The 57671-nt window shown below is 67.0% G+C and carries 37 protein-coding genes, 1 tRNA gene and 2 rRNA genes (2 of these 40 only partly in view); 31 read left to right on the top strand and 9 right to left on the bottom strand.

What is annotated here, in order from left to right; all coding sequences use genetic code 11:
• The 8 genes from EDF69_RS08690 to EDF69_RS08725 all read left to right on the top strand — a co-directional run.
• A 23S ribosomal RNA gene (locus EDF69_RS08690) occupies positions 1 to 995 on the top strand (it extends 1799 nt beyond the left edge of the window).
• 97 nt (positions 996 to 1092) lie between these two features.
• Positions 1093 to 1207 (top strand): 5S ribosomal RNA (gene rrf / locus EDF69_RS08695).
• A 48-nt stretch (positions 1208 to 1255) separates the two neighbouring features.
• Positions 1256 to 1332 (top strand) — tRNA-Met (locus EDF69_RS08700).
• A gap of 544 nt (positions 1333 to 1876) precedes the next feature.
• Positions 1877 to 4987 carry a TonB-dependent receptor gene (locus EDF69_RS08705; protein ID WP_165890083.1) on the top strand — a complete coding sequence of 1037 codons (3111 nt, stop codon included), beginning with the start codon at positions 1877 to 1879 and terminating at the stop codon, positions 4985 to 4987.
• A 58-nt stretch (positions 4988 to 5045) separates the two neighbouring features.
• The gene (locus tag EDF69_RS08710) at positions 5046 to 6602 is read left to right on the top strand and encodes a tryptophan halogenase family protein (RefSeq protein ID WP_132884440.1); all 1557 of its coding nucleotides are present in this window, start codon (positions 5046 to 5048) and stop codon (positions 6600 to 6602) included.
• Positions 6599 to 8110, top strand: coding sequence for a tryptophan halogenase family protein (locus tag EDF69_RS08715; RefSeq protein WP_132884441.1), 1512 nt, complete (start codon positions 6599 to 6601; stop codon positions 8108 to 8110). Before EDF69_RS08710 ends, EDF69_RS08715 begins: the two co-directional genes overlap by 4 nt.
• A 20-nt stretch (positions 8111 to 8130) precedes the next feature.
• Positions 8131 to 9705 (top strand): GH39 family glycosyl hydrolase, encoded by a 1575-nt coding sequence (locus EDF69_RS08720; protein ID WP_132884442.1) that lies wholly within the window; start codon positions 8131 to 8133, stop codon positions 9703 to 9705.
• A 19-nt stretch (positions 9706 to 9724) separates the two neighbouring features.
• On the top strand, positions 9725 to 11359 hold the full coding sequence (locus EDF69_RS08725) for a family 43 glycosylhydrolase (RefSeq protein ID WP_132884443.1): 1635 nt from the start codon (positions 9725 to 9727) through the stop codon (positions 11357 to 11359).
• Positions 11360 to 11402: 43 nt separating this feature from the next.
• Here the strand turns inward: EDF69_RS08725 and EDF69_RS08730 are convergent, their stop codons facing one another.
• Genes EDF69_RS08730 through EDF69_RS08740 form a run of 3 tightly spaced genes read right to left on the bottom strand, consistent with a single transcriptional unit; the run spans position 11403 to position 15573 of the window.
• Positions 11403 to 12197, bottom strand: coding sequence for a GDSL-type esterase/lipase family protein (locus EDF69_RS08730; RefSeq protein WP_132884444.1), 795 nt, complete (start codon positions 12195 to 12197; stop codon positions 11403 to 11405).
• Complete coding sequence (locus EDF69_RS08735) at positions 12194 to 13159, bottom strand: alpha/beta hydrolase (protein ID WP_132884445.1); 966 nt, start codon at positions 13157 to 13159, stop codon at positions 12194 to 12196. The genes EDF69_RS08730 and EDF69_RS08735 overlap by 4 nt, the downstream gene beginning before the upstream one ends.
• Positions 13159 to 15573, bottom strand: coding sequence for a glycoside hydrolase family 3 protein (locus EDF69_RS08740; protein ID WP_132884446.1), 2415 nt, complete (start codon positions 15571 to 15573; stop codon positions 13159 to 13161). Before EDF69_RS08740 ends, EDF69_RS08735 begins: the two co-directional genes overlap by 1 nt.
• Before the next feature lie 517 nt (positions 15574 to 16090).
• Here EDF69_RS08740 and EDF69_RS08745 point away from each other — a divergent pair.
• From EDF69_RS08745 to EDF69_RS08755, 3 genes are read left to right on the top strand one after another with little or no spacing between them, the layout of a single operon-like run.
• Positions 16091 to 18178: a WD40/YVTN/BNR-like repeat-containing protein gene (locus tag EDF69_RS08745; RefSeq protein ID WP_339538090.1), complete on the top strand. Its 2088-nt coding sequence runs from the start codon at positions 16091 to 16093 to the stop codon at positions 18176 to 18178.
• The gene (locus tag EDF69_RS08750) at positions 18064 to 19794 is read left to right on the top strand and encodes a DUF5597 domain-containing protein (RefSeq protein WP_132884447.1); all 1731 of its coding nucleotides are present in this window, start codon (positions 18064 to 18066) and stop codon (positions 19792 to 19794) included. The genes EDF69_RS08745 and EDF69_RS08750 overlap by 115 nt, the downstream gene beginning before the upstream one ends.
• A 35-nt stretch (positions 19795 to 19829) precedes the next feature.
• Complete coding sequence (locus EDF69_RS08755; RefSeq protein ID WP_132884448.1) at positions 19830 to 22700, top strand: glycoside hydrolase family 31 protein; 2871 nt, start codon at positions 19830 to 19832, stop codon at positions 22698 to 22700.
• Positions 22701 to 22913: 213 nt separating this feature from the next.
• On the opposite strand, the gene EDF69_RS08760 is transcribed toward EDF69_RS08755, so the two are convergent.
• Together EDF69_RS08760 and EDF69_RS08765 are read right to left on the bottom strand one after the other, a co-directional pair.
• Positions 22914 to 23234: a hypothetical protein gene (locus EDF69_RS08760; protein WP_132884449.1), complete on the bottom strand. Its 321-nt coding sequence runs from the start codon at positions 23232 to 23234 to the stop codon at positions 22914 to 22916.
• 243 nt (positions 23235 to 23477) lie between these two features.
• Positions 23478 to 25142 carry an alpha-L-fucosidase gene (locus EDF69_RS08765; RefSeq protein WP_132884450.1) on the bottom strand — a complete coding sequence of 555 codons (1665 nt, stop codon included), beginning with the start codon at positions 25140 to 25142 and terminating at the stop codon, positions 23478 to 23480.
• Positions 25143 to 25335: 193 nt separating this feature from the next.
• On the opposite strand from EDF69_RS08765, the gene EDF69_RS08770 reads away from it, so the two are divergent.
• The 9 genes from EDF69_RS08770 (at position 25336) to EDF69_RS08810 (ending at position 36791) form a co-directional block, all read left to right on the top strand.
• The gene (locus tag EDF69_RS08770) at positions 25336 to 26955 is read left to right on the top strand and encodes a DUF5597 domain-containing protein (RefSeq protein WP_132884451.1); all 1620 of its coding nucleotides are present in this window, start codon (positions 25336 to 25338) and stop codon (positions 26953 to 26955) included.
• Between the two features lie 508 nt (positions 26956 to 27463).
• Complete coding sequence (locus EDF69_RS08775; protein WP_132884452.1) at positions 27464 to 28762, top strand: PAS domain-containing protein; 1299 nt, start codon at positions 27464 to 27466, stop codon at positions 28760 to 28762.
• Positions 28759 to 29259, top strand: a complete 501-nt coding sequence (locus EDF69_RS08780; RefSeq protein ID WP_132884453.1) for a LuxR C-terminal-related transcriptional regulator — start codon at positions 28759 to 28761, stop codon at positions 29257 to 29259. The genes EDF69_RS08775 and EDF69_RS08780 overlap by 4 nt, the downstream gene beginning before the upstream one ends.
• A 260-nt stretch (positions 29260 to 29519) precedes the next feature.
• The gene (locus tag EDF69_RS19950; RefSeq protein ID WP_425336611.1) at positions 29520 to 31187 is read left to right on the top strand and encodes a BapA/Bap/LapF family prefix-like domain-containing protein; all 1668 of its coding nucleotides are present in this window, start codon (positions 29520 to 29522) and stop codon (positions 31185 to 31187) included.
• Positions 31188 to 31280: 93 nt separating this feature from the next.
• Positions 31281 to 32768 (top strand): IS21 family transposase, encoded by a 1488-nt coding sequence (istA, locus tag EDF69_RS08790; RefSeq protein WP_132884630.1) that lies wholly within the window; start codon positions 31281 to 31283, stop codon positions 32766 to 32768.
• 14 nt (positions 32769 to 32782) lie between these two features.
• Positions 32783 to 33616, top strand: coding sequence for an IS21-like element helper ATPase IstB (gene istB / locus EDF69_RS08795; RefSeq protein ID WP_204991410.1), 834 nt, complete (start codon positions 32783 to 32785; stop codon positions 33614 to 33616).
• A gap of 123 nt (positions 33617 to 33739) precedes the next feature.
• Entirely contained in the window at positions 33740 to 34570 is an 831-nt protein-coding gene (locus EDF69_RS08800; RefSeq protein ID WP_239555393.1) for an ATP-binding cassette domain-containing protein, read from the top strand.
• Positions 34570 to 35763, top strand: a complete 1194-nt coding sequence (locus EDF69_RS08805) for an HlyD family efflux transporter periplasmic adaptor subunit (protein ID WP_132883608.1) — start codon at positions 34570 to 34572, stop codon at positions 35761 to 35763. The genes EDF69_RS08800 and EDF69_RS08805 overlap by 1 nt, the downstream gene beginning before the upstream one ends.
• A 2-nt stretch (positions 35764 to 35765) precedes the next feature.
• The gene (locus EDF69_RS08810; RefSeq protein WP_132883607.1) at positions 35766 to 36791 is read left to right on the top strand and encodes an alpha/beta hydrolase family protein; all 1026 of its coding nucleotides are present in this window, start codon (positions 35766 to 35768) and stop codon (positions 36789 to 36791) included.
• Here the strand turns inward: EDF69_RS08810 and EDF69_RS08815 are convergent.
• Positions 36730 to 40593, bottom strand: a complete 3864-nt coding sequence (locus tag EDF69_RS08815) for a Mur ligase family protein (RefSeq protein WP_165890029.1) — start codon at positions 40591 to 40593, stop codon at positions 36730 to 36732. The genes EDF69_RS08810 and EDF69_RS08815 overlap by 62 nt on opposite strands.
• Positions 40594 to 40840: 247 nt before the next feature.
• Between EDF69_RS08815 and EDF69_RS08820 the strand changes: the two genes are divergently transcribed.
• Genes EDF69_RS08820 through mnhG form a run of 6 tightly spaced genes read left to right on the top strand, consistent with a single transcriptional unit; the run spans position 40841 to position 46796 of the window.
• Positions 40841 to 43768, top strand: a complete 2928-nt coding sequence (locus EDF69_RS08820; RefSeq protein ID WP_132883606.1) for a monovalent cation/H+ antiporter subunit A — start codon at positions 40841 to 40843, stop codon at positions 43766 to 43768.
• Entirely contained in the window at positions 43768 to 44106 is a 339-nt protein-coding gene (locus EDF69_RS08825; protein WP_129341330.1) for a Na+/H+ antiporter subunit C, read from the top strand. Before EDF69_RS08820 ends, EDF69_RS08825 begins: the two co-directional genes overlap by 1 nt.
• Entirely contained in the window at positions 44103 to 45713 is a 1611-nt protein-coding gene (locus EDF69_RS08830; RefSeq protein ID WP_132883605.1) for a monovalent cation/H+ antiporter subunit D, read from the top strand. Before EDF69_RS08825 ends, EDF69_RS08830 begins: the two co-directional genes overlap by 4 nt.
• Positions 45710 to 46198, top strand: a complete 489-nt coding sequence (locus EDF69_RS08835) for a Na+/H+ antiporter subunit E (RefSeq protein ID WP_132883604.1) — start codon at positions 45710 to 45712, stop codon at positions 46196 to 46198. Before EDF69_RS08830 ends, EDF69_RS08835 begins: the two co-directional genes overlap by 4 nt.
• A complete protein-coding gene (locus EDF69_RS08840; protein ID WP_132883603.1) occupies positions 46195 to 46476 on the top strand; it encodes a K+/H+ antiporter subunit F in 282 nt (93 codons plus the stop codon). Before EDF69_RS08835 ends, EDF69_RS08840 begins: the two co-directional genes overlap by 4 nt.
• Positions 46473 to 46796: a monovalent cation/H(+) antiporter subunit G gene (mnhG, locus tag EDF69_RS08845; protein ID WP_204991344.1), complete on the top strand. Its 324-nt coding sequence runs from the start codon at positions 46473 to 46475 to the stop codon at positions 46794 to 46796. The genes EDF69_RS08840 and mnhG overlap by 4 nt, the downstream gene beginning before the upstream one ends.
• Positions 46797 to 46891: 95 nt before the next feature.
• Here the strand turns inward: mnhG and EDF69_RS08850 are convergent, their stop codons facing one another.
• From EDF69_RS08850 to EDF69_RS08860, 3 genes are all read right to left on the bottom strand, one after another.
• Complete coding sequence (locus EDF69_RS08850) at positions 46892 to 48742, bottom strand: M1 family metallopeptidase (RefSeq protein ID WP_132883602.1); 1851 nt, start codon at positions 48740 to 48742, stop codon at positions 46892 to 46894.
• Between the two features lie 98 nt (positions 48743 to 48840).
• Complete coding sequence (locus tag EDF69_RS08855) at positions 48841 to 50073, bottom strand: SGNH/GDSL hydrolase family protein (RefSeq protein ID WP_204991345.1); 1233 nt, start codon at positions 50071 to 50073, stop codon at positions 48841 to 48843.
• A 34-nt stretch (positions 50074 to 50107) separates the two neighbouring features.
• On the bottom strand, positions 50108 to 52207 hold the full coding sequence (locus EDF69_RS08860; RefSeq protein ID WP_132883601.1) for an alpha-glucuronidase family glycosyl hydrolase: 2100 nt from the start codon (positions 52205 to 52207) through the stop codon (positions 50108 to 50110).
• Between the two features lie 114 nt (positions 52208 to 52321).
• Between EDF69_RS08860 and EDF69_RS08865 the strand changes: the two genes are divergently transcribed.
• The 5 genes from EDF69_RS08865 to EDF69_RS08885 form a co-directional block, all read left to right on the top strand.
• Positions 52322 to 52603 (top strand): hypothetical protein, encoded by a 282-nt coding sequence (locus EDF69_RS08865; RefSeq protein WP_132883600.1) that lies wholly within the window; start codon positions 52322 to 52324, stop codon positions 52601 to 52603.
• An 8-nt stretch (positions 52604 to 52611) separates the two neighbouring features.
• Positions 52612 to 53823, top strand: coding sequence for a D-mannonate dehydratase ManD (gene manD, locus EDF69_RS08870; RefSeq protein ID WP_132883599.1), 1212 nt, complete (start codon positions 52612 to 52614; stop codon positions 53821 to 53823).
• 1 nt (position 53824) lies between these two features.
• On the top strand, positions 53825 to 55141 hold the full coding sequence (locus EDF69_RS08875; protein ID WP_132883598.1) for an MFS transporter: 1317 nt from the start codon (positions 53825 to 53827) through the stop codon (positions 55139 to 55141).
• Between the two features lie 38 nt (positions 55142 to 55179).
• Positions 55180 to 56811, top strand: a complete 1632-nt coding sequence (locus EDF69_RS08880) for a GH35 family beta-galactosidase (protein ID WP_204991346.1) — start codon at positions 55180 to 55182, stop codon at positions 56809 to 56811.
• Positions 56812 to 56993: 182 nt separating this feature from the next.
• Positions 56994 to 57671, top strand: the 5' portion of a protein-coding gene (locus tag EDF69_RS08885; protein WP_239555395.1) for a TonB-dependent receptor. It continues 2541 nt past the right edge of the window; only the first 678 of its 3219 coding nucleotides appear in the window; the start codon lies at positions 56994 to 56996; the stop codon falls past the right edge of the window.

Consider the following 57671-nt stretch of genomic DNA (forward strand, 5'->3'; position numbering starts at 1 on the left):
GCCCAGGTAAACGGCGGCCGTAACTATAACGGTCCTAAGGTAGCGAAATTCCTTGTCGGGTAAGTTCCGACCTGCACGAATGGCGTAACGACTTCCCCACTGTCTCCAGGACATGCTCAGCGAAATTGAATTCTCCGTGAAGATGCGGAGTACCCGCGGTTAGACGGAAAGACCCCGTGCACCTTTACTGCAGCTTCAGAGTGGCAGTGGACAAGAACTGTGTAGAATAGGTGGGAGGCTTTGAAGCACCGGCGCCAGCTGGTGTGGAGCCATCAAGTGAAATACCACCCTGTTGTTGTTTACTGTCTAACCTCGAACCATGAAACTGGTTCAGGGACCCTCTGTGGCGGGTAGTTTGACTGGGGCGGTCGCCTCCTAAAGAGTAACGGAGGCGCGCGAAGGTTGGCTCAGGTCGGTTGGAAACCGACTGTTAGAGTGCAATGGCATAAGCCAGCCTGACTGCGAGACTGACAAGTCGAGCAGAGACGAAAGTCGGTCATAGTGATCCGGTGGTCCCTCGTGGAAGGGCCATCGCTCAACGGATAAAAGGTACGCCGGGGATAACAGGCTGATAACCCCCAAGAGCTCATATCGACGGGGTTGTTTGGCACCTCGATGTCGGCTCATCACATCCTGGGGCTGGAGCAGGTCCCAAGGGTTTGGCTGTTCGCCAATTAAAGTGGTACGTGAGCTGGGTTCAGAACGTCGCGAGACAGTTTGGTCCCTATCTGCCGTGGGCGTCGAAATTTGAGAGGAGTTGACCCTAGTACGAGAGGACCGGGTTGAACGTACCTCTGGTGTACCTGTCGTCGTGCCAACGGCGCAGCAGGGTAGCTATGTACGGACGGGATAACCGCTGAAAGCATCTAAGCGGGAAGCCTCCCTCGAGATAAGATTTCTTAGGACGGTCGGAGACCACGACCTTGATAGATCGGATGTGGAAGCGCGGTAACGCGTGTAGCTAACCGATACTAATTGTCCTATTCGCGCTTGAAGAGTCCCACCATCAACGACAACCCTGGTTGTCCAAGATGTGGATGTACCCTCAGCCTTAACATCGATTTGAAAAACTTGTGTGCACCGGCTTCATTGCTTGGTGGCTATAGCGTCTGTGACCCACCCGATCCCATCCCGAACTCGGCCGTGAAACCAGACCGCGCCAATGGTACTATCGCTCAAGCGATGGAAGAGTAGGTCGTCGCCAGGCATTGAAGCCCGTGCACACACAACCCATTCACAATGCAATGCACCCTGGCGCGGGGTGGAGCAGCCCGGTAGCTCGTCAGGCTCATAACCTGAAGGTCACAGGTTCAAATCCTGTCCCCGCAACCACACACCAAAGCCCGCTTGGTCTAACGACCTCGCGGGCTTTCGTGCGTCTGGGGCACTCGAAATGGCCTCACCGCCGATGCGGTCGCGCCGGGCCCCGCACGACTCCTCAGCCGAGCCAGCGCCATGCAGCGCGCTCACCCAACTGGACCCGGCCTCCGTCGGGGCGCGAAGAGGGCTTCTGGAAGACAGGAGCGCCCTGGATCTCCGGGTACCTCGGCCGGTCGGGCGTCCGGCGGTGGTGGCGACTTCGCGAAGGATCCTCGGGGAGCTGCTGCTTCGTCTTAAGCGCCTGGTCAGGCTACGCGACTTCCTGTGCTGCCAGATGTGAATCGGAGTGGCGTTAGTGGCACCGGTAGCCATTGGACGAGCGAGAGAACCTCCGCCTGGGTAACGCATCGGCAGATTTGTCGTGCGGCCGAAATCAATCTGTGACATCTACGTGAATTCTAGTTGGCTTATTAATCAACGCCCGATAATGGGAGCGCTACCGTGGAGAGCCGCCCGGTAAGCGGTGGCAGCCACTGGCATGGGGAGGACTTTTGCAATGATTTCTCGCTGGCATCGTTCACGCTCGGTGCAGGCAGCGGCGCTTCGGATGGGCGCCTCCGCGGTGGCACTGGCCGCGGTGGGGTCGGCACTGCCGGCCTGGGCACAGGTTCAGCAGGATACGCCCGACGCGACTCAGCAGGCTGCTGGGCCGGAGGCGGAAGCCGCTGGCGGTGATGAGATCGTGGTGACCGGCCGTCGCGCCGCGCTGGAGGCCGCGGACGACCGCAAGCGCCGCAGCGAGACCATCGTCGACTCCGTCGTGGCGGACGACGCGGGCAAGCTGCCCGACAATTCGATCACCGAAGTGTTGCAGCGCGTCTCGGGCGTGTCGATCGTCCGCTTCTCGGCGTTGAACGATCCCGATCACTTCTCCGCACAGGGTTCGGGCGTGCAGGTGCGCGGTCTGTCGGGCGTGGCTTCGCGCCTCAACGGCCGCGAGATCTTCAGCGCAAACGGCGGTCGTGCGCTGCTGTGGGGCGACGTCACGCCCGAACTGATGAGCGCCGTGGACGTCTACAAGGCGTCGACCGCGGACCTGATCGAGGGCGGCACCGGTGGCCAGATCGACCTGCGCACGCGTCTGCCGTTCGACTATCGCGACCAGGACCTCCACATCGCGGCGACCGGCGAGCTCAGCCTGGGCGACCTGGCGCAGAATGCCGACTACGCCGGGTCTATCCTTGTCTCGAAGAACTTTCAGACGGGCATCGGCGACATCGGTGTCATGGTCGATGTGGCGCGCAGCCGCTTCACCCAGCTGTCGCAGTTCTTCCGCGTCGAGCCCTATTTCCGCACCCGCCTGGAAGGGGACGATTACTACGTCCCGGGCGGCTATGCGTACGGCGACGAGCGTTTCCAGCGTGATCGCACCGGCATCTACGGCGCTGTCCAGTGGTCGCCGTCGGACGCCTTCACCCTGACGGGCACGTTCTTCCAGTCGCGCTACGAGAACCTGTCGAGCGACTATGGCGCGCAGGTCGCGTCGCAGGTGCTGGCGGTGAACCCGTCCGAATCGCAGTTCGACGAGAACGGCCTGCTGGTTTCCAGCCCGTCGGTGTTCGTGCGCGACCAGAGCACCTTCCTGCCGAGCGGCGGCTCGATCGTCAGCGGCGGCAACAAGGGCGTCTGGGATAGCGAAACCGTCACCCGCGACTATTCGCTGGCCGCGCAGTTCACCCCGGCCGACAGCCCGCTGTCGATCAAGGGTGCGATCCAGCGCGTTGAGTCTACCAATGAGCTCAACCGCCTCGACGTGTTCCGCGACCTCAACTTCCCGACCAGCTTCGGCTTCGACCTTTCGGGCGATCTGCCGGTCGTCAGCGTGCCCGCAGGGTCGCAGGCGATCTTTAACGATCCGTCGAACTATCTCTGGTCGGCGTCGATGCCGCACAACGAGAACAACAAGGGGCGGCTCGACTCCGCGAACCTCGACCTCGAGTACAGCTTCGACGACAGCTTCTTCCGTTCGGTGAAGGCTGGCGCCCGCTGGTCGGAGCGGACCGAGCGCGACTACAACAACGGCTACAACTGGGCGGCACTCGGCCGCGGCTGGAATGGCGATCCGCAGCTCACCTTCGCCAATGCGGCGCCGGGTGACATCGAGCGGCACACCTTCAAGAACTTCTTCCGTGGCGACGCGGTCATTCCCGGCGAACTGCTGTTCCCGTCCTATGATCTGGTCAGCCGCCTGGATCGCGAAGAGCTCACCCATTCGCCGCCGGCCGGCTTCTGCGGTCCGCAGTTCGTGCCGGCTCCCACGCCGGAAAACCCGAATGCGGTGACCACGCCGCCGCTATGGAACAACTGCTCGGCTTCGGGCCAGCTGCCGACCACCGGCTATGGCGGCCAGAGCGGTATTCGCCCGGTCGGGTTCGTCCTGCCGGACGATCTGACCGAATACCGCACCGAGACCTGGGCCGGCTACGCACTGGCGCGGTTCGGACGGGAAGGCGGTGCCTTCTCCGGTAACGTCGGCGCGCGTCTGGTGCACATCGACAACAACAGCAGCGGCTATTTCCAGCAGAACGTCGTCACGTTCATCAACAGCGCCGGCCAGACCGTGACGCTGGCCCAGGAAGCGAATGTCGTGTCCGATGGCGCGAAGTTCACCCGGGTGCTGCCGTCGGTGAACCTCGAATATGCGCTGGCCGACACGGTCAAGCTCCGCGGCGGCTACAACATCACCTTGGACAACCAGAGCTTCACCGCGCTGCGTTCCTCGGGCACGCTGGGCGTGGCGACCTCGACCAACCCCGTGTCGGGCCAGCCCGGCATTTTCACCAACTTCACCTTTGAGAGTGGGGATCCGACGCTCAAGCCGACCACGGCGCACAACTTCGATCTGTCGCTGGAATATTACGGTCCGAACGGCCGCAGCTTCCACATTGCGCCGTTCTACAAGCGGTTGCTCGACACGGCGGTGTTTTCGCTGACGCAGGTGCCGGTCAATGTGGTGTTCCAAGACGGTACCAGCATCGACACGACGGCGTCCGCAAGCATCTACCGCAACTCGGACGAGGCGGCAGAGATCAAGGGCATCGAAGTCGGCGGACGGTATTTCTTCGACATGCTGCCCGGTTGGCTCTCCGGCATCGGTGTCGAGGCGAACTACACGTTCATCGACAGCAAGAACCCGGGTGACGTCTATCGCGACATCAACGGCGCGATCCACAATGATGCGCCGCTGGCCGGCCTGTCGAAGCACAATGTGAACGCGACCTTCCTGTACGAAAAGGATCCGTTCTCGCTGCGTATCGCCTATACCTGGCGGTCGAAGTACCTGCAGTCGACCAATGCGTCCGGCACCAACCCGACCTACGCGTTCTACAGCGCGCCGGGCGTGATCTACAATCCGACCACCGGTGCGACCGGACCGGATGCGGGCACGCAGATCGCGCTGCCGACGTACAGCGACTCCTATGGCCAGCTCGACGCGGGCATCCGCTTCAAGGTGAACGACAACTTCTCGTTTGGGATCCAGGGGCAGAACCTCACCAACGCCACCCAGCGCACGCTGATGGGCGGCTATCCCGGCGGCAAGCTGGTCGGCCGCAGCTGGTTCCAGAGCGATCGCCGCATCGCAACCAGCATCAGCCTGGTGTTCTGACCTAGTGGTGGCGCCGGGATACACCCCGGCGCCACTCCTGCTGCGATAGAGGGGCGCCATGCGCAAACGCTTGCTGATCGTCGGCGGCGGTACGGCCGGCTGGCTTACCGCGGGCTACCTCGCCAAGCGGCTGAGCACCGACCTGCCCGGCGGGGCCGCCATCACGCTGGTGGAGTCGCCGGAAATCGGCATCCTCGGGGTAGGCGAGGGGACCTTTCCCACCATTCGCCGGACGCTGAAGACGATCGGCATCAGCGAGGTCGACCTCGTCCGCAAGTGCGGTGCGAGCTTCAAGCAGGGCGCCAAGTTCGCGCACTGGCGCTTCACGCCCGGGGCGCCCGGCCCGGATCATTACACCCACCCGTTCCAGCTGGCCCAGGCGGACAACGGCCTGGATCTGCTGCCCTATTGGCTGCTGGGCCACGGGGGCGAGGCGAACTGGGACGAGGTGTGCAGCCCGCAGAAGAAGGCGGCGGATGCGCACCGTGCGCCCAAGCTGCCGAGCCACCCCGATTACGTGGCGCCGTTGAACTATGCCTTCCACTTCGACGCCGTCGCGCTGGCCGGGCTGTTGCGGGACAAGGCGGTGGAGAATGGCGTCACCCACCTGATGGATCGCGTGACGCAGGTCCATGTCGGCGAGGACGGCGCGATCGCCGGCGTCGACACCGAAGCCAACGGCCGTCTTGACGCCGATCTCTACATCGACTGCACCGGCTTCCGCGCCGAGCTGATCGGTAAGGCGCTCGGCCAGCCGTACCGGTCGCGCCGCGACGTGCTATTCTGCGACAGTGCACTGGCAATCCAGGTGCCGTACCGGGACGAACGCGAGCCCATCGTCTCCTACACGCTCGCAACCGCGCAGGAGGCGGGCTGGATGTGGGACATCGGCCTCGATCGCCGTCGCGGCATCGGCCATGTCTTTTCCTCCGCCCACACCGATGACACGCGCGCCGAGGAGCTGTTGCGCGCCTATGTCGGCGACGTCGGCGGTGACCAGGAGGTCCGCAAGATCCGCTTCGAGGCGGGCTATCGCGAGACCAACTGGCACAAGAACTGCGTCGCCATCGGCCTGTCGAGCGGCTTCTTCGAGCCGCTGGAGGCGACCGGCATCGTCTTTTCGGAAGTGGCCGCGGGCCTGGTTGCCAACCTGTTCCCCTGGGGCGGCGACCACGAGACGTCGGCGCGCCAGTTCAACGCCAACATGCTCCAGCGCTACGAACGTGCGCGCGATTTCATCAAGCTGCATTACTGCATCTCGGAGCGCCGCGATTCCGAGTTCTGGCGCGACAATGTCGCCGCATCCTCGATCCCGGACAGCCTGCACGACCTGCTCGACCGCTGGCGCTTCCGCCCGCCGACCGAGATCGACATCGACACGAACGTCGACATCTTCACCGAGGCGAGCTGGCAATATGTCCTGTACGGCATGGGCTGGAAGACCGATCTGTCCGCCCGCGCCGGTGCCTACCGCTACGTCGAGGACGCGCGCCGCGCCTTTGCGGAGGTGGAGCGGCAGGCGGCGTTCGCGATCGCCAACCTGCCGAGCAACCGCCAGCTGATCGACTACGCCCGCACACGCAGCTTCGGCCCCCCGCAGGGCGTCGCGAGATGACGGCGAAGCCGCTCGACCGGGTCGTCATCGTGGGCGGCGGGGCGGCCGGGTGGATGACCGCCGCGGTGCTCGCGCGGCTGACGGCGGCGGGCACGTCGGTGACGCTGGTCGAATCCGAGGAGATCGGCACCGTCGGCGTGGGCGAGGCGACGATCCCGCCGCTCCTGGATTTCAACCGCTTCCTCGGCATCGACGAGGACGCCTTCGTTCGCGCGACCGGGGCGACGTTCAAGCTGGGCATTGAGTTCGTCGACTGGGCGCGCCGCGGGGAGCGGTACCTCCACCCGTTCGGCACGTTCGGCCGGGACGTCCAAGGGATCAAGTTCCACCAGCTCTGGCTCCGGCAGGCGCGGGTGGACCCACCGATCGCGGACACCGGATCGTTGCACGATTACTGCCTGGCGTCGGTGGCGGCACGGATGGCGCGGTTCACCCGGCCGAGCGGCGATCCGGCCGCGGTGCTTTCGTCTTTGCGCTACGCCTTTCACTTCGACGCCGCGCTCTATGCCCGCTTCCTGCGCGGCATCGCCGAGCGGGGAGGCGTCGTGCGGGTCGAGGGGCGGGTCGCCCAGATTGATCTCGCGCCGGAAGACGGCTTCATCCGCGCGGTGCAGCTTGCGGACGGGCGCCGGATCGAAGGCGATCTGTTCGTGGATTGCAGCGGCTTCCGGTCGCTGCTGCTCGGCGAAGCGCTGGGCGTTCCCTTCACCAGCTGGCAGCGCTGGCTCCCTTGCGACCGGGCGCTGGCGGTGCCGAGCGCTTCTGCGGGCCCGCTGCTACCGTATACCCGCGCGACGGCGGAGCGGGCGGGCTGGCGCTGGCGTATCCCGCTCCAGCACCGCACCGGCAATGGCCATGTCTATGCCAGCGCCTTTGCCAGCGACGCGGAGGCCGCCGACACGCTGCTCCAGGGACTTGACGGCGCGCCTGCTGCCGAGCCGCGCCCGCTGCGCTTCGTCGCCGGCATGCGGGAGCGCCTGTGGGAGCGCAATTGCATCGCGATCGGGCTGGCGGGCGGGTTCCTGGAGCCGCTGGAATCGACCAGCATCCACCTGATCCAGTCCGGCATTACCCGTCTGATCAGCCTGTTTCCCGACAATGGTCATGCCCCGGTCGAGCGGGAGGCCTATAACCGGCTTGCCCGGGCCGAGTATGAGCAGGTCCGGGACTTCCTGATCCTCCACTATCACGCCACGGAGCGCGACGATTCGGACTTCTGGCGCCATTGTCGCACCACGCCGCCGCCGGACAGCCTGGCGTACAAACTCGAGCTCTGGCGCGCTCGCGGCCGCGTGCTGCCCGAGGCGGGCAGCCTCTTCACCGAGGACAGCTGGATCGCGGTGCTGATGGGCCAGGCGGGCGCGCCCGCGTCCGTTGACCCGCTGGTCGCGACGCTGCCCGTCCAGGAGACGCGACGCTTCCTGCACCACCTGCGCACGGTCATCGGCCAGACCGCCGCGGCCATGCCCGCCCACGACCAGTTCATCGCCCGTCACTGCGCGGCATGATTCAGTTGGAGAGACCCATCATGACCTTCGCCCTCCGTCATGCCGGGGTCGCCGTCGCGGCACTGGCACTCGCCGCCTCACCGGCGGCGGCGCAGTCCCGCCAGATCAGCGTCGATGTCAGCAAGGCCGGTGCCCCGATCGACCGGGCGTTCGACCTGTCGGTCGGCGCGGATTACGCCGGCACGCTGATCCGCGATGACAGCCTGGCGCAGCTCAAGACGACGGTGGACGAGCTCGGCTTCCGCTACATCCGCTTCCACGCGATCTTCCACGACGATCTCGGCACCGTGAAGGTCGTGAACGGCAAAACGGTGTACGACTGGACCAGGCTCGACCAGCTGATCGACGCCTTGCTCGCCCGGCGCATCAAGCCGTTCGTCGAACTCGGTTTTACGCCCACCGCCATGGCGACGTCCAAGCAGACCTTGTTCTACTGGAAGGGCAACACCTCGCACCCGGAGCCCAAGGCGTGGGCGGCGCTGGTCGACGCCTTCGTGCGCCATGTCCGCGAACGTTATGGCGAGGACGAGGTGCGCAGCTGGTTCTTCGAGGTCTGGAACGAGCCCAATCTCGACGGCTTCTGGGAAAAGGCCGACCAGAAGGTCTATTTCGAACTCTATGAGTCGAGCGCGCGGACGATCAAGGCGATCGATCCCGCGCTGCGCGTCGGCGGCCCGGCGACGGCAGGCGCGGCCTGGGTGCCCGAGCTGCTCGCGCTCACCGCCTCGCGCAACATCCCGATCGATTTCGTAACCACCCACACCTATGGCGTGGACGGCGGGTTCCTCGACGAGAAGGGGCAGGACGACAACAAGTTGTCGACGAACCCGGATTCGGTCGTCGGCGACGTGCGCAAGGTTCGCGCGCAGATCGACGCCACGCAGTATCGCGGCATGCCGCTCTATTTCACCGAGTGGAGCGCCAGCTATAATCCACGCGACCCGGTGCACGACAGCTACGTGAGCGGTCCATTCATCCTGACCAAGTTGCGCGCCACCCGCGGCATCGCCCAGGGCATGAGCTACTGGGCGTATAGCGACCTGTTCGAGGAAGCCGGCCCGCCGCCCACGCCCTTCCACGGAGGTTTCGGCCTGATGAACCGCGAAGGCATCCGCAAGCCGGCATGGTTCGCGTACAAATATCTGAACGCGGTGAAGGGCAGGGAGATTGCCACCGGCGACACCGAGGCGCTGGGGGCTACCGAAGGTGGCAAGACCAACGTCGTGCTCTGGGCATGGCGCCAGCCGGAGCAGAAGGTGAGCAACCGCCCGTTCTTCACCAAGGTGCTGCCAGCCAAGCCGGACCAGCCCGCCGAATTGCGCTTCGCCGGCCTCCAGCCGGGTCGCTATCGGGTCGCGGTTCGGCGCGTCGGCTTCAAGGTGAACGACGCGCACACCCGCTACCTGGAGATGGGCTCCCCCAAGGATCTGAGCGCCGCACAGCTTGCCGAGCTGCAGACGTTGACGCGCGATCTGCCCGAGAAGCAGACGACCGTGCAGGTCGGACGCGACGGCCGGCACGCGATGACGGTGAAGATGCGCAGCAACGACGTGGTGCTCGTGTCGGTCGAGGCGGCCGGCGCCGCGCAGCAATAGCGTTCAGCGAGAGAGCAACATGACCGTGAACCGCCGCGAAACTTTCCTGTTGGCGCTCGCTTCGGCTGGCGCGACGCTGCCGGGCGGGGCTCTGGTGACGGCCAAGGCTGCGCCTTCCTCCACGCGCGCGCGCTGGGGGGGCACTGTCGAGGGGCAGCGCCGGGCCGATCTCGGCAATGGCACCTACCTCAATCCGGTGCTGGCCGGCGATCGGCCCGACCCGAACGTGCTGAAGGACGGGGACGACTATTATGCCGCCTTCTCGTCGTTCCTCTACTATCCGGGCGTGCCGATCTGGCATTCGCGCGACCTGGTGAACTGGACGCCGGTGACCGCCGCGCTGAACGCGCCGATCGGCAACGTCTGGGCGCTCGACATCGCGAAGCACGGCGGCCGCTACTTCATCTACATCCCCGTCTTGGACGACAACGACCCGGGCCGCGCCCTCAAGACCTATGTCATCCACGCACCCAGCATGAAGGGGCCTTGGAGCGACCCGATCGACATGCGGATCGATGGCCTCATCGATCCGGGCCATGCGGTGGGTGAGGACGGCAAGCGCTACCTGTTCTTCAACGGCGGCAACCGGGTGCAGCTGAGCGACGATGGCCTCTCGGCGGTCGGCAAGGTCGAGCATGTGTACGGGGGCTGGCCGATCCCCGAGAACTGGATCATCGAAGGTTTTGCGCTCGAAGGGCCGAAGATCACGCGCAAGGACGGCTGGTTCTACATGTTCTCCGGCCAGGGCGGCACCGCCGGCCCGCCGACCAGCCACATGGTGGTGGTCGCCCGATCACGTTCGATCGACGGCCCCTGGGAGAATTGCCCGCACAACCCGGTCGTGCGCACCGTCAGTCGCGAGGAGCCCTGGTGGTCGCGCGGCCATGCGACCGCGATCGAGGGGCCGAACGGCAACTGGTGGCTGGTCTACCACGGCTATGAGAACGGCCTGCGCACGCTGGGCCGCCAGATGCTGCTGGAGCCGATCCAATGGACCGCCGACGGCTGGCCGCGCGCCACGGGGGGCGACCTGTCGCGGCCGCTGCCCAAACCGGGCGGCGCGGGCGGCGCCCACGGACAGCCGCTGTCGGGCTTCGGCCCGGACGCGATCGGGAACAAGCTGACCTTCTGGGCACCGCGTCCGGGCTATCTCGATCGCGCGCGCATCGCCGGCGGCGCGCTGACGCTGACGGGGCAGGGGACCGGTCCGGCGGATGCCTCGCCACTGCTGTTCGTGGCCGGCGACCGCTCCTACGAGGTGCGAGTAGAGCTGGAGCTGGATGGCGCAACCCAGGCCGGCCTGATCCTGTTCTACAACGAGAAGCTGTTCTGCGGCCTCGGCGTCGGGCCGGAGAAGCTCCACGCCTATCGCATCGGCCAGGAGGAACGCTGGCCCGCCGGCGCGCCGATCGACACGCGCCGCCTGCACCTGCGGCTGGTGAACGACGAGAATGTCGTCACCTTCTACTACAGCCGCGACGGGAAGCGCTGGACCAAGGAGCGCTCGTTCGAAGTCGCCGGCTACAACCACAATGTCGCGGACGGCTTCCTCAGCTTGCGACCCGGCCTCTACGCGGCGGGCGAGGGCAAGGCGAGGTTCCGCAATCTGACCTATCGCGCGTTGCAGGGGGTAAGCGACAGCGTCCGTCCGTGATCCGGCGGCACCCCCTCGCTGGAGGCGGGGTGCCGATGCCGCTTCAGCGCGGCGGACGTGCCAGTGCCTCGGCGATGGCCTTGCGTGCGACGGGGGCCATTCGCGCATAGCCGGCCGCGTTCGGATGCAGGCCGTCGCCGGTATAGGCCTCGGCCAGCATGCCGCGCGCGTCCGCCAGCGGTGCCGCATAGTCGGCAAAGGCGTAGCCCCGCGCCGCCGCCAGCGCGCGCAATCCGTCGTTGATCGCGCGCAGGGTCGCCGGCGGACGCTCCTTGGTCATGTACCCGCGATCCTTGCCATAGTCGTTCACCGGCAGCAGCGCCCCCAACACGACGCGGATGCCCCGCGCGTCGGCGATGTCGGCCATGGCGGTGATGTTCGCGAGGATCGTCTCGGGTGTCTCAATTTGCAGGAAGCCGGACACGTCGTTGGTGCCGCCCAGGATCACCACGGCAGCAGGGCGCAGCGCCACGACATCCTGTTCGAAGCGCACCAGCATCTGCGCCGTCACCTGCGCACCGATGCCGCGATTGACGTAGGGTTTGCTGGGAAAGGCCTTGGCAAGGTCCCAGCCATCGGTGATCGAATCGCCCAGGAAAACGACCCGCTGCTCGCCGCGCGCCGGCGGGGGCATTGCGGCGTTGGCCGGGGCGTAGAGATAGCGCTCGCCAAAGTCCTGCATCAGCGAAGGGACCAGCTTCTCGCGGAATGGCCCGCCCCATGGTCCCCAGTCGCGCGTCTCGGTGACGGTGCGGCGCTCGGGGCTGCTCTGATAATGCGGTTCGTCGGCGGCAACGAGCAGCACCGCGCCGGCAAGCAGCAGCGCGATCCGCTTCATGCCGGCAGCACGCCCAGTCGCCGGGCATAGGCGGCGAACAGGTCGGGCCAGGCGGCCGCCGGCACCGTCTTGGGAAGGCGAACGCCAAAGCCGTGGCCGCCCTTGTCGAAGCCGTGGAACTCGGTCTCGCGCTGCTGGTCGAGCATCGCCTGGTACAGAGCAATGCTGTTGGCGATCGGCACCAGCCCGTCGTCGCTGGCATGCGCCAGGAAGATCGGCGGCGTGGTGGCGGTGACGCGCGTCTCGACCGAGGCGGTCCGCCGCAGCGCTTCGTCCGCGTTCTGCCCGAGCAGCGAGTCCCGCGATCCGCCGTGGGTGAAGGGCGCCGAGAGGCTGACCACCGGATAGATCAGCCCGGCAAGGTCGGGCCGGGCCGACTGCTGGTCGGCAGCGTCGACCGGTGCATAAGTCCGCTCGTCGTGCCGCGTCGCTAGACTGCCGGCGAGATGCCCGCCGGCCGAGAAGCCGAGCGCCGCCACGCGCTTGGGATCGACTCCATAGGTCGCCGCACGCGCCCGGATCACGCGCATCGCCCGCTGCGCATCCTGCAAGGGCACCAGCGCGCGATCGGCCCAGCCTTCGCCCGGCAGGCGATAGCTCAGGATGAAGCAGGTGACGCCGCGCGCGTTGAGCCAGCGCGCCTGTTCCTCACCCTCGTTGTCGATCGCGAGGAAGCCGTAGCCCCCGCCCGGCACCAGCAGCACCGCCGTGCCGTTGGGCGAGGGCGCACGCCGCACCATCAGCGTTGCCCGGTCGATGCCGGTCAGCCAGCGATCGTTGAAGCCCGGGTCCTTGGACTGTTGCGCGACCTTGCCCACCGGCAGGCGGGCGGGGGTGCCCGGCGCCTTGCCGGGCCACAGCTGGATCGTCTCCCCCCAGGCGATCGGCGCGGCATGCGCCGTTGCGCCGACGAAGGGGAGGACGGCGGCCGCTGCGAGTACCTCGCGACGCGACGGCGTCATCACTTCGCCTCGCCGCCTGCGGGGCACACCGCGCCCGCAGGATCGGTCGCGAGCCGGATGTCCGAAATTGCGACGGAGAAGGGCGCGGAGGCGTCGAGCGCGAACGGGGTCGAGACCTTGTCCACCGTCGCGCCGGCAGCGCGGAAGCACTTCAACGGTACACGCAGCACATGCCAGCCGGCGCTCCTGTCGAGCGTCGAAGCGATATCCACCCGGCCGCCGCCCAGCGCCAGCCCGATCGCACCGGTCGGCGCCTTGTCTAGGCGATAGGTGACCTGCAGGTTCAGGTCGCCGTTGGTTTCACGCGTGAGGGCGAGCTCCGGGCCGGAGATCTGCGCCGTCCCCTTGTTCTTCCAAGTCAGTTGCACCGCACCCTCCTGGGCGGTGGCGCTGTCGACCGCCGCTCGGCCGATCGCGGGATCGAGCGACAGCTGGAAGGGCGCCGGCACCCGGCCGCGCGCAAAGAACAGGCTGGTGTTGGCGAGGCTGGCGTCGATGCCGGCGACCTCGCTCAGCGCGGGCACCGTGCCCCCCTTGGCGTAGCTCAGGCCATAGCCGAACGGGAACAGCGGGTCGTAGCCGGGCGCGCCGCGGTTCAACACGAACTGCGCGGCCGTCTTGGGCCAGCTGAAGGCGAGCTTGCCGGTGAAGTCCTTCTTGCCGCCGACCAGCACGTCGGCGACGCCGGCGCCTTCCGATCCCGGGAACCAGGCGGCCACGAACGCATCCGACTGGTTGAGCTCCGGGTTCACCCACATCGGGCGGCCCGACAGGAACACCGACACCGTCGGCACGCCGGCGGCCTTCAGCTTCTTAAGCAGCGCCAGCGCCTGCTTGTCGCCCGCCTCGAACTCCAGCGAGCGAACGTCGCCGCGCATCTCGGCATAGGGCTGCTCGCCGAACACCACGATCGCGACATCGGGCTTGGTGGTGAAGCTGCCGTCCGCCGAAAGCGTCGCGGTGCCGCTGCCGGCCTTGGCCGCGGCTGCGATCCCGGCGTAGATCGAGGTTGCGCCGGGGAAGTCGGCGTTGGTGTTGCCGTCGCCCTGCCACGAGAGCGTCCAGCCGCCCGACTGGCGGCCGATGTCGTCTGCCGCTTCACCGGCGACGAGGATGTTGGCGCCCGCCTTCACCGGCAGCACACCATTGTTCTTGAGCAGCACGAGGCTCTTCGCCACCGCCTCGCGCGCCACCGCGCGGTGCTCGGCCGATCCGATCACCTGCGGACGGCTTTCATAGGGGCGCGGCGCGTCGAACAGCCCCAGCTTCATCTTCACGCGCAGGATGCGACGCACCGCATCGTCGATGCGCGCCATCGGGATGGTCCCCGCCTTCGCCGCGGCGAGGGTGGTGGTGTAGAGGCCCTTCCAGCTGTCCGGCGCCATCGCCATGTCGAGGCCCGCGTTGAAGGTCGCGGGGCAGTTCTCGTTGGTGCAGCCCTGGATCTGGCCATGGCCGTTCCAGTCGCCGACGACGAACCCGTCGAAGCCCATGCGCCCCTTCAGCACGTCCGTCAGCAGCGACTTGTTGCCGTGCATCTTGGTGCCGTTCCAGCTCGAGAAGCTGGCCATCACCGTCATGGTGCCGGCGTTCACCGCCGCCGGATAGCCGGCATTGTGGGTCGCGATAAGGGTCGCCTCGTCGACCTGGGTGTCGCCCTGGTCGATGCCGTCCTTGGTGCCGCCGTCGCCCAGGAAGTGCTTCACGCTGGCCGAAACATGCCCCTTTTGAATGCCCCAGTTCGCGGGCTTGCCCTGCAGCCCCTCGACCATTGCGCCAGCATAGGAGGCGACGACTGCGGGATCTTCCGAATAGCCCTCATAGGCGCGGCCCCAGCGATCGTCCTGGGGCACCGCCAGCGTCGGGCCGAATGCCCAGTCGATGCCTGCTGCCGCCGTCTCGGCTGCGGTCGCTTCGCCGATGCGGCGGATCAGCGCCGGGTCCCGCATCGCGCCCAACGCGCTGTTGTGCGGAAAGATCGTCGCGCCGACCACGTTGTTGTTGCCGTGTACCGCATCGATGCCGAACATCAGCGGGATGGCGACGTGCCCTGGCCGCTGCTCCAGCGCGACCGCATTGAACGCACGCGACGTCGCGACCCAGGGGGCCGCGGGGGAGCGATCGGGAGCGCCAATCGGCGGCGAGCTGCCGCCCGCCAGGATCGAGCCGAGCGGATAGGTGCGCAGGTCCTCTGGCGTGATCGAGGCGGTGTCCGCCTGGATCATCTGACCGATCTTTTCTTCGAGGGAGAGCTTGGCGAGCAGTGCCGTGATCTTCGCCTCGGTCTTGGCGTCCACCAGCGCGGCCGGGCTCTTCGCCTCGGGCCAGCGTGCCGGATCGGCGACCTGTGCTGCCGTTCCGCTTGCCACCATCCCCATCAGGGCGGCGACCGCCCAATAGCCCACGCGACGCATTCCATTCCTCTCCGGCTTTGCCCGCTCTCAACAAGAGCACAGGTCTGATACCGCTATCTACACTTGCTGCTTTGCAGATGCATCAGATGCGCCCGCGCGTCTATGGCTGCCCGCTAGGAATGATCCCCGAAGCGAGGAGGGGAAGCCTGACGAAATCTGACGTTCCTAAGACGTCGGGCGCATTGCACATCGGACATGTCACCAACACCGCAGAAGACGGGCATGAGCGGTCCAAGTGTGACTCCCGTCGGTCGTTATCACTTTAATCAGACCGTTCATCGGTTGTGTTAGCGATATCCGGCATGCCATAGACAGCAGCAAGGGCAGCAAGAGCCTAAGAACAACCAAGTGGGGAAGGCGGGGGATGATGGCGCGTATGCACTTGATGCAAACAGCCATGGTCGCGCTCGCCCTGTGCGCTGGTGTCCACGTCAGCGCTCGACCCGCTGCTTCCCAGGCTTCTCCGTACGAGTGGCGCAACGTCACGGTCGGCGGCGGGGGCTTTGCGCCCGGGATCGTGTTCAGCACCGTCGAGCGCAGGCTCGCTTACCTGCGCACGGACATGGGCGGCGCCTATCGCTGGGATGCGGCCAAGGCGCGCTGGCTGCCGCTGCAGGACGACGAAAGCGAGCCCAGCTACATGGGCATCGAGAGCATCGCCCCCGATCCGGTGGACCCGGACGTCGTCTACATGGCGGCAGGCATGAGCGCGCGGATGCCGGCGGCGATCTTTCGCTCCGCCGATCGCGGCGTCAGCTGGCGCAAGACGGCGGTACCGTTCGCGATGGGCGGCAACGAGGACGGCCGCGGCATGGGCGAACGGCTCGCGATCGATCCGAACGCGCCCGCCACCCTGTTCTTCGGCTCGCGCCACGACGGCCTGTGGCGCAGCGACGATTCGGCAGCGACCTGGCAGAAGGTGGTGAGCTTCCCGCTCCCGGGCCTCGGCAAGCCTGCTCGCCCGCGCACGACCCACGGCGGACTTTCCTTCGTCCTGTTCGATCGCGCCAGGCGCGGCCGCATCTATGTGGCGAGCGCAGACCCGGGCGCGCAGCACCTGTTCCGGTCGGACGACGGCGGCAACGACTGGCACGCTGTCGCGGGAGGGCCATCCCCCGATCTCCTGCCGGTCAAGGCGGCGGTTGGCCGCGATGGCGTCCTCACCATCACCTACTGTGACTATATCGGGCCCAATGGCATCAAGCGCGGCGAAGTCTGGCGGTACGATCCGGCCAAGAAAGCCTGGCACGACGTGACGCCGGTTAAGGGGGCGGCGGCCGTGCCCGGCGGCTACATGGGCGTGGCGGTCGCGGCGAGCGATCCGAACATCATCGCGGTCGCCACGGTGAACCGCTATCAGGGTGGCGATACGGTTTGGCGCTCGGCGGATGCCGGGCGGACGTGGCAGGAACTCTCGGGCACCAGCACGCGCGACGTGTCCGCCACGCCATTCCTCGACTTCGACAAGAAGGCCGACTTCGGTCACTGGATCGCCGGGCTTGCGATCGACCCGTTCGACGCGAACCACGCGGCGTATGTCACCGGCGCGACGATGTACGCCACCAACGGCTTCAACCAAGCCGGCACCATGCGCTGGGCGCCATGGACCAAGGGAATCGAGCAGACTGCGGTGATCACCCTCCTCAGCCCCACGGGCGGCGCGCACCTCGTCTCCGGGTTCGGCGATCTCGGCGGTTTCCGCCACGACGACCTCACCGTCTCGCCGCCGCGGGTCCACCTCAATCCGTTTCTCACCAACACCAACTCGCTCGATTACGCCGGCAAGGCGCCGGCGGTGCTGGTGCGCAGCGGCAACACGCACAAGCCGGTGGTGCCGGACACCTCGCTTGCCTGGTCCGGCGATGGCGGGACGAACTGGCAGCCGCTGCGCGTTCCGCCAAGCGAATCCACCGACGGCGCGCCCCCACCCGAACGCACCGGCAACGCCGCGATCACCGTCTCGGCTGACGGCGGCACCTTCGTGGTGGAGACTGCCCGACCCATCCTGACCCGCGACCGCGGCAAGACCTGGCTGGCGGTCCAGGGCCTGCCCTCGCGCGTCCGCGTGACCGCGGACAAGGCCGATCCCCGCCGTTTCTATGCCCTCGATTTTGCCGCGAACCATCTGGTGCGCAGCGACGATGGCGGCGCCACCTTCAAGCCCGTCGCGAGCACCGGTCTTCCCGTCGATCTGTCCGGCGCCCGCGCGATTGGGCGTGAGGCGGCCAACCCGCTGGTCGCGACGCCAGGCCGGGCAGGGGCCTTGTGGCTGCTGGTTGGAAGCGACCTCTACCGCTCGACCGACTTCGGCGAGCGTTGGGAACGCGCCACCACCGGCATCGCCATTTCGCGCTACGGCCTCGGCAAGGGAGCGCCTGGCGCGAAATGGCCCGCGCTCTACGCCATCGGCCAGCTCGGGGCGACGAAGGGCGTGTTCCGCTCGCTCGATGGCGGGGCGGGGTGGCAACGTATCAACGACGATGCGCATCAATGGGGTCTGCGCCTGCGCATGGTGAGCGGCGACCCGCGGCAGTTCGGCCGGGTCTATGTGGCGACCGACGGACGCGGGATCCTGTACGGCGATCCGAAAGAGGGGGTGAAGTGAACGTTTTCAAACTAGGCACGGCGCTTATCGCGCTCGCGAGTGCCACCACCGTAGCCGCACAGGCCGGCCCGGCAACCGAGTTGCCGCGGCTGGAGACCCGCAACGGGCGCCACGCCTTTATCGTTGACGGCGCGCCCTATCTGATGCTCGCGGCGCAGGCCAACAACTCCAGCAACTACCCCGCCATGCTCGCCGAGGTGTGGCCGACGCTCGACCGGATCAACGCCAACACGCTCGAGATCCCGATCGCCTGGCAGCAGGTCGAACCGGTCGAGGGGCAGTTCGACCTCTCGTTCCTACAGGTGCTGCTCGACCAGGCACGCGCGCACGACAAGCGCATCGTCCTGCTCTGGTTTGGCACCTGGAAGAACACTAGCTACGCCTACACCCCCGACTGGGTGAAGCTGAACCCCGGCCGCTTTCCGCGCATGAAGACGCGCGACGGCAAGGATCATGGCGTGCTCAGCGCCCATGGCGAACAGACTTTGGCGGCGGACACGCGCGCCTTCGTCAAGGTCATGGAATATTTGCGGGATCACGACCAGCAGAACACCGTCATCCTGGTGCAGCCACAGAATGAGACGGGCAGCTACCGCAACCCGCGCGACTTCGGTCCCACCGGCAACCGCCTGTTCGCGCAGCAGATCCCTGCCGCACTTGCCCGTAAAACCGGAAAGTCCGGGACCTGGTCGCAGGCTTTCGGCGCCCAGGCGGATCGCGCCTTCAACACCTGGTATGTCGCTTCCTACGTCAATGCGATGGCGGTGGCGGGCAAGAAGGTGAAGCCGCTGCCGATGTACGTGAACGCATCGCTCGCCGGGCCGTCGAACGTGCCCGACCCGGATGGTGTGGCGAGCGGCGGGCCGCAGCAGGACGTGCTCGACATCTGGAAGGCCGCCGCCCCGGCAATCGACTTCCAGGCGCCCGACATCTACGATCGCAAGAGCGAGAACATTGTCCAGTATCTCGACAAGTACGCGCGCCCCGACAATGCGCTGATGGTGCCGGAGATCGGCAACGGGAAGGAGTTCGCCCGCTTCTTCTACCCGACGATCGGCCTCGGCGGGATCGGCTTTGGGCCCTTCGGCATGGACGACACCGGTTACTTCAACTACCCGCTCGGCTCCGACCGGCTCGACAAGGAGACGCTCGACGCCTTCGCCTTGCCGTACAGGGCGGTGGGTTCGATCATGCGCGACTGGGCCCGGATCGCCGCCACCCGCCCGACCTGGGGCGCGGCCAAGCCCGACGACGGCGCCGCTGTTTCCACCGTCCTGGGCGGCTGGAAGATCACCGGCAGCTGGGGCGAGTGGCAGTTCGGCAACAAGGAGTGGACCTGGTTGAAGTCCGAGCCGGCACCCTGGGCGTCGCAGCCGATCGGCGGCCTCGCGGTGGCCCAGATGTCCGACACCGAATTCCTGCTGGTGGGCGATCACGTCCGCGTCCGCTTCGAGTCCGAGACGCCTGGCGCCATGGTGCTGCGGATCGAGGAAGGCAGCTTCGCCGAGGGCAAGTGGGTGATGAAGCGGGTGTGGAACGGCGATCAGACCGATTATGGAATCAACCTGATCGACCGGCCGCAGGTATTGAAGATCACGACGGGCCGCGCGCGCTGAATGCGCGGCCAGAGGGGATGCAGATAGCTATGATTATGAGCAAGGTTTTCGTCTCGGCGCTGTTGGTCGGAAGCGCGATCGCCTCGCCTGCGCTGGCGCAGAGCGGCGCGTTCCAGAAGATTGCCGGCGGCGTGGCGGTGACGCCGGCGTCCGGCCCGTCCGCGCGCGTCGAGGTGACGGTGCATGGGGATGGCATCATCCACGTCGTCGCCACGCCGCGCGACATGGCGAGCGGCCCGCTGGTACCCAGCCTGATGGCGCCCAGTCCGCCCGCCGCCGGCAAGTTCACGGTCCAGGAGCAGGGTGGCTACGTCACCCTCGCGGCCGCCAAGTCGACGGCACAGATCGCGCTCGCGACTGGCGAGGTGCGCTTCCTCGACGCGGCCGGCAACGTGCTGCTGAACGAGGCGGGCGCCGCCACCTTCGCCCGGACCACTGCCGACGGTAAGCCGTTCGTCACCGTCTCCCAGCAGTTCAACCGCGGCACCGACGAGGGTGTCTACGGCCTCGGCCAGCACCAGAATGCCTACATGGACAATCTGGGCGAGGACGTCGAACTCGCGCAGCACAACATGGACATCGGCGTGCCGTTCCTGGTCTCCACCAAGGGCTACGGCCTGTTGTGGGACAACAACTCGATCACCCGCTTCGGCAATCCCAAGCCCTACCAGTTCGTAGGCGAGGGGATGAAGGTCTCGTCCGGTGGCAAGCCGGGCTGGAAGGCCGAGTATTTCTTGGACGGCAAGCCCGTGGTGACCCGCCAGGAAGCGACGATCAACTACCAGTACATCAAGGATCAGGCCAACTGGCCCGAGGCGGCCAAGGCGAAGACCGAGGCGGCGACGGGCGGACAGAACACCGCCGGCAATGCTGTGCAGAAGCAGACGGTGATCTGGACCGGCGACGTGATGCCGACCAGCACCGGCACCCACCGCTTCCAGCTCTACGGATCGAGCTATTTCAAGGTCTTCGTCGACGGCAAGGAAGTGCTGAACCGCTGGCGGCAGAACTGGAACCCTTGGTACGCCAATTTCGACGTGCCGATGACCGCCGGCAAGGCCGCCAACGTCCGCATCGAATGGGAGCCCAACGCCGGCTACATGGCGCTGCTGCACAGCGATCCGCTACCCGTGCAGGACCGCAACTCGATCTGGTTCACCAGCGAAGTGGGGCAGGCCAAGAATTACTGGTTCATCCCGGGCGGCAGCATCGACGGCGCGATCGCCGGCTATCGCCAGTTGACCGGCAAGTCCGAGATGATGCCTAAGTGGGCGTACGGCTTCTGGCAGTCGCGCCAGCGGTACGACACGCAGGACGAGGTGACCGGCGTCGTCGCCAAGTACCGCGAGCTCAAGATCCCGCTCGACAACATCGTGCTCGACTGGCGCTATTGGCGCGACGACGATTGGGGCAGCCACCGCTTCGATGCGACGCGCTTCGCCGATCCGAAGAAGATGATCGACACGGTGCACGCCGACCACGCGCGCTTCATGATCTCGGTCTGGCCGAAATTCTATCCGACCACCGACACCTACAAGGAGCTCGAGGCCGCCGGTGCGGTGTACAAGGGCAACCTGGAAATGGGGAACAAGGACTGGGTCGGCTCCGGCTATGCCAGCACCTTCTACGATCCCTATTCGCCGGAAGGTCGCCGCCTCTTCTGGAAGCAGATCGAGGAGCGGCTGGCGAAGCTCGGCACCGACGCCTGGTGGGCGGATGCCAGCGAGCCGGACATGCATTCCAACCTCTCGATCGAAGAGCGCATCAAGACGATGGGGCCGAACGCCATCGGACCGGCGACGCAGTATTTCAACAGCTTCCCGCTGATGAACGCCAAGGCGTTCTACGACGGCTGGACCTCGTTCAAGCCGGACGTGCGCCCGTTCCTGCTCACCCGCTCGGGCTTCGGCGGCTTGCAGCGCTACAGCTCGGCGATTTGGTCCGGCGACATCGCCAGCCGCTGGTTCGACCTGAAGGCGCAGATCTCGGCAGGCGTGAACGCCTCCATGTCGGGCATCCCCAACTGGACGCACGACATCGGCGGCTTCGCGCTGGAGGATCGCTACGCCACCAAGACGCCGAAGCCGGCGGATCTCGACGAATGGCGTGAACTCAACCTGCGCTGGTTCCAGTTCGGCGCGTTCAGTCCGCTGTTTCGCAGCCATGGCGAATTTCCGTATCGCGAGATCTACGAGATCAGCCCGGAAGGCTCGCCGATGCGGCAGTCGATGGTCTGGTACGACCAGCTTCGCTACCGCCTGATGCCGTATATCTACACGGTGGGCGCCGACACCTACATGAAGGACGGCAGCATCATGCGGGCGCTCGCAGCCGACTTCCCGCAGGACAAGGTCGCGCGGGATCTCGCCGACGAGTATCTCTTCGGCGATGCATTCCTTGTCGCGCCCGTCGTCGAATACAAGGCGCGCAGCCGGCAGGTGTATTTCCCCGGCACGGGCATCTGGTACGATTTCTCCTCGGGCCAGACCTATCGCGGCGGCCAGACGGCGACCGTCGCGGCGCCGGCGGAGCGCATGCCGCTGTTCGTCCGCGCCGGCGCCATCGTGCCGATGGGGCCGGTGATGCAATATACCAATCAGGATCGTAGCGCCCCGCTGACGATCACGGTGTATACGGGCGCCGATGGCAGCTTCTCGCTCTACGAGGACGACGGCACCAGCACCGCGTACAAGCAAGGCGCGTTCAGCCGTATCCCCATCCGCTACGACGAGCGCACCGGCGCGGTGACGCTCGGCGCACGCGAAGGGAAGGGCTGGACCGGTATGCCCGCCAGCCGCGCGATCCGCATTCGCTGGGTGAGCGAAGGCAAGCCGGTGACCGATACCGACGCGTATGACGCGCAGGTGACGTACACCGGCCGCGCCCTCACGATCCCGCGGAAGTAATTCGGCAACCCAATCCTCCCCATCTTTGATGGGGAGGGGGACCGCCGCCAGAGGCGGTGGTGGAGGGGCGGAGCCACAAGCGCCACGCCGCGGCCTCCCCTCCACCATGCTACGCTAGGTTCCCCTCCTCAGCAGAACTGGAGAGGAGCGGAATGTCCACAAGTGGTGGGAAGCGGACCGACTGCTTTTGGATCGTAGCCGTAGGTAAGCCGACTACGCCCGAACGAGCGCGAACCCCTCTTCCGTCCCCATCATGTTGCCTTCATCGCGAAGTTCTCTGGCCAACTCTTTGGTAAGAACCACGCCGCTGACGGTGATCCGCGACCAATCCGGGTAGTGCTCTTGGACGTTCCAGACTGACCGGAGTATGGCCTCATGCCCGGTCTCCCCGCCTTCCGGCGCAAATAGGGCGCTGCCGGCATCAAGATCAGACTGCTTCTTGAACCAGCGGCGATTTGCGTCGCTCTCCACGATCCAAACCGCGCCTGCTTTTTGACGTTGGAATGCGGGTTCGAAGATGATCGAGATTTCCATCCGGGCGTTCTGCGCGACGGGAAGGCGGTTCGCAATGGCAGGTGTTGAGCCGGTGGAAGCCTAACCGCATGTCCGAGATTGGGCGGAAGCCGCCACGTCGTTATCACCCGCAGGCGGAGAGCTATAAGATCTCGACGTCGTGGTGGAAGCGAACGTTGCGCATATGGATTTCTGGCTCCGCGGAGGGGCGGGTGGGATTGCCGCTGCACTCAAACTTCCCTTTGTGGAAGGACTCGCGCCACCTCAAACGAATCCCACTCCCTCCAGCTTCACTACCGGGACGAAACCGTCGCCCCGCGGCACAGTGAGTGCCAGCCCGTCCGCCCGCTGGGCCATCGTCACCGGCCCACCGCCCAGCAGCGTCGCCCGCGCAACCCGCCCGTTCCACCGCCCGCGTCCAAGCGCCGCAATCGTCACCGGCCGTGTCGGTCGCTTCAGGAACAGCACGTACAGCGCACCCTTGTTCACCGTGAACCGCACGTCCCGCTCGTCGAAGCCCTTGAACGCGCCTTCGTTCTGCATCCCTGCGCTAAGCTGCGTCGGGCCTTCGCCATACACGCGCCACGGCCGCGAGCCGAAGATCGCCTCGTCGTTCACCGCCATCCAGCCGGCGAGATCGTCGAGGATCCGCTCCTCCTCCGCGTCGATGCTGCCATCCCCGCGCTGCGGCACGGAAAGCAGCAGGTTGCCGTTCTTCGACACCACGTCGGCCAGCCGCTGCACCACGTCCTCGGCGCTCTTGTAGCTTTTGTCGGTGAAGCGGCTGCGGTTGTAGAACCAGTCCCCGATGCACGTGTCGGTCTGCCACGGCTCGTCCCACAGCCGGTCGGAAAAGCCGCGCTCGACATCCTGCACCACGCCGAACCGGGCATAAGGCTTCAACTGCTTGGCGGTGAGCACCACGTCGATGTTGCCGTGCCACGCGATCGAGCGGTTGTAGTAGTGCGCCGCCGCCTCAATCCCGGTCTGGCCGAACGGCAACTCGTAGTTGTCGAAGTAGCAGAGATCCGGGCGATACTTCTCGATCAGCTCCTGCTGGCGGAGCAGCCATTGCCGCACGAAGCGGCGATCGTGCGGGGGGGGCGTCTCGATCCACTGGCCGTCGTGCTGGTCGTGCCAAGCATTCATCGCCACGATGCTGTCGATCCCGTCGGGTGCCACCATATGGCGCCCGGTGTAGAGCTCCTGCGGGTCGAGCCCTTCCCACCATTGCCCGCGTCCGTCGGCCTTCGTCAGCCGGTACGCGTCATAGCGCTCGCCCTTGCGGGGGCCGACCGGATCATAGCCATAGGCCGGCTGGTACCAGTGCCATGCGTGCGAGATATGGTTCGACACGCCGAACCGCAGCCCGGCCCGCCGCGCCGCACGTTCCCAGATGCCGACCACATCGCGCTTCGGCCCGATCGCGGTCGCATTCCACGCGTGGTGGCTGCTGTCGAAACAGTCCAGGTTGTCGTGATGGCAAGCGAGCGACACGAAATACTTGGCCCCCGCCCGGACGAAGCGCTGCATCAGCGCCTCCGGCTCCCAAGCTGCGGCGGTCCAGCGCGGGAACAGGTCCTTCATCCCGAACTCGGCTGGATGGCCATAGGTCTTGCGGTGGAAGTCGGCCATCGGGTGGCCCTGCATGTACAGGAACCGGCCGTACCAATCGCCCTGCTCGGGCACCGCCTGCGGCCCCCAGTGCGACCAGATGCCGAACTTCGCGTCGCGGAACCACTCGGGGTACCGGTAATGCTGCACCAGCGACGGCCAGTTCGGCTGCACCCGTTCGCCCCGCGCGGCGATCAGGGCAGGGGCCGCCAACGCGGCAGCGATCACGGTACGCCGCGATGGTCCTTCGGTCACTTCGTCCTCCCCCGCTTCGAGAGCGCCGGCACGAACCGTGCGTTCCGAAAGATCGTTCATCGCGGCACGCCCGTTGCTTGAGTAATGCGTCGGGGCTGCTCCGCCGCTCCTGTTCCTGGCGTATGGACGCGCGACGGACAAGGCGATAGCGCTATCAAGCTGCTACTGCACTAGGCGCGTGTTCCCAGCCGTTTTCCCGCGACGGCTTCTTGCCGCGTCGGCCGCCGCGAGACAGCAACAAAAGGGGAGGGGCATGAGGATCATCGGAACGGCCATCGCGGCGGCAGCGACGCTTGCGACGCCGGTGGCGGCGGCGCAGGAGACCGCGGTGCCGCGGATCGTCACGCGGGACGGCCGCCACGCGTTGATCGTCGACGGCGCACCCTTTCTCATCCTGGGCGCGCAGGTGAACAACTCCAGTGCGTGGCCGTCCGCGATGGCAAAGGTCTGGCCGACCATGGAAGCGCTGCACGTCAACACGGTAGAGGTGCCGATCGCCTGGGAGCAGATCGAGGCCAAGGAGGGGGTGTTCGACTTCTCCTATCTCGATCTGTTGCTGGCACAGGCACGCGAGCGGAAGCTGCGCCTCGTCCTGTTGTGGTTCGGTACGTGGAAGAACACCAACCCGCAGTATACGCCGGCCTGGGTGAAGCTGGACAACAAGCGCTTCCCCCGGATGCGCGCGCCGGACGGGACCAACCACTATGCCCTGTCGCCGTTCGGGCGCGAGACGCTCGCCGCCGATCGCCGTGCCTTTACCGCCTTCATCGGCCACCTGAAAGAAGCCGATCCGCAGAATACGGTGGTGATGGTGCAGGTGCAGAACGAGCCCGGCTCCTATGGCCTGCCGCGCGACCACTCGCCCGAAGCGAACGCCGCCTTCGCCGGCCCCGTGCCCGCCGCATTGCTGCGCCGGATGAAGAAGCGGCCGGGGGACTGGGCCACGGTGTTCGGCCGCGACGCCGATCTGTATTTTCACGCCTGGCACGTCGCACGCTACATCGATCAGGTCGCGGCGGCAGGGAAGGCGGTCAAGCCGATCCCGATGTATGTCAACGCGGCGCTTCCCGGCGATCCGTTCACCTACCAGGAGCCGAAAAGCTACGCGAGCGGCGGACCGGCCAACACCGTGATCGACGTGTACAAGGCCGCGGCCCCGCACCTGGATGCGCTGGCGCCCGACATCTACAACCCCGATCACAAAGCCTACCGGGGCTTCCTCGATGCCTATGACCGGCCGGACAATCCGCTGTTCGTGCCGGAAACCGGCCACGCTAAGGAGTATGCCCGCTACTTCTTCGAGGCGATCGGGTGTGGCGCGATCGGCTGGGCGCCGTTCGGCTTGGACGGCAACCGGTATCTTTCCACGCTGCCGCTGACGGCCAAGCTGAACGACGAGGCCATCGCGCCGTTTGCGGCGCACTTTGCCTTGTTCCGACCCATCGCGCGGCTGTGGGCAAGGCTCGCCTTGGATAGCAAGACATGGGGCGCGGCCGAACCCAATGACCCGGCCGATGAGCACAAGCAGGTGATGCAGCTCGGGAAATATGTCGCCACCGCCACCTTCGGTCGCCCCGACTTCGGCATGGCGCCGCCCAAGGGCAATCCCGACCCTTCCGGCGGGGTCGCGATCGCCGAACTCGCGCCGGACGAGTATCTGGTTACGGGATTTCGTGGGCGGGTCGACTTTGATCTGGCGGACAAGCGCGCCGCCAATCTCATCTACGATCGTATCGAGCAAGGCCATTACGATGAGGGGGGCCGATGGGTGTTCGAGCGCGTGTGGAACGGCGATCAGGCGGACTGGGGGCTGAACTTCACCGCGGCCCCGCAATTGCTGCGGGTGAAGCTTGCCAGCTATCCGAAGCGATAGTGCGGGGAGCGAAGCGGGGATGCAGACGCGTTCGTCCTTGACGGCGATCGCGCCGGTCATGCCGTCCGTCTAGACCGAACGACGTTCGAGCTCCGCGGTCTGGCGGTGCCAGCGAACACCGCCCGGAGCACGTCCCGTTGCCCCCGGCGGGGCGCTTACTCGATGCTGCAGGCCAGATTGGCGACAGTGCTCGCCAGCGGTGAGGCCCGTCGAAGCTACATGAAAAGCAGCATCTAGGGATTTCATCCACGCGCGGTATCGCGGGTAAAACGTATACCATCCGTTTTGGTGCAGTCTCGTCGACCCTATTCCGATCGCAGAGCGGACGTTCCATTGTTCTAAGCGGTTAACTTATTTCAGCTCGGTGTAGCTGAGGGTCCTAAGTCCCGTTCCCGCGCCTGACGCCTCGACCGATATTGACATATTCTTGCCGCCTGCGAGCATTGGTCGAAAACAGGGAGACGGATGATGATTCAGGGAGGCCCCACTGCAGCTCGGCAATAGCCTGATGGCGGCCCGCATCCGCGGAAAGGATTGGTCATCGACCGTTTTGGGGCCGCGGCCGCAATGGCCACTGGAACTTACCACGACGCTGGGCCTGATCCTCGACTCTGCCTTTCCGCAAAGCCTGCTCTGGGGCGACGACTTCGTCACCTTCTTCAACGACGCCTACACGGTCATCTTGGGCAAAAAGCCCGATGCACTAGGGCGTCCCTATCGGGAGATCTGGGCGGAGGCTTGGGACGAGGTCAGCGGGATCGTCAACGCAGCGATGCGCGGCGAGGCGAGCTTTCACGAGAACCTGCCGCTGGAGCTAGATCGGGGCAGCGGCCCACAAAAGGGCTGGTGGACCTTCTCCGTTTCGCCGGTGCGCTATGCCAACGATGAGGTGGGCGGCGTTCTCGTCACCGCGTGGGAGACGACCAAGCTGGTCCTTGCAGAGCGCGAAGCCGTGCGTCAGGCGAAGGAACTGGAGCGGTTCAGCGCCCTCGTGCCCGAGATGCTCTGGGTAACGCGGGTTCCGAACCACGTTGCCTGGGCCAACCAGCGGATGATCGACTTCCTCGGCGTCGATCCGACGACCATCGGTGACGATTGGCCATCCATCGTCCACCAGGACGACGTGCAGGCCATCCGCCTGCGCTTCGAAAAGGCGCTCTCCCGGCGCACGACCTTCGAAAGCCGTCATCGGCTGCGGCGGAACGATGGCCAGTATCGCTGGGTGCTGGTGCGGTCCGAACCCGTGCTGGACGCAGATGGTGACATCGAGGGCTGGTACAGTGCCGCGACCGATGTGCACGATTGGCATGTCGCCATGGAGTCGATCCACTCCAAGGAGGAGTTGTTCGAAACCTTCGCACATTCCAGCCACAAGGTGCTCTGGATCGTCGATCTCGAAACCCAGCAGATCGACTATCTGGCCGGCGATACCACACATCTTTGGGGAGAACAGACAGCTTCCCAGCTCCGGAGCTGGAGCGACTGGCTGGGGACGGTCCATCCCGACGACCGGGACCGCCAGATCGATTTCCTGCCGCGCCTGCAGGCAGGCGAACTGATCTGCGAGGAATACGCGTGGTCGGCGGCGACGGGCAGATCCGCAAGATCCGGGAAACGCTGTTTGCGGTACCCGATCGGGAAGGCAGCATCCGCAGCGTCGGAGGCATCGCCGAGCGCATCGATGCGCAGGACCATCAGCAGATCTACCTGGTCGGCCTGGAGCCGGGTGAGGAGGCGCGCCTGGCCGGCCGTTTTTGGCGGCGCGGCTTCAAGCCCCGCACGTTCGAGACGATCGAGCAGTTCGTGAAGATCGCCACTGCTCTTCAGGCGGGCTGCATCCTGTTCAGCGTTCCCAGCGCTCCCAACAGCCTGGGGCGGATCCTGGGCGCCTTGGGGAACCGCCGTCGATCGTTCCGGATCATCGCGCTCACGCCCGAGCACGGCAATGCTCAGGAGGTCCGCTCCCTGATGAAGATGGGCGCGTTCGACGTGCTGCCCGGAACCGGGGGCGGGGAGGAGCAGCTCCTGCGGGCGGTGCGGGAGGCGCTGCACGCCGTGACCGAGCGGGAGGAAGCCAGCGCTCCCGGCGCACAGTCCGCCCGCGAGCGGCTCGCTGCATTGTCGCCGCGCGAGCGAGAGGTGCTCAGCCGGCTTCTCACCGGGTTGAGCAGCAAGCTGATCGCCAAGGAACTCGGGCTCAGCCCCCGCACCATCGAGGTGCATCGGGCCAACATCAAGGACAAGCTGCAGGTCGGGACCATGTCAGAGGCGATGGCGCTGGCCGCTTCGGCCGGCCTGGCCTGAGCGGCGGCCGGCCAGGGCAGGTGAAACTGGTTTCCAGAAAGTAAATGCCGGCGTGCGGTTCTACGTAGTCACTTAGGGGCTTGGTCCAATAGGATCGGCCTTTTCCCTCAAATACATAGATGTCCGGAGACGCGACTTTCCCGAACGCAAGTTCGTGCAAGACAGGGCGTGGTCTCCGCAGGCGGCGTGAGCCGTCGAAGGACGTGACCGGAGACCGTCGGATGGCGAGACTTCCGGGGCCAAGAGGGAGATGATGCGCCGTGAGCCCACAGACGAGTGACAATGTCGCTGCCGATGCCACCCCTGCTGGCACGACCAACTTCACTCCGGGAACGACGGACGTCGTAAAGCTCCCTTATACGCCCGCCGAGGTCACGGGCTTCGCGCGCGAGGGCGACGCGCTGGTGGTCCGCCTGCAGGACGGTGGCGCCGCGCGGGTCGAGAATTTCTACACGCCGGGTGCGGATAGCACGCCCAAGGACCTGTTGCTGCAGGGCAGCGACGGCCGCGTCTGGCTCGCGCGCGCGCCGGTAGGCAGCACCGAATTCAGCTTCATCGAAGTCGCCGCAGGCGACCAGCTGGTCGGCGGTGCGGTCGGTGCCGGCGCGGCCAGCGGCCTGGGCGCCTTCGCGGGCCCCCTCGCGGGCATCGCTGCCGGTTTCGCAGGCGGCCTGGTCGGCGGCGCGATCACCGGCGATGAGTCCGAAGACTCCGACGCTGATGCGGACTCCGACGCTGACGCGGATGCGGACGCTGACGCCGATGCGGATGCGGACGCTGACGCTGACGCTGACGCTGATGCGGACGCCGACGCTGACGCGGATGCTGACGCCGACGCCGACGCTGACGCGGATGCTGACGCCGACGCTGACGCTGACGCTGACGCTGACGCTGATGCGGACGCGGACGCCGATGCTGACGCGGATGCCGACGCGGATGCGGACGCTGACGCTGACGCCGACGCGGACGCGGACGCTGATGCCGATGCGGATGCCGACGCGGACGCTGACGCCGACGCGGACGCTGACGCTGATGCGGATGCCGACGCCGACGCGGATGCTGATGCGGACGCTGACGCTGACGCCGACGCGGATGCTGATGCTGATGCGGACGCTGACGCTGACGCGGATGCGGATGCGGATGCTGATGCGGATGCCGACGCTGATGCGGATGCTGATGCCGACGCTGATGCGGACGCTGACGCCGACGCGGATGCGGATGCGGATGCGGACGCGGACGCTGACGCTGATGCGGACGCCGACGCGGATGCTGATGCGGACGCTGACGCCGACGCGGACGCCGACGCGGATGCGGACGCTGACGCTGATGCGGACGCCGACGCCGATGCTGACGCGGATGCCGACGCGGATGCGGACGCTGACGCTGACGCTGACGCTGACGCCGACGCGGACGCGGATGCCGACGCGGACGCTGATGCCGATGCGGATGCCGACGCTGACGCCGACGCGGACGCCGATGCTGACGCTGACGCTGACGCGGATGCGGATGCGGACGCCGACGCTGATGCTGATGCCGACGCGGATGCGGACGCCGACGCTGACGCCGACGCTGATGCGGACGCCGATGCGGATGCTGACGCGGATGCGGACGCGGACGCGGACGCCGATGCGGATGCCGACGCTGACGCTGACGCTGACGCTGACGCTGATGCGGACGCCGATGCCGACGCGGATGCGGACGCGGATGCTGATGCGGACGCTGACGCTGATGCGGACGCTGACGCCGACGCGGATGCCGACGCGGATGCGGACGCTGACGCGGACGCTGACGCCGACGCGGACGCTGATGCTGATGCCGACGCGGACGCCGATGCGGATGCCGACGCTGACGCTGACGCTGATGCGGACGCCGATGCCGACGCGGATGCGGACGCGGATGCGGACGCGGACGCTTGTGAAGGGCGGTGACAAACCAGGCCACAGGACCGCCGGCGCAGTGCCGTCGGGGGCGGAGTAAAATCCGGCCAGTTGGTAAGCTGCTCCCTTTGCGGAGCGGCGGGGATGTTTGTCGTGGAGAGCTACGCAGCGGTCAGACGGTTTGTATTTGTCGAGGGGCATAGTCGCCGGGAAGCGGCGGAGGTGTTCGGGCTGAACCGGGATACGGTACGCAAGATGTGCCTGTATTCGGCGCCTCCTGGATACCGCCGGACGAAACCTCCGACCAAGCCGAAGCTCGGGACGCTGCTACCGGTTATCGACGCAATCCTGGCAGCCGACCGCGAGGCGCCGGGCAAGCAGCAGCACACGGCCAAGCGGATCTTTGAGCGGCTGCGCGACGAGCATGGCTATACGGGCGGCTACACGATGGTGAAGGACCATGTGCGGCTGTGCAGGGCCCGCGGGCGCGAGACCTTCGTGCCGCTGGCGCACCCGCCGGGGCATGCACAGGTCGACTTTGGCGAGGCGGTCGCGGTCGTCGGCGGGGAGCGGATGAAGATCCACTATTTCTGCATGTCGCTGCCGCAGTCGGATGCCTGCTTCTTCAAGGCGTATCCGCGCGAGACGACCGAGGCGTTTCTTGACGGGCACGTGTCGGCATTCGCGTTCTTCGGGGGCGTGCCGCTGTCCATCCTCTACGACAACACAACCATCGCCGTGGCAAAGATCTGCGGCGATGGAACGCGCGAGCGCACACGCGCCTTCACCGAGTTGGTCAGCCACTACCTGTTTCAGGACCGTTTTGCGCGTCCAGCGCGAGGCAACGACAAAGGCAAGGTCGAGGGGCTGGTGAAGTTTGCGCGCAACAACTTCATGGTGCCCGTGCCGGTCGCTGCCAATTTCGATGTCCTGAACGCCAGGTTCGAGGAGTCCTGCCGTACGCGCCAGGGCGAGCATGCCGGTCAGCACGCGCAGACCATTGCCGAGCGGCTGGCGGCAGACGTATCGGCATTGCGCACGCTGCCGTCCGTACCACTGGAGCCATGCGAGAAACGCGCGGCGCGCGTGTCGTCGACCGCGATGGTGCGCTACCGGACCAACGACTATTCGGTGCCGACCGCGTACGGCTACCGCGACGTGATGGTGAAGGGGTTCGTCGACGAGGTCGTCATCATATGCGCGGGCGAAGAGATTGCCCGGCACGCGCGTTGCTACGACGAAGGCGTATTCGTCTCCAACCCACTGCACTATCTCGCGCTCATCGAGACCAAGCCCGGTGCGCTCGACCAGGCGGCAGCCCTTCAGGACTGGAACCTGCCGGACATCTTCCAGCATCTGCGCCACCTGCTCGAGGCCCGGATGGGCAACAAGGGTAAACGCGAGTTCATCCAGGTGCTGCGGCTGCTCGAGGCGATGCCGCTTCCCATCGTCACGGATGCCGTGACCGAGGCAGTCCAGTTGGGCGCACCTGGTTTTGACGCGGTAAAACTCATCGCGCTGGCGCGTATCGAGCGCCGTCCGCCGCGCCTGGATTTAGCGGCGTATCCGCACGTGCCCAAGATGGACGTCAAAACGACGTGCGCGGCCGACTATGCGGTGCTGGCAGCATGACGGACAAGGACGCCATGCCGGTGGGCACGACCGCAGGTACGCCACAGGTGCTGCTCGCCCATCATCTCAAACAACTCAAACTGCCAACCGTTCTGCGCGAGTACGAAAAGGTCGCGCGCGAATGCGCGCAAGGCGGGGTCGACCACACGCGCTACCTGTTGCGGCTTATCGAGTTGGAGCTCATCGACCGCGAGCGCCGGACCATCGAACGACGGATCCGCGCAGCCCGTTTCCCGGCTGTGAAGAGCTTCGACACCTTCGAGTTCACCGCCATCCCCAGCCTGAACAAGATGATGGTGGTCGAGCTCGCACGGTGCGAATATATCCTGCGCCGCGAGAACGTCATTGCGCTCGGCAACAGCGGGACAGGCAAGACGCATGTAGCCCTCGCGCTCGGCCTGGCGGCTTGCCAGAAGGGCTTCACAGTCGCCTTCACTACCGCGGCCTCGCTGGTGAACCAGTTGATGGAGGCGCGAGACGAGCGACGGCTGCTCAAGCTCCAACGCGAGATGGCGGCCGTGAAGCTGCTCGTCGTCGATGAACTCGGCTACGTCCCGTTGTCCCCGACCGGCGCCGAACTGCTCTTCGAGGTGCTGTCGCAGCGCTACGAGCGCGGCTCGACCATCATCACCTCCAACCTGCCGTTCGAGGACTGGACGCAGGTGCTCGCCTCCGAGCGGCTGACCGGCGCACTGCTCGACCGGCTCACCCACCATGCCACCATCCTGACCATGAACGGCGACAGCTATCGCCTCAAGCAGTCCACCGGACGCAAACGTCGCGGGGCGGAGCAAAACCAGGCCAGTGCCCTGTCCGACCCGGACACCGGTGAGATATTATCTTCCTGACCATCAGGCCGAGGACGGCAACGATATGAAAAGGGCCCCGATCGGGGCCCTTTTCATATCGTCAGCGCGCGCCTCAAGTGGCCTGCTTTTACTCCGCCCCGCTGGCCTGGTTTTGCTCCGCCGTTGACAATCGCGGGCCTCAACCGGGTCATGGCGCTGCCCGTCGATCACCCGGACCGTGAGTCCCGCGTGCACCTGCCCCATATCGCCGGCGATCTGACGGTGCGGGATGCAGTGTTCCGTTATGGCGACCCGCAGTCCCCGGCCGCCCTGACCGTCAGCCGGCTCCAGATCGCGGGCGGCGAGAAGATCGCGATCCTCGGGCGCAACGGAGCCGGTAAATCGACGCTCCTCCAGGCGCTGTCGGGTCTCCTGGAGCCGGTCTCGGGGGAGGTGCTCGTCGATGACGTAGCGCTGGGCCAGGTGGACCCGGCGGACGTGCGGCGTGACATCAGCCTGTTGTCGCAGCGCGCGCGGCTGTTCCATGGCACGATCCGCGACAATCTGCTCATGGGTGCGCCCCACGCCACCGACGAGGATATCCGCTCGGTGCTGGCGATCGTGGGGGCCGACGAGTTCGTCCGGCGCCTGCCGCGAGGGCTGGAGCATCTGATCTTCGAGGGCGGGTCCGGCCTCTCCGGGGGGCAGGTCCAGGCACTGCTGCTCGCGCGCCTGCTGATCCGCGATCCTCGCGTCATCCTGCTGGACGAACCCACCGCATCGATGGACGACGCCGCGGAGCGGAACTTCATCGCGCGCTTTCGGGATTGGAGTGCGCTGCGAACCGTGGTGATCGCCACCCACCGCACCCGCGCGCTGGAACTGGTCGACCGGCTGATCGTGGTGGAAGGCGGCCGCATCGTTGCTGACGGTCCTCGCGATGAGGTGCTGGAGCGGCTTCGCACGCCGCGGGCGCCGGCGAAGGTGGTGCCGGCGCGAAAGGATCGGATCTGATGGCGACGAGCGCCGACGTCCTGAATGGCGCCTGGGTGTTCGGCGATGCCGATGGTGCGCGGCTTGGCCGCGCGACGCGGCTGATCTGGGTGATCGTCGCGTGCATGGCCGCGCTGTTCGCCTGGGCGTATTTCGCTCGGCTGGACGAGGTGGCGACCGGGGCAGGGCGGGTGGTACCCTCCACGCGCGAGCAGGTGATCCAGTCGCTGGAAGGCGGTATCCTCGCAAAGCTGCTGGTGAAGCAGGACGACATCGTTCAGCCTGGCCAGATCCTGGCGCAGCTCGACCCGACCCAGAGTGCCTCGACCTTCGAGGAAAGTGCTGCCAAGTACCGCGCTGCGCTTGCCAGCGTCGCACGGCTGGAAGCGGAGGTCGGACAGACTGCTCCCATATTCCCGGCGGAACTCGATCCCTATCCCGAACTCAAGGCCAAGGAACTGCGCCTGTACCAGGCCCGACGGAGCAGCCTGGACAAGTCGCTCGCCTGGCTGCGCCGCTCGATCGCGTTGCTGACGAACGAGGTGCAGATCGGCCAGCGGCTGATCGCGGTCGGCGCGGCCAGCAACGTCGAGGTGCTGCGGCTGCAGCGGCAGCTTGCCGATCTGGAATTGAAGCAGGCCGACCTCACCTCCGAATATATCGTCCAGGCTCGCGAGGAGCTGGCAAAGGCGAACGCGGAAGTGGCGACGTTGTCGCCGGTGGTGAAGGGGCGGGCGGACACGCTTGCCCGCCTGACGTTGCGCTCCCCCGTGCGAGGGATCGTCAAGAACATCGAGGTGTCGACGATCGGCGGCGTCATCCCGCCCAACGGCCGTTTGATGGACATCGTGCCGCTGGACGACAAGCTCCTGGTGGAGGCGCGCATCTCGCCGCGGGACATCGCCTTCATCCACCCGAACCAGCCCGCCAGCGTCAAGATCACCGCCTATGACTATGCGATCTACGGCGGGTTGAAGGGGAAGGTCGCGACCATCTCGCCCGATACCATCAAGGACGAAGCAAAGCCCGACGTCGAATATTACCGCGTGCTGATCCGGACCGACAGTGACGCCCTGGTCAACAAGGCCGGTCGCCGTTTCCCGATCGTACCGGGGATGGTCGCGACCGCCGACATCCACACCGGCAGCAAGACCGTGTTCCAGTATCTCGTGAAGCCGTTCAACCGGGGGCGGGAGGCGTTGCGGGAGCGGTGAGCGTGCTCGGGCTTTGGTTGGGGGCGGCAAGCCTGTTCCTGTCGCCGCAACTGGAGACCCCGATGCCGCCACGGCTGATGCCCAACGAAGCCCAGCGACCCGCACCCTTGCGCATCCCGCGCGGCCGCCAGACCTTCGACGCGCGCGAGGCGCTGAACGGGTCCACCAGCAGCCGGCGGCGCTGCACCGACGTGCCCGATGCCTATTGGGTTCCGGTCCGCGGCGGCGGTGCCTGCATCCGCACCTATCCGGCCGGCAACCCGCGCGCCGGCGGCACGATGCTGGTGTACCTGCCGGGTGACGTGCTGCTGCGCGGACGCGGCGGCGTCCGATTGATCGCGGGGAGCTATGCGCGGCGCTCTCCGGCCGACATTCGGCAGGAAATGGCCGGCTGGTCTCGCGACGGCGGCACGCCCGCGATCTTCCTCGCGCGGCCCGGCCTCTACGGATCTTCGGGCAATCATGGCGCGAGGCGGCGGTTGGACGAGGTGCGGCTCGTCGACGGTGCGCTCGATCGGATCAAGGCGCGGTATCGGGTGTCGCGCTTCATCCTTGCGGGGCATTCCGGGGGCGGGCACCTGGTTGCGGCGCTGCTCGACCGGCGGCGCGACATCGCCGGCGCATTCATCAGCTCGGGGCTGGTTTCGGCGGCAGAGGTGATGCGCGCCTACCAGAAACGGCGCGGGCCCGACGGCGGTCCCGTCGAGGGTCCGGCCGCGGTCTATGACCCGATTGCCCATGTTGGGGGGATTCCGAAGCCGGGACCCGACATCTTCGTCCTGTCGGACCCCGGCGACCGGGTCGTGCCCTTCCTCAGCCAACGCCACTATGTGGAGCGGCTGCGCAGCGCCGGGCTGCACCCCACCCACATCCTGCTGCGGGGTGAGGGACGTACCCGGCACCTGCTCGCCGAGCCGCTGAAGGCGGGCGCCGCACTCTATGCGCGGGGAGAGGACGCGGCTGCGATCAGCGCGGCGTTGCGCGCAATGGCACCGCTGCCGCCCGTGCCGGAGGAAGTGCGGAACTGAGCAGCGCGCGCGCGGCTGCGTCGCGCGCACCGCGGGTGGGGGCGCCCAGCACGGCCGCGATCCAGCGCCTGCCATGCCCATCGGTCACCGAAAGCAGCAGGTGATGGGCACGCGCGCCGACGCTGCCGGTGCGCAGCCCGTCGACGCCCGCCACCGTGCCGATCAGCCGGTTGGTGTTGGGATAGGTTGCCCCCTTCCACGCGAACCACGGCTTGGCCGAAAGCGCGTGGACGGCGGGCGCGTGGGTGAGCACATGGGCACCCAGCCGGATCGCATCGCCACCGGTGATCGCCTGACCCAGGCCGAGGCCGCTGGGGGAAGCGAAGCGGCTCGCCGTCATCCCGATCGCCCGCGCTCGCGCGTTCATTTCGGCGGTAAACGCCTCGGCCGATCCGCTATGCCACTCCGCCAGGGCGTGCGCCGCTTCGTTCGCCCCGACGATCGCGGTCGCGGCCATCAGCTCGCCGAGCGTCACGCGCTCCCCCGCCTCGAACCGCCAGCGGCTGTCCACCGTCGCAGCAGTGGGTGAGACGGAGATCGGCGCGTCCTCCGCAAGCTCGAGTTCGCGGCGGCGTTCATCGACGAGGCAGAGAGTGAGCAGCTTCGCCAGAGCCGCGGGGTGGTGCGCCGCATCGGTGTGTTCGGAGACGACCATGCGCTCCGCTTCCAGATCGTAGAGCAGCAGGCTCTGCGGCGGGGTTGTCTGCGGCGCCGGCGCCCGCAGCAGTGGGGCAGGGGGAGCGCTGCTTGCAGCCGCCTTGAGCCAGGCGACCAGCTCGTGGATGCGGCGGCTGTTCGATCCCTTGAACAGGACCACGTCGCCATCGCGAAGCTCGGCACGGACCGCTGCGCGAAGCCCCTCCAGGCTCTCCGCGTGCACGCCACGCTGCCCGCCCGGAAGCGCCTCCCAGAAGCCGTTCCACAAGGCGCCGACCGCATGCACGCGCGCGATCCGTTGGTCGACGGCGTCGGCGAGCTGGCGGTGGAGCGGTTCCTCGGCCTCGCCGAGTTCGGCCATCTCCCCCAGCACCGCCATGCGCCGCATGCCCGGACGCTGGGCGAGATCGGCCAGCGCGGCGGCCATGGAGGCAGGATTGGCGTTGTACGCATCGTCGATCAGCGTCACCCGCTTGCCGTCGATCACCAGCGGCAGCGTCTCGCCGCGGCCGGGGAGCGACCGGAAGCTCGCGAGCGCTTCGATCGCCGGTTCGATCGGCTGGCCCAGTGCCGCCACCGCGCCAAGGGCCGCCAGCGCGTTGAACGCCATGTGCTCGCCCGACGCGCCCAGCGTGAAGCGTACCTGGCGGCCGAATACTTCGGCTTCGACCTCCCGCGTTACACCGTCATAGGAGAGCAGCCGCAGCTCGCATCCGTCCGACCGGCCATAGTGGATCACCCGCAGCCGTCGCGCTCGGGCGGCGGCATGTACGATATCCCACTGGTCCATGTCGCGGTTGAGGATCGCGATGCCGCCGGGCGCCATGCCGAGGAAGATGGCGCTCTTGGTGCGGGCGATGTCGGCCACGCTGCTGCCGTTGGTCAGATGCGCGGGCGCGATGTTGGTGAAGATCGCGACGTCCGGCCGCGCCAGCCGCGCGCTGTGCGCCATGCGCCCGACCGCGAGCTCCAGCACGACGTGTTTGGCGTCGGCCGGAACCGAGGCGAGGTTCCAGGCGACGCCATGCGGCAGATTGGCGTTGTGGGCGCTGCGCCCGACCGTACCGAACGGCTCCAGCGCGTGGGCGAGCATCGCCACCGCCGTCGTCTTGCCGGCGCTTCCGGTGACGGCGAGCACGGGGACCGACAGTCGCTGGCGCGCCGCGCGTCCGAGTTCGAGGATGGCATTGCCCGTGTCGGCGACGCGCAGCACCGGCATGTGGGGCGGTAAGGCGCCTGGGTCGCCATCGGTGACGATTGCGGCCGGCGGCGGCGACAGGCTCGCAAGCGCGGCCGGGCGGATCCCGCGGCCGGTGTCCCTTGAGCGGACCACCGCCAGCTGGCCCGGGCGGTAGGTCGGCGGATGGATGCAGACGCCGCGTGCAGACCAGCCGGCGGGCGGCGGCACCTCCCAGCTGCCTCCGGTCGCCGCGACTAGGCGATCGGCGTCCCACAGGTCCGCCGGACCTGAGGGCGCTGCGAGCGGACGCAGCGGCTGACCCTGCGTGCGATAGTGGTGATAGGCGACCAGGCCGGAGAGATAATGCTCGACGTCGTCGATCCGCACCCGGAAGCCTTGGTGGCGGATGAAGAAGCTGCCGGCGATGCGGTCTGGGCGGGCGAAGTCCATCGCCAGCTCCGGCCAGAAATGCCCGTTCAGCAGGTGCCGCGCACGCGCCTCCAGCGCCTCGTTGAAGCGCGCGATGTCCACTTCGGCGAGCAGGTGGCGATGCTCCGGAAGCTCGGCGATGCGCGACAGCATCGCATGCGCGGCCATCATCAGTTCGAGCAGCGTAGGAAAGGTGGTGATCCGGTCCCGAACGAAGTCGAGGTAACCGGCGACGTTGCGGATGCCGAACTGGAAATAGCGCGCTTCCGGCCGCACCAGCGTCAGCTCGTTGGTGCAATAGCCGAGCCAGTGGTCGTGGTGCCGCCAATGCTCGGCCGCGATGAAGTGGTCGTAGGCGCGCTCCACCACCGCCAGCCAGCGCGGATCGCCGGTCAGCTGGTGAAGGCGCATCAGCGCGAAGGCAGCTTCGCCCTCATAGTAGATCGTGCGGAACGGCTGGACGACCGCCAGGTCGGGATAGTGCAGCACATGCGCGAAGGCACCGGTCGCCGGATCCTGCATGGAGCGGATGCCGAGCGCCAACTGCTCCATCAGGGCCAGATGGTCGCGGCAGCCGGTCGCCTGCGCATGGCGGGACAGTGCCAGGATCGCGACCGCGCTGCCGCCCAGCTTGATCTCGTCGCCCACGTCGACCAGGAACGCGGCCTCGCTGCCGTCCGCGAGCGTGGCCGGGCGGATCAGTTCGCGCACCAGATAGCCGAGCGCGCGCTCGATCGCGGCGGCGAGTTGCGGATCGCGCAGCATCTCCCAGGCCTCGATCATCGAATAGGTGGAGCTGGCATGGCGCAGCGCGTTGTAGGCGTCGATCTTTCGGTCGAAGCAGGGATGGTAGCCGTAGACGAAGCGGCCATCCTCCCCGACCTGTCGCGCAAGGTGGCCGGCGCCGCTGCGGACCAGTGCCGCCACGTCCTCCGGCGTCAGCGGGTCGAGCTGCCGCCGGCCGCGCTCGAGGCCGCTGTCGTGCAGGACGACGCAGGTGCCGTCCGCATCGGCGAATACCGCCTGGGTCGTGAACACGAACAACGGTTGATCGTCGGCAAAGTCGATCTGGGTCGCAGGCCCGTATTTGCGGCGCGCGTAGATGGTGAAGTTGCCCTCGTTCACCACCGCGTGGGCGATGGCGTTGCCGCCATAGAGCATGGCGTTGGCGTTCAGTTCCTGCTCCAGGAAGGCACGCTCGAACTCCGCGTCGAGCGCTATCCCGTAACGGAAATAATTGCGCTTGGTCTGGCGCAGGCTGGCCTTCAGCTTTGCCCAGCTGGTGGGTTCGACCTGGTCGACCCTCTCCACGCGCAGCCAGCGGGGAGGATCTCCCGCAGTCGCCGCCTCGATCTCTGCGGCCAGCCGCTTCCACGCCGCTTCCAGGCTCTCGCCGCGCGCGGTCAGGACCTGCGGTCTGCTGTTTCCCGAGCTGAAAGCGCCGAAGAGCGTGACCGTCGGGGGCGAACCCTGGGCCGCAGGCGTCCTCGTGTTCATGAGCCTGAAGAGGCTCGCCATCATTTCCGCGCTCGACATGCCAACATCCTGCAATCCAAACGGGAATTTGGCGAGCGCAGGTTTACGCAATGCTAAGACGGCGCCGTGCGCCATCGCGGCGAGTTGCATCGCAGGCGCGGCGTCCTACGTTGATCCCAGAAGCTTCGCGGAGCGGCCCTCCGAAGATCCTGCACTCGGTAGGCACCAGCTCGGCTGCGCCCAACTGAGCCAATCAAAAACTCCCGGGTGGTTGAGCGCGTCGTCGCCCGCGGAGAGGAAAGGGAGAATGTCTATCGCGACGTCTAGCGTCACCTTGTGGTTCGTCCTGCTGCTGCCGTTCGTGGGCAGTCTCGCGGTTGCCGGGCTTCCGACGCGAAGCCGCGACGCTGCAGCGTTGATCGCGGGAGCCGTCGCGCTCGCGGGCACGGTGCTGATGGCGGTGCTCTATCCGCAGGTCGCGAATGGAACCGGCCTCCAGACCGGTGTTTCCTGGCTGCCCTCGCTGGGGCTTGACATCATCCTCCGCCTGGACGGCCTCACCTGGATCTTCGCGATGCTCGTCCTCGCGATCGGCGTTCTCGTGATAGTCTATGCGCGCTACTACATGTCTCCGCGCGATCCGGTCCCGCGCTTCTTCTCGTTCCTGCTCGCCTTCATGGGCTCGATGCTCGCGCTGGTCCTGTCGGGCAACCTCGTGCAGCTGGCGTTTTTCTGGGAGTTGACCAGCCTCACCTCGTTCCTCCTCATTGGCTACTGGCACCAGAACGAAAGCGCGCGCAGCGCGGCCCGCATGGCGCTGGTCGTCACGGCAGCGGGCGGGCTGTGCCTGCTCGTCGGGGTTCTCCTGATCGGAAAGATCGTCGGGAGCTATGATCTCGATACGGTACTCGCCTCCGGGGACCGGATCCGCGCGAGCAGCCTCTACCTGCCGGCGTTGATCCTCATCCTGATCGGCGCGTTCACCAAGAGCGCGCAGTTCCCGTTCCACTTCTGGCTGCCCCACGCGATGGCGGCGCCCACGCCGGTTTCGGCCTACCTCCATTCGGCGACGATGGTGAAGGCAGGTATATTCCTGCTGATCCGGCTGTGGCCCGTGCTGGCCGGAAGCGAGGCGTGGTATCTGATCGTCACCAGCGTCGGACTGATCACGCTGATCCTGGGTGCCTGGGCGGCGATCTTCCAGCAGGATCTGAAAGGGCTGCTCGCCTACTCGACCATCAGCCACCTGGGCATCATCACCCTGCTGCTGGGGATCGGCAGCCCGCTTGCTGCCGTGGCTGCCATCTTCCACACGATCAACCACGCCACGTTCAAGGCGTCGCTGTTCATGGCGGCCGGCATCATCGATCACGAGGCCGGCACCCGCGACCTGCGCAAGCTGAGCGGGCTCTATCGGTTCATGCCGATTACCGCGACGCTGGCGATGGTCGCCGCGGCGGCGATGGCGGGCGTACCGCTGCTCAACGGCTTTCTCTCCAAGGAGATGCTGCTCGCGGAGGCGCTGGAGGAAACCAACGAGACGCTTCTCGACCAGGCGTTGCCGTATCTCGTTACCGTCGGCTTGATCTTCAGCGTGCTCTACTCGGTGCGCTTCATCCACCAGAGTTTCTTTGGTCCGCCGCCGACGAAACTGGAGCGGCGCCCGCACGAGGCACCACACTGGATGCGCTTGCCGATCGAGGTCTTGGTGCTTGCCTGCGTCGTCATCGGGATCTTGCCCGCCGTCACCATCGGCCCATTCCTCGACGTCGCGGTTCGCGCGGCACTGGGGGGAGGGACGCCGGAATACAGCCTCGCGATCTGGCACGGGTTCAGCAAACCCCTGCTGCTGAGCGTCATCGCGCTTGTGCTCGGCACGGCCGCCTATCTGGTTTTCGCGCGGGCTTTGAACGCCGCCGATGCAGTTCCCCTGCTCGGGCGACTGAGGGGGCGGCGCATGTTCGACGCGGTCCTTTCCGTGCTCGTCTCGAGCGCGCGATGGCTGGAGGATTGGCTGGGAACGCGCCGACTGCAGCCGCAGCTTCGCCTGATGGTGCTGGTCGCCTGTGCCGTGGCGCTGCTGCCCTTCCTGCGGCACGGCTACGCGCCGGGAACGGCGCCGCGGACCCTGATCGATCCCGGCTTCGCACTTATCTGGCTGATCGGCAGCGCCTGCGCCGTGGCCGGAGCCTGGCAGGCGAAATACCATCGGCTCGCCGCCGTAGTGCTGGTGTCGGGCACCGGGCTTGCCAGTTGCATCGGCTTCGTCTGGCTCTCGGCTCCCGACCTTGCCCTCACCCAGCTGCTCGTGGAGACGGTGACCACGGTCCTCCTTCTCCTGGGACTGCGCTGGCTCCCCAAGCGGCTGCCGGACAACTGGCCCGGCAAGCGCACGCCCGCGAGCGTCGTGCTGCGGCGGGGGAGCGACCTCCTGATCGCCGTTGCTGCGGGTGCGGGGGTCGCAGCCCTGGCCTATGCGATGATGACCCGTCCGCTTCCCGACGCCATCTCCCGCTTCTTCCTGGAGCGCTCCTATGCGGAGGGCGGGGGTCGCAACGTCGTCAACGTCATCCTGGTGGATTTCCGGGCATTCGACACGCTCGGTGAGATCACCGTGCTGGCGATCGTCGCGCTGACGGTGTTCTCGTTGCTGCGCCGCTTCCGGCCGGCCCGGGAGAGCGTCCGCGACCCCGAGCAGCAGCGCCTGCAGGACGCCTTCGACGAAGCGCATGCGGGACGCGCGCCGGGCGACACGGTGTCGGATTACCTGGTCGTCCCGCGGATCATCCTGGAGTGGGTCTTCCCCTTCATCGTCGTGATCGCGCTGTATCTCTTCCTGCGCGGGCACGACCTTCCCGGCGGCGGGTTCGCGGCCGGCGTCGCCATGTCGATCGCGCTGATCCTCCAGTACATGGCGGCAGGAACGCGCAGTGTGGAAGCGCGCCTGCGCGTTCGCCCGACCGACTGGATCGCGGCCGGCTTGTTGATCGCAGCTGCTACCGGCGCTGCGGCACTGCTCTTCGACCATCCGTTCCTCACGTCCTGGTTCCACTACCTGGAGGTGCCCCTGATCGGGAAAATCCCCTTGGCTACCGCGCTTCTGTTCGACCTCGGCGTGTTCCTGCTCGTCGTAGGGGCGACGGCGCTGATCCTGATCGCCATCGCACACCAGTCGATCCGCAGGCCGGTGCGCCCGCTGCGGGGCGGCGAGGAGACGGGGGTGGAGAAGCGCTGATGGAACTGGTTCTTGCCCTCGGCATCGGCATTCTCACCGCCTCGGGCGTCTGGTTGATCCTGCGCCCCCGAACCTTCCAGGTGATCCTGGGCCTGTCGCTCATCTCCTACGCGGTGAACATGTTCATCTACGCGATGGGGAGGCTCAAGGTGGATGCGCCGCCGATCGTGGGGTCAGGTGCGGTGGAAGCGTCGCGATACGATGATCCGCTCCCTCAGGCGCTGGTCCTGACGGCGATCGTGATCTCCTTCGCGATGACCGCCTTGCTGCTGGTCGTGTTGCTCGCATCGCGCGGCATCACCGGAACCGATCATGTCGACGGGGACGACGGCGAATGAGCGGCGGTTGGGCTGGGCACCTGATCATCGCTCCCATCCTGCTGCCGCTGGTCGCCGGCGCGGCCTTGCTGCTGCTCAAGGAGAAGCGACGCACGGCCAAGCGGGGCATCGCGCTCGGTACCACCGCGGCGCTCGTGCTCCTCTCGGTGCTGCTGCTCACGCGCGTGGCTCGGGCAGGGTTCGCCGGCGATCCCGCGACACTCGTTTATCGCATCGGCAACTGGCCGGCCCCCTTCGGCATCGTGCTGGTGCTGGACTGGCTGTCGGCGCTGATGCTGGTGCTCACAAGCTGTGTGGGGCTCGCGGCGCTGATCTATGCGGCGACCCGCTGGGACCAGGCCGGGCCTCGCTTCCACACCCTGTTCCTGTTTCAGTTGATGGGGCTCAACGGCGCCTTTCTGACAGGCGACCTGTTCAACCTGTTCGTCTTCTTCGAGGTGCTGTTGGCGGCGTCCTTCGGGTTGCTGCTGCACGGGTCGAGCAAGGCGCGCATCAAGGCAGCGCTCCATTATGTGGCGCTCAACGTCGCGACGTCGCTGCTTTTCCTCATCGGTGCCGCGCTAATCTATGGGGTGACCGGCACGCTCAACATGGCGCATCTGGTGTTGCAGGTGGCCGCTGTGAGCGACCAGGACCTGCCCATGCTGCAAGCCGGCATGGCGATCCTGAGCGTCGCGTTCCTGGTCAAGGCGGGGATGTGGCCCCTCGGCTTCTGGCTGCCGCGCACTTATGCCGCGGCGGCGCCTCCGGTGGCTGCCCTCTTCACCATCCTGAGCAAGGTCGGGGTCTATGCGGTGCTTCGGGTACCGTTGCTCCTTTTCGGCGCGGAGATCAGCCGGACCGCGGGCGCCGCCCAGCAATGGCTGTTCTTCGGCGGCGTGTGCACGATCGCGTTCGGCATCATCGGCGTTCTCGCCGCGCGCAGATTGTCGCGGATCGCCGGATACTCACTCACCATCTCGGCCGGAACGCTGCTGGCCGCGGTGGGCGCGGGGGAGGGCTCGGTTCTTGCCGGCGCGCTTTTCTACCTCGTGAGTTCGACCCTTGGCGTCGCCGCCTTCTACCTGTTGATCGAGCTCGTCGAGCGCCGGGATGCCGCGACGGCCGTGGGCGGCGAGCCCGTCTTCGACGACGAGTACGTCGGGCTGATGCCGATCGAGCAGGAGAGCGAGGTCGGAGTCGTCATCCCGGCATCGGTGGCGATCCTCGGCGGAGGCTTTGCCTTTTGCGTGCTGCTGATCGCGGGGCTGCCGCCGCTCTCCGGCTTCCTCGCCAAGTTCGCGATGATCGACGGCCTGCTGGACCTGCGGGATACGGTCGGCGCACCCGTCTGGTGGCTCATCGGCCTGATCGTCGGTTCCGGCCTCGCGACGTTGATCGCGACGACCCGCGCCGGCATCGACCTCATCTGGGCCCCTTCCGAGCGTCCCCAGCCGGCCTTGCGCGTGACCGAACTGCTGCCGGTGGGGCTGCTGCTTGGCATCTGCTTCGCCCTCACGATCTTCGCCGGGCCTGCGATGCGGTACATGGAGCGGACCAGCCAGTCGCTGGGAGACCGCCACGGCTATGTCGAGGCGGTGCTCGGGCCAGAGGCGGCGGGCCGATGAGGCGGTGGCTACCCTATCCGGGGCTCGCCCTCGCGCTGCTGCTGGTGTGGCTGCTGCTGTCGCAGTCGCTTTCGGTCGGCCAGTTGCTGCTCGGTTCGGGCGCCGCTCTGATCGGTAGCCACGCGATGGCAGTGCTGCGTCCGCCCCGCAGGCGGCGTGTCCGCCTGGCGCCGCTAGCGAAGCTCGGTGCCCTGGTCGCAATCGACGTGGTGCGCTCGAACCTGGCAGTGGCGGCGATCATCCTGTTCCCGCGGAAGGGCCGCGTATCCGGGTTCGTCCGCATCCCGCTGGAACTGACCGAACGCGGCGGGCTGGCGCTGCTCGCGCTGATCCTCACCGCCACGCCGGGCACCCTGTGGGTCGAATACGACCAGCGGAAGCGCATGCTGCTGCTCCACGTGCTGGACCTCATCGACGAAGAGGAGTGGGCGACCTTGATCAAGTCCCGCTACGAAGTTCTCCTGCTCCAGGCGTTCGAGGCATGACGACCCTGGCGCTCGCGCTTGCGATCACCGCCGCGCAGATCCTGCTAGGGCTGGCGGTGTTCTGCGCCTTCCTGCGCATGGCATGGGGACCGCGCGCGCAGGATCGCGTGCTCGGGCTCGATACCTTCTATACCAACGTGATGCTGCTGTTGCTGACCTTCGGCATTCAGACCGGGCGGACGCTCTACCTGGAGGCGGCGGTAATCATCGCGCTGCTCGGCTTCGTGGGAACCGTCGCCCTCGCCAAGTTCCTGATGCGCGGCGAGGTGATCGAATGATCCAGGCACCCGATTTGCCCGGATGGGCGGCGCTCATCGTTGCGCTGTTGGTCCTCTCCGGCGCCGCGGTGACCCTCGTGGGCTCGCTCGGCCTGCTGCGGCTCAGGACCTTCTACGAGCGGGTCCATGCGCCGACGCTCGGCAGCACGCTGGGCATGGCGCTGATCGTAGCCGCCTCCATCGTCTGCTTCTCGGTCCTGCGCGGCCGGCTTTCGGTCCACGAGATCGTCATCGCACTGTTCCTGACCTCCACGGCCCCGGTCGCGTTCATGCTGCTCGCCCGCTCGGCCTTGTACCGGGACCGGCGGGGGGACGTTTGAGCCTCCCGTGGGATGAGGAGGACGAGGGCGGCGAGGTGCCGGGACAGGACTAGCCTGCGGGCGGCCGGCGTCGGAGAACCGACGCCAGCGCTGTCTCAACCCAGCAGTTGCGCGATCGCTCCCGCGGTCACAGGGTGATAGCCAGCGCGTGCCTTATCGAAGATCCGTCGTGCGACCGGCATGCCCCAGTCGCCATGCGCCTTCAACGCGCGATAGACTGGCGTAATCAGCAGGTTGCGGCCGACGCTTGGCAGGAACTGTTCGGCCGAGGCGATCGCCGGCTGGTAGCGATTGCCGATCGCGAGCACGAGCCAGGCAGAGCGGATGTAGGCATTGGCCGACGTGGAAAGCCGGAACGCCTGATCGAGCTCGGCCAGGCGTGCTGCGCTCTGCTGGCGGGGCAGGCCGTTCAGGAACCGGAGCCACTCCTGCGTCGACCAGCGGCTCGCATCGATCGAAGCAAATGGCGCGCCGCCGTTCACGCGCTCCAGGATCTGGTCGATCTTCGCGAGTGTCGCCGACTTCACATGCACCGCATTGGCCGGAAGGCCGGGCTGGTACACCCACGCGTCGAGCTGCAGCTTCTCCTCCAGGGCGCTATCGCCCCGGATGAGGTTGGCGCGCAGGTCCTTCAGGAAGTTGGCGCTGGTCTGCGGCTGGAAGGCGTGCCGGTCGAAGTAGGAGCGCAGATAGGCGTCCCAGCGCCCACGTCCGACCGTGTATTCGATCGTCCGCAGGAAGGTCGACCCCTTGGTATAATCGAGCTGCCCGAAGGTCCCCTCCGGATCGCCATGCAGCCGCGTCTGTTCGGGCTTCGCCTCCTTCAGGTCGCGCTGGAGATCGTCCCACGACAGGTCGGCGAGCGTCGCTGCCCGCTCCTTGCCATAGAGCGCCTCGTCAATGCGGTTCTCGAAATAGGTGGTGAACCCTTCGTTGAGCCAGCTGTCGGACCAGGTCGCGTTGGTGACCAGATTGCCCGACCAGCTGTGCGCCAGCTCATGCGCGATCACGTCGACGTTGGACTTGTCGCCGGTGATGATCGTCGGGGTGGCGAAGGTGAGGGTGGGGTTCTCCATGCCGCCGAATGGGAAGGAGGGCGGGAGGACGAGGACGTCGAAGCGGCCCCAGCGGTAGGCGCCGTAGAGTGCCTCCGCAGTGGTCACCATCTTGCCCGTGTCGGACAGTTCGGACGCCGTCCGGTCGAGATCGGTGGGCTCGGTGAAGACGCCCGTGCGGCCGTCCACGGCCCGGAAGCCGATGTCGCCGACCGCAAGCGCGATCAAATACGGCGGGACGTTGCGGTCCATGCGGAAGCGATAGCGGCGCAAGCCCTCGCCGGCAGCCTCGCCCTCGGGCGTCAGCCTCTCCCCGCTCATTACCGCCACCAGATCGGCCGGCACGGTGATCGACGCGCTCCAGCTCTGACGGATGCCGGGGCTGTCCTGGGTCGGGATCCAGCTGCGGTTGTTGATCGCCTGCCCCTGGCTGAACAGGTAGGGCTTGCGCTTGCCGGCGGTGAGCTCGGGCGGCAGCCAGCCGAGCGCCCGCGCGTCGGGGCGCGAGCTATAGGTGATGACGATCCGGCGGGCCTTGCCGATCGCCACGGTCAGCGGGGCGCCCTTGTACGGGTCCTCCGCCCCGACCGTCCATTTGAGCGGCTTCCCCGCTCCATCGGTGATGCGGCTGATGACCAGCCCCTTGTCGTCCAGCACGATTTCGCGCGCGTCCGGGCGCGCCAGGATGTCGAGGGTCGCGGTGCCCCGCATCGTGCGGCTCGCAAAGTCGGCGACGAGGTCGAGGTCGACATGCGTCACCCGCGCGATCTCCGGACGCGCATAGGTGAGCACGTCGCGCGCATCCGGCGTCGTCAGGGTCGGCGAGGGCGCGTCCGGCGCGGCCATGGCGGGCGCGGCGAGCAGGGCGGAAGCAAGGAGGAAGCGGCGCATGGGGATCCACTGTTCTGGTGAAGCCGCACGTGTCGCTGCTGACCGCTCCGCGCGCAAGGGCCGGCGCGACTTTGCGCTCCGCCCGCTCGCGCGTGCGCCTATGAGAACAGGCCCAGCGGCACCGCTTCGCCCATCTTCCGATAGCCCGCTTCGGACGGGTGGAGATGATCGCCGGAGTCGAGCGCCGGGGCGAGCCGATCCGGTTGGGCCGGGTCGCGCATCACCTTGTCGAAGTCGATGACCGCGTCGAACGTGCCGGAGGTGCGGATGAAGCGGTTGATCTCCTGTCGCGCCGCTTCGAGTTCGGGCGCCGGATGATAATAGCTGTTGCCCCCGAACGGCATGACCGTTCCGCCGATCAGCTTGATGCCATGGGCGTGCGCACGCTCGGCAAGCTGGCGGTAGGCGGCGGTGATTTGCCGCACCAGCGCGCGATGCTGCTCCGGGGTCGCTGGGGCGTCGCGGGTGAGGGTGCCGAGATCGTTGATCCCCTCCAGCACGATCGCCCAGCGGACGCCGCTGCGGGCGATCACATCCCGGTCGAAGCGGGCCATCAGATTGGGGCCGAGGCCGTCGAGAAGGATGCGGTTGCCGCCGATCCCCGCGTTGACCACGCCGATGCCTCGTGTCCGCGCTTCGCTCCGCAGCCGTTGCGCGAAGACGTCGGTCCAGCGGGTGTTCCGCTCCGGCTCGACACCATAGCCGTCCGTGATGGAGTCGCCGATCGCCACCACCGTGCCGACGTTCGTTGCGGCCGCCACCTCCACGTCGGCGATCAGGTACCACCGGGTGGTGGGCCGCGCGCCGGGCAGGTCCGTGTCCGCGACATGCTGGCCGGTCAGAAGGAAGCTCGTCGCGCGCGCGCCCGGATGGCCGGTCTGCGGTTCCGGTGCCTCGGGCAGGTAGAGGCTGATGGCGAGGTCCGCGCCGGGGGCGAGGTTCAGCGATACCGGATCCGAATAGATTTCCGCCCCGGCGGGGATCACCGCATCGGCGTGACCCGAGAAGGTGAGCGCCACGCCGCCTTCAATTCGGGGCGTCCCCGGCCTTGCCGCGCGGGCGACCTGCGCGGCGCCGATCGGCAGCGGACGCGTGCCAAAGCGGTTGGAAAACCGCACGCGGATCTCGCCTCCGCCTGCCGAGAGGCGGACCACCTGCCGCAGGGTGACGGCATGTGTCGCATCCGCCGGCAGCGCATTCTCGCCCTCCGGGATCATCTGTGCCGAGCCCCAGGTCGCGATCCAGCGGGTGGCGCTGGTGCGCGCGTCGGCGGCGCCGCCCGCCAGAAGAAGGGCGGCGGCCGCAATCGTCGTCTTCCAAGCTGTTGCCATCGGGTGGTTCCTCAATGCCGGGGTTGGTGGCGCATCAATGCGGATTGCCGGGCGCGTGGGGGAAGCTCTGCGCCTTGTACCAGGCGAGGTCGTGCTCGGGCGCCGCTACCCCGGCCGGGAGCGGCAGCCCGTTCACCGATTGCCAATAGGCAAGGCTCGCGTCGCGCCACCAGCGCGCCTCGCGCTCCTGGATGGAGAGGAAAGCTGCCGTTTTCTCCCAGCGTTCCGCATCCACTAGCGCGCGCAGTCCGTCCCACTCCCGCCGCATCGTCGCCACGGTGGCCACGCCGCGGTCGTAGCGGCGCACCATCCCCTCCCAAAGCGTCTCGCCGCTTTTCAGGCGATAGTCCCAGGGGAGGTGGTGGAACCACAGCAGCTCGCTCTCAGGGGTTGTGCGCGGGTTCGCATAGAGCTTCGCCACCGCCGGCGCATATTGCGCGACCGCGTTGCTGCCCGTCCGGCTGCGGTCGAAGCCGATCCCTTGGCGATCGGCGCGGTGATAGTAGACGGGATTCCATTCGGGCCGTTGCAGCTCGCTCACCCACGGTCCCGGCCCATAATGATGTCCGGTCGCCATGACGTGCGCGAGGCCCAAGGGCCCGGTATAGTCCACCACCGCCTCGCGCGAGCGCATCATCATGTCGACGACCGGGTCCACGACCCGCGGATCGGTGCCGAACGTCTGCTGCGCCCATTCGCGTGCTATGGCCGCCGCATCGAGCGACGGGTCCCATGCCAGCCGTCCGAATGCGTACCAGTTCGCCTGGTTGAACGTGCCCCCGGTCCAGTCGCGATCGTCGCCGATGTTCGCGACGCCGGCCATGCCGGTCAGCTGGTGGCGCTCGCTCTCGCCATCGACGACGCTCGCCACCGTCTCCCTGCCGCGCCCGGTCTTCGCCTCCAGCACCTCGGTGAACAGCGGTCCCAGATAGGCGAGGTGGGTCGCCTGCCCGAGGTACTCCTTGGTGATCTGGAACTCCATCATCAGCGGCGTCCTGGGCATGGCGCCGAACAGCGGATGGAAGGGCTCGCGCGGCTGGAAGTCGATGGCGCCGTTCTTCACCTGCACCATCACATTGTCGGCGAACTTGCCGTCTAGTGGCTTGAACTCGGTATAGGCCTGCTTGGCGCGGTCCTCCGGATCGGTGTCGGCGTAGACAAAGGCGCGCCACATCACGATGCCGCCATGCGGCTTTACCGCCGCAGCGAGCATGTTGGCGCCATCCGCATGGCTCGCGCCATAGTCGCGCGGACCCGGCTGCCCCTCGCTGTTCGCCTTGACGAGGAAGCCGCCGAAGTCGGGGATGGCGCGATAGATCTCGTCCGCCTTCGCCTTCCACCAGGCCGCAACGGCAGGGTCGCGCGGGTCCGCGGTCTTCAGGCCGCCTATCTCGATCGGTGCCGAAAACCGGGCGGAGAGATAGACGCGAATGCCCCAGGGACGGAACACGTCGGCCAGTGCCGCTGCCTTCGCGATATACGGCGCGGTGAGGCTGTCCGCCTTCGCATTGACGTTGTTCAGCACTGTGCCGTTGATGCCGATGGAGGCATTGGCGCGGGCATAGTCGGTGTAGCGAGGATCGCGGTAGTCCGGCAGCTTCCACCAGTCCCACAGCGACTCGCCCGAATAGCCACGCTCCACCGTGCCATCGAGGTTGTCCCAATGGTTGAGGACGCGCAGCTTCACCTTGGGTGCCGAGCGAAGCGTCGCACTGCCGATCTGCCCGCCGCTGGCGGCATGGCGGATCAGCGCGAAGGCGCCATACAGCACCCCTCGATCGGTGTTGCCCGTGACCAACAGCACCGGACGCCCGCCGAGCGAGACGGGGCGGACCAGATAGCCCTCATTGCCGAGGTCCGCGACCGGCAGACGGAGCGCCGAAACCGAGGGGTCGCTTGCCAGCGCTACCAATACCGGCAGGTTCGCGGCTGCGGGCAGATCACGACGAAGCTCGGCTTCGGCGAGCCGCAGCGTGGGGGTGTCGCCAAGGCGGGAGATCGCAATCGGCCCCTCGACCGGCGCCTGGGTGCGGAGCCAGAGGCGGTACCCGTCTTCCGCGGCGGCCGGTGCCGTCAGCAGGGCTGCCGTCACCGCGATGGCGCTGGCGCGCACCAGCGTCCTCATTGCCTTCATTCCTCGCTCTCCCCGTGCGCGGCGGTTGACAGCCCGCTGCGTCGCTGGCCATGGTAACGGTATCAGTTGAACAGGCAAGCCGCGCAAGACGGAGGCCGCAACCGGGAGCGGATCGTGACGCGCGCAGAATGGAAGATCGAGCGGAGCGACCGCCAGCCATTGGCGCGCTGCGGCTCTAAGATCCTCAATAGCCGCGCGGGCGAAGCGGTCGCCCGGCAGTATGGCTGCGATCGAATCTCCTCTGGCGCGCGTCCGATCGCGACACTGCGCAACTCGCAATCCACACGCATTCCGGCTGCGGGATGGGACGCGCGAGGCAGTCGCATCCGCCAATTGCATATCCTGACCCGCTCGAACGGCCGCGGCCTCCAACCCGTCGTGCTCAAAATCGCCTGAGGAACCCGATGCCCAAGATCGTCAAAGCCCGCGTCATCGTCACCAGCCCCCGGCGCAACTTCGTCACCCTCAAGATCGAGTGCGACGACGGCACCACCGGCGTGGGCGATGCCACGCTCAACGGCCGGGAACTCGCGGTCGCCAGCTATCTAGCCGAGCATGTGGTGCCCTGCCTGATCGGGCGCGAGGCGCACCAGATCGAGGACATCTGGCAGTATCTCTACAAGGGTGCGTATTGGCGGCGCGGGCCGGTCACCATGACCGCGATCGCGGCGGTCGACATGGCGCTGTGGGACATCAAGGGCAAGATCGCGGGGCTTCCCGTCTACCAGTTGCTCGGGGGTGCAGCGCGTGAGGGGTGCATGGTCTATGCCCATGCGAACGGAACGACGATCGACGATACGATCGCGGCAGCCAAGGCGGCAATGGATGCGGGGTACCTGGCCGTGCGCCTGCAATGCGGCGTGCCGGGGCTGCCCTCCACTTATGGCGTCGCCAAGCACGGCGAGCGCTATGAGCCTGCGGACGCGGACCTGCCGAGCGAGAGCGTGTGGTCGACCTCCAAATATCTGCGCGTCGTCCCCGAGCTGTTCCGGGTCGCGCGAGAGGAACTCGGCTGGGACGTTCACCTGCTGCACGACATCCACCACCGCCTGACGCCGATCGAGGCGGGGCGGCTCGGCCGGGACCTGGAGCCCTATCGTCCCTTCTGGTTGGAGGATGCGACCCCGGCCGAAAACCAGGACGCCTTCCGCCTGATCCGCCAGCACACCACCGCGCCGCTTGCCGTCGGCGAGATCTTCAACTCGATCTGGGACTGCAAGACGCTGATCGAGAACCAGTGGATCGACTATATCCGGGCGACCGTGGTCCATGCCGGCGGCATCACCCACATGCGCCGGATCGCGGCGCTCGCCGACCTCTATCAGGTGCGCACGGGCAGTCATGGCGCGACCGACCTCAGCCCCATCTGCATGGCCGCGGCGCTGCATTTCGGCCTTTCCATCCCGAACTTCGGCATTCAGGAGCACATGCCGCATACGGAGGAGACCGACCGCGTCTTCCCGCACGCCTATTCCTTCGCGAACGGGCTGATGCACCCGGGCGACAAGCCTGGCCTGGGCGTCGACATCGACGAGGAACTGGCCGGCACCCACGCGTACAAGCGCGCCTTTCTGCCGGTGAACCGGCTGGAGGACGGTACCTTGTGGAGCTGGTGAAGTGAGCGAGTTCACCCAGGCCGCCGCACAGGCGCCGGAAACCGCCGCGCACGCGGTGCGGTCGCCGCGCGGGCGCATCCGCTGGGTGATCTGTGGCCTCCTCTTCACCGCCGTCGTGCTCAGCTACATCGACCGGCTGGTGCTGGGCGTGCTGAAGCCGCAGCTGCAAGGCCTCTACGGCTGGACCAACTCCGGCTATGCCGACATCACCGGGTACTTCCAGGTCTTCTATGGCGTCGGCTTCCTGCTGTTCGGCTGGCTGATCGACCGGGTGGGGCCGCGATGGGGCTATCTGCTGGCGATGGGCAGCTGGACCGTCGGCCATTTCGCGCAGACGCTGGTCACCTCTACCGCCGGCTTCGTCGTCGCCCGCATCCCGCTCGCGTTCGGGGAGGCGGGGACCTATCCCTCCGCGCTCGCCGCCGCCTCGCAATGGTTCCCCAAGAAGGAACGCGCACTCGCGATCGGCATCTTCAACGCCGGCGCGAACGTGGGCGCGGTGGTGACACCGTTGCTGGTCGGCTTCATCGTCGCCGACCTGGTTCTCGACTGGCGCTGGGCGTTCATCGTCACCGGCCTCTTCAACATCGTCTGGCTCGTCGCCTGGTGGCGCCTCTATCATCCGCCGGGTCGCCATCCGCGCATCACGACGGAGGAGCGCGCCTGGATCGAGGCGGAGCCGGCGGACGACAACGGTCGCGCAGGCTTCCTGTCCGTGCTGCGTCATCGCGAGGCCTGGGCCTATATGGCCGGCCGCTTCCTGATCGATCCGGTATGGTGGACCTTCCTCTTCTGGCTGCCGGACTTTTTTCACACCCGCTACGGCTATGACCTCAAGAGCTTCGGCCCGCCGCTCGTCGCGATCTACATCCTGGCGGACCTGGGTGCGGTGGCGGGCGGCTGGTACTCGTCGCGCCAGCTGAAGCGGGGTGCCTCCGCGGGAAGCGCCCGCAAGCGCGCGATGTTCGTGTGTGCGCTCTTCGCCCTGCCGGTGATGTTTGCGGCACAGGCGAGCAGCATCTGGATCGCCGTCGCGCTGATCGGCCTCGCCTGCGCGGCGCACCAGGGTTTTTCGACCAACTTGTTCGCGCTGCCGGGGGACCAGTTCCCCCGCTATGCCCAGGGAACGTTGATCGGCCTGGGCGGCTTTGCGGGCGCGGTCGGCGGGTTCCTGGCCTCCAAGACGCTGGGTGCGCTGCTCGACAAGGTCGGCAGCTACGGCCCGTTCTTCGTCGCCTGCGGCGTCGCCTACCTGGTCGCGCTGCTGGTCTTCCACCTCCTCAACCCGCGCTACCGCGACGTGAAGATCGCGCAATGAGCCTTCTCCGCCGTCGCCGACCGAACAAGGGAACTGACGTGAAGCATATCGCTGCAAGCCTGGGTGCAACGCTCCTCATCGCCACGCCTGTTCTGGCCGAAACGCCGCGCCTCGAGCGCAATGGCGAGGCGACGCAGCTTATCGTCGACGGCAAGCCGATGCTCCTGATCGCGGGGGAACTGAGCAACTCGGCGGCCTCCAGCGCGACCTATATGGCGCCGCACTGGGCCAAGTTGCGCGCGATGAACCTCAACACGGTGCTCGCGCCGGTATCCTGGGAGCTGATCGAGCCGGTCGAGGGGCGGTTCGACTGGTCAAGCCTCGACTCCATGATCCGGGAGGCACGCGCCAACGACCTGAAGCTCGTGCTGCTCTGGTTCGGCGCCTACAAGAATTCCATGTCCACCTATGTGCCTGGTTGGGTGAAGCGCGATCAGGCGCGTTTCCCGCGGGCAGGGCTGCCCAACGGGCAGTCGGTGGAGATCCTGTCGACCTTTGGCGAGGAGATGATCCGAGCGGATGCCCGCGCATACGCGGCGATGCTTGCGCACCTGAAGGCGGTGGACGGCGACCGGAACACCGTCGTGATGGTGCAGGTGGAGAACGAGATCGGCATGCTGCCCGTGGCGCGGGACTATTCCCCCGCTGCCAATGCAGCCTTCGCGCAGCCGGTGCCGGCGGAGCTCACCACCTATCTCGTCCAGCACCGCGACACGCTGGTGCCGGAGATGAAGGCGATGTGGCTGGAGCGCGGTGCCCGCACCCAGGGCAGCTGGACGGAACTGTTCGGCGACGGCGATGCGGCGGCGGAGGTATTCACCGCGTGGCACTATGCCCGCTTCGCCGATGCGCTCGCCCGCGCGGGCAAGGCGGCCTATGCGCTGCCGATGTACGTGAACGTCGCGCTCAACCGGCCGGGGCGCGCTCCCGGACAATATCCGAGCGGCGGCCCGTTGCCGCACCTGATCGACGTGTGGAAGGCAGGGGCGCCCTCGATCGACCTGCTCGCGCCCGACATCTATTTCTCGAACTTCACCCAGATCGTCGATCGCTATCACCGGCCGGACAATCCCCTGTTCGTGCCGGAGGCGCACAACGCCGATAATCCGATCGTGCCGGCCAACGCCTTTTATGCCTTTGGCGAGCGGGATGCGATCGGCTTCGGGCCGTTCTCGATCGACTCCGTGGACGACGCGCCGGGCCAACTCGGGGCGGCATATGGCGTGCTGCAACAGCTCCAGCCACACATCCTGCAGGCGCAGGGCAGCGACCGGCTCGCCGGCTTCAAGCCGCGGCAGCGCTACGACGATTCGCTCGATTACGAGCCGCAGGTCCGGCGGGTGGGCAACTACCGCTTCACCGTCGCCTTCGCAGACATCGAGCGGCCTGCGATGACGCCGGAGACCGCCGGCTATGGCGGGATGGTGATCCAGATCGGAGCGGACGAGTATCTGATCGCGGGGCAGGGGATCACGGTCACGTTCGCCGGTGCGGGGGAGGGGCCGTCGCTTGCCGGGATCGAGCGCGCGGAAGAGGGCGTGTTCAACGCCGCCGGTCAGTGGGTGGCGGGACGCCTGCTGAACGGCGACCAGACGCACCAGGGGCGCCACATCCGGCTGCCGGCGGGGCAATGGGGGATCCAGAGAGTACGTTTGTACCGCTACCGGTGACGTGCCGCCGGCGGGGGGCCGAAGAGGTTGTCGTGTCTGCAAGGTGACACCGGGTTGCAATGCGGACATCGACAGCTACGTCGGGTAAAAAACGTGCTTGCGCTGGGTAGCGCTACCAGTAAAGCATAGCACATCCAGAAACGAGGGCGGTCCACGCCCCGGCTTCACAGGGAGAGGAACCCATGCGGACTGTACCGATTCGCCGCGCGAGCGGCTTTGCCGCGCTTTTGCTTACCACCGTCGCCTGGCCTGCAATGGCCCAGACCCAGGGAGAGCCCACCGCCTCTTCCTCGAGCAGCGCGACCACGGAAGCCGGCGCCCCGACCCAGGACGGCGCCGGGCAGACGCAGCCGACTGCGATCGACGACACGGCGCAGGCACCGGCGGACCCTTCTGCCACCGGCAATGAAGACATCGTCGTCACCGGCTACCGCGCATCCCTGCAGAGCCAGACCAACGCCAAGCGCAACTCGATCGGCTTCACCGACACGATCTTCGCCGAGGATATCGGCAAGTTCCCGGACACCAACATCGCGGAGTCGGTGAACCGCATCCCGGGCGTGACCATCAGCCGTGAAGTGACGGGCGAAGGCGCGAACGTGGCGATCCGCGGCCTCGGCACGAACTTCACGCGCGTGCTGCTGAACGGTGCGCCGGTTGCCATCGCGTCCGTGCGGTTCGATGCGCAGAGCACGAACCGCGAGGTCGATCTCGACCTGATCCCGACCGAGCTGTTCACGCAGCTGACCGTCAGCAAGTCGCCCACGGCCAGCCAGATCGAAGGCGGTGCTGCCGGTACCGTGAACCTGCGCTCGGCTCGGCCGTTCGACAATCCCAAGCCCTATATCAGCTACGGCCTC

The organism is Sphingomonas sp. JUb134 (assembly GCF_004341505.2).
GTDB lineage: Bacteria > Pseudomonadota > Alphaproteobacteria > Sphingomonadales > Sphingomonadaceae > Sphingomonas.

Excerpts from the sequence above, each read along its gene's own strand:
- EDF69_RS08815 (WP_165890029.1), bottom strand. The coding sequence starts at position 40,593 with ATGTCGAGCGCGGAAATGATGGCGAGCCTCTTCAGGCTCATGAACACG.
- EDF69_RS08830 (WP_132883605.1), top strand. The coding sequence starts at position 44,103 with ATGAGCGGCGGTTGGGCTGGGCACCTGATCATCGCTCCCATCCTGCTG.
- EDF69_RS08825 (WP_129341330.1), top strand. The coding sequence starts at position 43,768 with ATGGAACTGGTTCTTGCCCTCGGCATCGGCATTCTCACCGCCTCGGGC.
- EDF69_RS08710 (WP_132884440.1), top strand. The coding sequence starts at position 5,046 with ATGCGCAAACGCTTGCTGATCGTCGGCGGCGGTACGGCCGGCTGGCTT.
- EDF69_RS08730 (WP_132884444.1), bottom strand. The coding sequence starts at position 12,197 with ATGAAGCGGATCGCGCTGCTGCTTGCCGGCGCGGTGCTGCTCGTTGCC.
- EDF69_RS08765 (WP_132884450.1), bottom strand. The coding sequence starts at position 25,142 with ATGAACGATCTTTCGGAACGCACGGTTCGTGCCGGCGCTCTCGAAGCG.
- EDF69_RS08725 (WP_132884443.1), top strand. The coding sequence starts at position 9,725 with ATGACCGTGAACCGCCGCGAAACTTTCCTGTTGGCGCTCGCTTCGGCT.
- EDF69_RS08755 (WP_132884448.1), top strand. The coding sequence starts at position 19,830 with ATGAGCAAGGTTTTCGTCTCGGCGCTGTTGGTCGGAAGCGCGATCGCC.
- EDF69_RS08855 (WP_204991345.1), bottom strand. The coding sequence starts at position 50,073 with ATGGCAACAGCTTGGAAGACGACGATTGCGGCCGCCGCCCTTCTTCTG.
- EDF69_RS08860 (WP_132883601.1), bottom strand. The coding sequence starts at position 52,207 with ATGAAGGCAATGAGGACGCTGGTGCGCGCCAGCGCCATCGCGGTGACG.
- EDF69_RS08705 (WP_165890083.1), top strand. The coding sequence starts at position 1,877 with ATGATTTCTCGCTGGCATCGTTCACGCTCGGTGCAGGCAGCGGCGCTT.
- EDF69_RS08835 (WP_132883604.1), top strand. The coding sequence starts at position 45,710 with ATGAGGCGGTGGCTACCCTATCCGGGGCTCGCCCTCGCGCTGCTGCTG.
- EDF69_RS08740 (WP_132884446.1), bottom strand. The coding sequence starts at position 15,573 with ATGCGTCGCGTGGGCTATTGGGCGGTCGCCGCCCTGATGGGGATGGTG.
- EDF69_RS08720 (WP_132884442.1), top strand. The coding sequence starts at position 8,131 with ATGACCTTCGCCCTCCGTCATGCCGGGGTCGCCGTCGCGGCACTGGCA.
- EDF69_RS08715 (WP_132884441.1), top strand. The coding sequence starts at position 6,599 with ATGACGGCGAAGCCGCTCGACCGGGTCGTCATCGTGGGCGGCGGGGCG.
- EDF69_RS08760 (WP_132884449.1), bottom strand. The coding sequence starts at position 23,234 with ATGGAAATCTCGATCATCTTCGAACCCGCATTCCAACGTCAAAAAGCA.
- EDF69_RS08840 (WP_132883603.1), top strand. The coding sequence starts at position 46,195 with ATGACGACCCTGGCGCTCGCGCTTGCGATCACCGCCGCGCAGATCCTG.
- EDF69_RS08770 (WP_132884451.1), top strand. The coding sequence starts at position 25,336 with ATGAGGATCATCGGAACGGCCATCGCGGCGGCAGCGACGCTTGCGACG.
- istB (WP_204991410.1), top strand. The coding sequence starts at position 32,783 with ATGCCGGTGGGCACGACCGCAGGTACGCCACAGGTGCTGCTCGCCCAT.
- EDF69_RS08735 (WP_132884445.1), bottom strand. The coding sequence starts at position 13,159 with ATGACGCCGTCGCGTCGCGAGGTACTCGCAGCGGCCGCCGTCCTCCCC.
- EDF69_RS08820 (WP_132883606.1), top strand. The coding sequence starts at position 40,841 with ATGTCTATCGCGACGTCTAGCGTCACCTTGTGGTTCGTCCTGCTGCTG.
- mnhG (WP_204991344.1), top strand. The coding sequence starts at position 46,473 with ATGATCCAGGCACCCGATTTGCCCGGATGGGCGGCGCTCATCGTTGCG.
- EDF69_RS08750 (WP_132884447.1), top strand. The coding sequence starts at position 18,064 with ATGGGGTCTGCGCCTGCGCATGGTGAGCGGCGACCCGCGGCAGTTCGG.
- manD (WP_132883599.1), top strand. The coding sequence starts at position 52,612 with ATGCCCAAGATCGTCAAAGCCCGCGTCATCGTCACCAGCCCCCGGCGC.
- EDF69_RS08850 (WP_132883602.1), bottom strand. The coding sequence starts at position 48,742 with ATGCGCCGCTTCCTCCTTGCTTCCGCCCTGCTCGCCGCGCCCGCCATG.
- EDF69_RS08805 (WP_132883608.1), top strand. The coding sequence starts at position 34,570 with ATGGCGACGAGCGCCGACGTCCTGAATGGCGCCTGGGTGTTCGGCGAT.
- EDF69_RS08775 (WP_132884452.1), top strand. The coding sequence starts at position 27,464 with ATGGCGGCCCGCATCCGCGGAAAGGATTGGTCATCGACCGTTTTGGGG.
- istA (WP_132884630.1), top strand. The coding sequence starts at position 31,281 with ATGTTTGTCGTGGAGAGCTACGCAGCGGTCAGACGGTTTGTATTTGTC.